The organism is Paramagnetospirillum kuznetsovii (assembly GCF_003284725.1).
GTDB lineage: Bacteria > Pseudomonadota > Alphaproteobacteria > Rhodospirillales > Magnetospirillaceae > Phaeospirillum > Phaeospirillum kuznetsovii.
The window spans coordinates 1-57,021 of the sequence record NZ_PGTO01000003.1 but is presented as its reverse complement, the minus strand read 5'-3'; the positions used below and the strand labels follow the sequence as shown (position 1 = coordinate 57,021).

Here is a 57,021-nt window from a genome sequence, read left to right as displayed (position 1 = left end):
CCGTGGACATGTTCTGTCTCCCTGGCAGCACGCACGCATTCTGTGCGGATCCCTAAATGATCATGGATTTACCGAAAAATGGCAAGCTATTCCTGCCGTGATCCGCGATCACGCCCTGCCACGTCGCCACGGGCGATGGTCAAGGCCTTGATCAAGGCATGCACCCGCATGCCGGGCTTAAGGCCAAGCTGCGCCTGGGCCAGCGCGGTGATCTGCCCCCAGAGCTGTGCGCCCCCCGCCGACAACACCACATCCACCAGGAAGGAATCCGCTGCCGTCACCGAGGTGACCACGGCGGGCAGCACATTGCGAATGCTGACGCGTTCGGGCGGGTCGATGGCGATGGCGATGTCGCGGGCATGGATGCGCACCCTGACCTGCGCCCCGACGGGCATCTCGGCCTGACTGACCACCAAGGTGCCGCCCGCGAAGGACAGGCGGGTGACGCCATAGGCGGAATCGTGACTGGCCACCGTGGCGGCGATGACGGCACCGGCTTCGTATCGTCCGGTCAGCGGTCGCAGCGCCGGGTCGGACATCAGCTGTTCCAGCGGCCCGACCGCCGCCGCCCTGCCGCCATCCATCAGGACCAGGGTGTCGGCCAGACGCAGGACTTCGTCCATGGCGTGGCTGACATACAGGATGGGAAGTTTGAATTTTTGGGCCAAGGCGGCGATGAAGGGCAGCAGCTCCGCCTTGCGGGCGCCGTCGAGCGATGCCAGCGGTTCGTCCATCAGCAAGATTTGAGGGCTGGCCAGCAAGGCGCGGCCGATGGCGACGCGCTGCTTCTCGCCGCCCGACAGCAGGGCGGGGCGGCGGTCCAGCAGATGGCCGATGCCGAGAACCTCGACGACCTGATCGAAATCGATGCGGCGGTCCTTGGGCGGCACCCGATTGCGCCCGAAGACCAGATTGCCTTCCACCGACAGATGGGGAAACAGCCGGTGCTCCTGGAAGACGTAGCCGAGACGGCGCTTCTCCGGCGGAAGGTCGATTCCGGCATCCCGATCGAACAGCACCTTGCCGTCCACCACGATCCGCCCGGAATCGGGCCGCGACAGGCCTGCCACCATATTGACCACCGAGGTCTTGCCCGAGCCGGAGCGTCCGTAAAGCGCGGTGATCCCGGAACCGGCCTCGAAGGCCACGTCCATGTGAAAGTCGCCCTGGCGGCGGCGAAGGGAGAGGCTGAGCATCTCCTATGTCCTCAGCCGGGATTGGACCCGGCGCGACAGGTATTCCGAAACCAGCAGCGCGGCGAAGGCCACCACCACCGAGATGACGCAGAGCCGCAGGGCGGGCTCGTCGCCGCCCGGCGTCTGGGTCAGGGCGTAGAGCGCGATGGGCAGGGTGCGGGTCTCGCCGGGAATATTGGAAACGAAGGTGATGGTGGCGCCGAATTCCGACAGCGAACGGGCGAAGGCCAGGATCACGCCAGTGACGATGCCGGGCATCACCAGGGGCAGGGTGACGGTGAAGAAGGTGCGCACCGGGCCGCAGCCCAGGGTGCGGGCGGCTTGCTCAAGGCCCCGGTCGACGCCTTCCAGCGACAGGCGCATGGCGCGCACCATCAAGGGGAAGGCGATCACCGCCGAGGCGATGGCGGCGCCCTTCCAGGTGAAGGCGACGGTGACGCCGAACCAGTCGTACAGCCAGCCGCCGACGATGCCGCGGCGGCCGAAAGTGACCAGCAGGGCATAGCCGACCACAACCGGCGGCAGCACCAGGGGCAGATGGATCAGCCCGTCGAGAATCGCCTTGCCTGGGAAATGCCGCCGTGCCAACAGCCAGGCGCAGCCCAGGCCGAAAGGAAGCGAGCCGACCACCGCCCAGCCCGACACCAGCAGGGACAGGCGCAGCGCCTCTATCTCAAGCGGCGTTAGCATGTTGGAAAACCCTCGCCCCTCGTGGGAGAGGGTGGTGAGGCGAAGCCGAACCGGGTGAGGGGGGCGCGCGTCGGCGCGCCACATGACTTTTTCCCGCACTGCCGCGCGGTATGCCCCCTCACCCCGCCCCTCTCCCACGGAGGGGAGAGGGAGGCTTTTATTGGCCAATGCGATATCAACAGCATGCCCCTACCGCGACAGGATGTCGCGCAGGCGGTCGGCCTGACGGGAATCGGGATTGCGCTGGAACAGGATGTCTTCCGGCGTGGGATTGCCGCCGTAATAGGCAGCGTTCCAGGCATGCCGCGGCAGGATTCCGGCGCCGTCCAGAACCGCGCCGCCATATAGGCCTACCGCCTTGGAAAAGGCATAGATATCGGCCCCGGCATTGGTGGTGGTGTTGGCCTCGGCTCCGGCGCCGATGGTGGCCACCGCCAATCCGGCGCCCGCCCCGGCCTTGAACTTGTTGTCCACCACGGCCGACAGACCGCCGTCGCTCATGATGACATAGACGCATTCGGCGTCTTGCAGGCCGATCTGCAATCCGACGCTGCCCGCCGCGATGGAATAGAAGGCGGGACCGCTCCAGCGCCCGTCCTTGCCCTTGGCCAGCAGCACGCCGGTGCCGTATTGGGCGCCCAGGATGAAGCCGCCCTTGACCAGATCGGGAACCACCATCACCGCCTTGGCGCGGGCCAGCAGATCCACCATGGTCTGGCCGAAATTGGAATCGGCGCGCAGCCGCTCCACCGTGGTCACCGCCTTGCCCACCATCATGGTCTGGTCGGTGACTTGGTCGGCGCGGGCGCTCCCCACGGACAGCAGCATCATCAGCGTCAGAACCATCAAGCCACGCATGCGCTCGTCTCCTATGGTCGTTGCCAAGCATGACGGGATTTAGACGACAATCCCGTCAACGGTCTGTAGCCGTCCTCACATACCGCTTTTCCATATCCCCCGCCAGGGCGTCGAACAGGCGGACCCCGAAGCCGGTGGTGGTCTCGGGGCACAGCGGATCGTCCTCGTCGGCGAATTCCATGCCCGCCATGTCGATATGGGCCCAGGGCAATCCCTCGGGGACGAAGCGTCCCAGGAAGCGGGCGGCATCGTCATTGTCGGGCACCTCGCCCCAGGCGCAGTTCTTGACATCGGCGATGGTGGACTTGATGTCCTCGTCGCAGCTCTCGGTAATGGGCAGCCGCCACAGCGGTTCGGCCTCGGCCTTGGAATGCTTCAGCAGCCGCTTGGCCAGGATGTCGTCATTGGCGTAAAGCCCGGCATGCTCGGCTTCCAGCAGTTCCTCGGTGGTGCCGGTCAGGGTGGCGATGTCGACCATGGCCGAGGGCTTCAGGGTCTCCGCCGCCCAGGCCAGGGCATCGGCCAGAACCAGGCGGCCTTCGGCGTCGGTGTCGATCACCTCGACCGTCAGTCCGCTAAAGGATTTCACCACGTCGCCCGGCCGTTGCGCCGTCCCGGAGACCATGTTCTCGGCCAGGGCCAGCACGCCGCAGACATGGACCGGCGCCTTGCGCCCGGCGATGGCGCGGATGGCGCCCATCACCGCCGCCGCTCCCGCCATGTCGGCTTTCATGGCGTCCATGTCCTCGTCGTCGAACTTGATGGAGATGCCGCCGGTGTCGAAGGTGATGCCCTTGCCCACCAGCACCAGCGGACGCCCCTCGGCGCCCCGCCAGCGCAGCAGCGCCAGCCGGGGCGGCCGGGCGCTGCCCTGGCCCACGGCCATGATCAGATTGAGGTGCGCCTCGGCGATGGCGGCTTCGTCCAGCACCGTGACCTCGACGCCGAGGGCTTCCAGCAGTTTGGCGCGCTGGGCGAATTCCTCCGGCCCCAGGATATTGCCCGGCTCGTCGGTCAGATCGCGGGCGAGAAAGACGCCTTGCGCCACCTGTTCGCGCGGGGCGTAGAGCGTTGCGGCGGCGGCGGGATCGGTGGTGGTGATCACCACCTCTTCGAGGACCGGCAACACGTCGTCCTCGTCGTCGGGATCAAATTTGGTGCGGTATTTCCGCATGGGCCGATAGGATTTGAGGCGAAGCCCATAGGCCAGTTCGGCCGCCTGCGCGGGGGGCAGGTCCAGCGCCAGGGTGGCGCTGACGGCGCGGCTGTCGTCCAATTCGTCGAGGATGGCCCCGCCGATGCGGCGCAGCCGGGCGGCATCCAGCTTCTTGGGCTTGCCCAGCCCCACCGCCACCACGCAGGTCAGCGGCGGCGAGGGCGCCAGGAACAGTTCCGTCTCCTCCTCCTCACCGTCGAAGCCCAGCCGCTTCAACGCCTTCTTCAAACGCCCGTCCGCATCCACGGCGGCAAAGGCCGGGGTCGGCTTGCGGCCGCGCCAAAGCCCCAGGGCGACGGCGCCCTGGAGCGTGGCGGGACGGGTGGTGAAGGCGATGCGCACCGGCTACTTCCCGGCCTTGTCCTCGTAATAATCGGCCACCAGCCGGTCGAGCAGGCGCACGCCGAAGGCGGTGGCGCCCTTTGGGGTGATGGCGGTGTCCTTTTTGCTCCAAGCCATGCCCGCGATGTCCAGATGGGCCCAATCGACATCATTGGTGAAGCGCTTCAAGAACTGGGCGGCGGTGATGGAACCGCCCTCGCGGCCGCCCACATTCTTCATGTCGGCGATGTCGGACTTGATCTGCTTGTCATAGGCTTCGCCCATGGGCAGGCGCCACAATTGCTCGCCCACCGATTTACCGGCGGCGGCGATGCGGTCGGCCAGCTTGTCGTCGGAGGCGAACAGTCCGGCGAATTCGTGCCCCAGCGAGATGATGATGGCGCCGGTCAGGGTGGCCAGATCGATCATGAATTTGGGCTTGAAGCGATCCTGGGTGTACCACAGGGCATCGGCCAGGACGAGACGGCCCTCGGCGTCGGTGTTGATGACCTCGATGGTCTGGCCCGACATGGAGGTGACCACGTCGCCGGGCCGCTGGGCGGTGCCGGACGGCATGTTCTCCACCAGTCCGACCACGCCGACCGCGTTGACCTTGGCCTTGCGTCCGGCCATGGCGGCCATGGCGCCGATCACCGCCCCGGCTCCCGCCATATCCCACTTCATGTCTTCCATGCCGCCCGACGGCTTGATGGAGATGCCGCCGGAATCGAAGGTGACGCCCTTGCCGATGAAGGCCACCGGGGCGGCGTTCTTGTCGTTTGATCCCTGCCAGCGCATGACCACCAGCTTGGATTCCCGCTCCGAGCCCTGGCCGACGCCCAACAGCGCCCCCATGCCCAGCTTGCGCATCTGCTTTTCGCCCAGTACCTCGACCTCGACGCCAAGATCCTTCAGGCCCTCGGCGATGGCGGCAAGGCTTTCCGGATGGATGATGTTGGCCGGTTCGCTGACCACGTCGCGGGTCAGGAACACGCCGGTGGCGATCTTTTCCAGTTTGGCGAAGGCGGATTTGGCATCGGCGGCCTCCGCCGTCATGACCGCCAGCTTCTTGACGGAGGGCTTGTCCTCCTTCTTCTGCTTGGTCATGTATTTGTCGAAGCGGTAGGACCGCAGCAGGGCGCCGAAGGCGGCATTGGCGGCGAACTCGCCCAGCGCCAGCGTCGAGCCGGGAATGGCGTCGATGGCCAAGGAAAGATCGGTTTCGCCGCTGGTCAGCACCTGAGCCACGGCGGTGCCGCCGAAGGCTTGGGCCGCCTGGGCATCCACATCCTTGGCCTTTCCCAGGCCGACCAGCAGAACCCGCGACACCGACAGTCCGGCGGGCGCCAGGATCATCAGGGTCTGGCCCTTCTTGCCCTCGAACCGGCTGGTCTCGACGGCGCGGGTCAGACCCGCCTTGGTCTCGTCGTCCAGGCGTTGGGCGGTGGCGCAGAGCACCTTGCCTTCGAGCACGCCGACGGCGATGGCGCCTTCAGTGGGGAGTGACGGCTTGGAAAACGCGATCTTCATGAAAATCCTCGCACGGAAGAATGGGACGAACCAATTCCTCCAATGTAGCGAACCCGGCGAGGAAGGGAAGGGGAGGCGTTAAACCTTTTCCGGCGCTTGACGAGGGTTGCCGTCGTCTTCGTCCACTCCATCCTCGGCGGCGTGCTCGATCTCCTCGATCTCGTCGCGCCCAGGATGCTCGCTGGCGACCAGCCAGAACAGGCCGCCCGGCAGTGCCGAGGCGATATTGGTGAAGGCGAACAGCAAGGACAGCACCAAGGCGGAATGGCTTTCCACCCCCACATAGCCGAAAGCCGTCACCATCACGGTCTCGCGCAGGCCGAACCCGGCAATGGTGACCGGCAAGGTCATGATCAGAATCACCGGGGGCACCAGGACGAGACAGTCAATGAGATCGATATTGAGCCCCAGTCCAACCGCCAGGGCATATGCCTCCAGCGACAGATTGGCGTGGCCGATAATGGCGACGATCAGGGTGCCGCCTGCCCATTTGGGCTGGCGGAACAACCGCCTGGTATCACCGGCCAGATGGGCGAGGCCGCGAACCAGCCGCATGTGATGTAGCGAGGCAGGCAGCCGGTCCAACTGGCTGAGGAACACGATTCCCGCAATTCCAACCACGGACAGCAACGGGAAGACCCATGAGCCGGGAATATTGGGGGCGCGGGCCAACAGCAAGGGCTGGGTCGCCGCGACCAGCAGGATCAGCCCGAGGATGGTGATAACGCGCTCCAGCATCACTGAATTGATACTGGTGGCCAAAGACAGACCGGAGCGTCGCGCCTTCCACATGCGCACGGCGTCGCCCGCCACCGGTATGATGATGGAGAAGCAGACGCCGATGTAATAGACCATCAGGGCCTGCATGGGGGTGAAAGCGGCTTTCAGCGCCCGCAGAACCAGCCACCAGCGCCCAGCGCCCAGCAAGACCTGAAGAACACCCAGTCCGAAAGCAATCGCCAGCATGACGGGGTCTAGCGTCTTTGCCTGGCTCCAGGCCGATGCGAGATCGACCTTGTTGAAGACGAACCAGATGAGTCCGACCGAGAGCAGCCCCTTGAGCACCCACGGCAACCAGCGCTTCACCATTGCTCTCGATATCCGTTCGGTTGGAAGGCGGCAAGCTTTAGCACAAATCCGTGCATTGTGAATACCGCTCAACGATGAAGCCTGACCGCTTGGCGTCTTGGCCCCCAGTTTCCCGGACGCGGCTCGAAAATTCCCGCCAGTTTGTGGCCGCAGGCGGCGCAATCACCCTCTGGCGTCAGGGTCCAGGTGGACAGTTGGTACCAGTCGCGGCCGATCAGCACGGCGCCGCAGCCGGGGCAATAGGTGCTGCCGCCCTTGGGGTCGTGGACATTGCCGGTATAGACGTGGCGCATGCCGTTGGCGCGGGCGATGTCGCGGGCGCGGGTCAGGGTGGCGGGCGGCGTGTTGTCCTTGTCGCGCATCTTCCAGTCGGGATGGAAGGCAGAGAAATGCAGCGGCACGTCGGGGCCGAGGGCTTCGGCCATCCAGCGGCTCAGTGCGTCGACCTCCTCGGCCGAGTCGTTCTCGCCGGGGATCAGCAAGGTTGTGACTTCGAACCACACCTTGGTCTCGTGCTTCAGATAGACCAGGGTGTCCTTGACCGCCTCCAGTTGGCCGCCGCAGACCGAGTGGTAGAACTCCTCGGTGAAGGCCTTGAGGTCCACATTGGCTCCGTCCATATGGGCAAAGAATTCGCGCCGCGCCTCGGGCTTGATATAGCCTGCGGTGACCGCCACCGTCCTCAGGCCTCGGGCATGGCAGGCCTTGGCCACGTCGACGGCGTATTCCAGGAAGATGACCGGGTCGTTATAGGTGAAGGCCACCGAGCGGCAGCCCAGTTGAACCGCCGCCCTGGCGATGGTGTCGGGATCGGCGGAATCATTCAGCTTGTCCCATTCGCGGGCCTTGGAGATGTCCCAGTTCTGGCAGAACTTGCAGGTCAGGTTGCAGCCCGCCGTGCCGAACGACAGGATGGGCGTGCCGGGCAGGAAGTGGTTCAGCGGCTTCTTCTCGATGGGATCGACGCAGAAGCCGGAGGATCGGCCATAGGTGGTCAGCACCATGCCGCCATCGGCGGCGGCGCGCACGAAGCACAGGCCGCGCTGGCCGTCATGCAGCTTGCATTCGCGCGGGCAGACGTCGCATTGCACCCGGCCGTCATCCAGCCGGTGCCAGTAGCGTCCGGGAAAACGCGAGCCTTCCATGGCATTGGTCATGGGAGAAGTTTACCATGGAGACGCATCATTTTGTGAGGTCACTTCCATGACCGTGATCCGTCCCACCGCCGTGGCGGGCATGTTCTATCCCGCCGATTTCGCCGAGGCCAATCGTCAGGTCTCGGCATTCTTGGCCGAAGTCCCGCCGCCGCCCGCCGAGGCGAGGCCGCCCAAGGCGCTGATCGCACCCCATGCCGGATGGGTCTATTCCGGCGCGGTGGCGGCCAGCGCCTATGCCCGACTGGCGCCGCTGAAAGGCCGCGTCACGCGGGTGGTGCTGCTGGGGCCCAGCCACCGGGTGGCGTTTCGCGGCCTCGCCTTGTCGGGGGCCGACGAATGGGCTTCGCCGCTGGGGGCCATCGGCTTGGACCGCGAGGGGGCGGAAGCGCTGAAATCCCTGCCCGGCGTCGCCGTTTTCGATCCGGCCCATGCCCAGGAGCATTCGCTGGAGGTGCATGTGCCCTTCCTGCAGGCGGTGCTGGGCGAGTTCCGCCTGCTGCCCATCGTGGTCGGCGACGCGCCCGCCGAGATGGTGGCCGCCGTGATCGAGGCCGCCTGGGGCGGGCCGGAGACGCTGATCGTGGTCTCCACCGATCTGTCGCATTTCCTCGACTATTCCGGCTGCCAAAGCCTGGACCGCCAGACCGTCACGGCCATCGAGGGGCTGGACCCGGCCGCCATTACCCGCGACGGCGCCTGCGGCCGCATCCCGGTGGGCGGATTGCTGGTGGCGGCCAGGCGGCGCGGCATGGCGATCAAGACGCTGGACGTGCGCAATTCGGGCGATACCGCCGGTCCCAAGGACCGGGTGGTGGGCTATGGGTCTTGGGCGCTTTACGAGAAGGGGGAGGGCATGGACGCCGAACGCGAGATCAGGGAGATCGGTGACCGGTTGCTGGAACTGGCCTGGGCCTCCATCCGTCACGGGCTGGAATGGGGCAAGCCCGCCGCGCCGCCCTCTGACAGGCCCGGCCGCCTGGGCCAGCCGGGCGCCGTCTTCGTCACCCTGCATGCCAAGGGCGACCTGCGCGGCTGCATCGGCTCGCCGGTGGCGTGGCGCCCATTGGCCGAGGACATCACCGACAACGCCTTCAAGGCCGCCTTCACCGATCCCCGCTTCCCGCCGCTGCGCCCGGAGGAGTTGGAGGGCGTCACGCTGTCGGTGTCGGTGCTGACGCCGCCGGTCCCCATGCGCTTCACCGACGAGGCCGATCTGCTGTCCCAACTGCGGGTGCGCACCGACGGGCTGATCATCGAGGATGGCGGCAGGCGCGCCCTGTTCCTGCCCTCGGTGTGGGAACAACTGCCCGACAAGCGCCAGTTCATCGCCCATCTCAAGGCCAAGGCGGGCATGCCCCCCAATCACTGGTCGCCGTCCTTCCGCGCCTCCACCTTCCAGGCGGTGGAGATCGGCAAGGAGTGACACATTCCGCGGATTGGGTTATGTTACATGTAACCAGTGAGGAGCCGGAGTCATGGCCGCGACAAAGGGCAGTCCAAGCAGTTCCCGCGATAAGGTGCGGGCCTACCGCCAGCGCCTGCGAGAGCAAGGGCTGCGGCCGATCCAGATTTGGGTGCCCGACACCCGCTCGGAAGCCTTCAAGGCAGAGGCAAGGCGCCAGTCGCTCGCGGTCGCTTCGTCCGCCCATGCGGCTGAGGATCAGGCGTTCATTGACGCCATCACAGATCCGGACATCTGATGCGGCGAGGAGACATCTGGACTGTTTCCGGCGGCGGCTATGCCGACAAGCCACGCCCCGCCGTCATCATCCAGGATTCGCAATTCGATGCCACCGCTTCGGTGACATTGTGTGTTTTTACCACTGACCCAAGTGAGGCACCGCTGTTTCGGCCGACAGTCGAGCCGAGTATAAGCAACGGCCTGATGACCCTTTCACGGTTGATGGTCGATAAAATATCGACCGTCCCCAAGGAGCGGCTGGGGCGACGAATAGGGCGGTTGGACGACGCGGATATCATGTCCCTCAACCGCGCCATCATGGTGTTTCTCGGCTTGGCATAGGAGCGCCATATGCGCCGCTTCGGTTTCGGACAATCGGTCAAGCGCAGTGAGGATCCCCGTTTCCTGACGGGAACCGGGTGCTACACCGACGACGTCTTCCATCCGGGCCAAGCCCATGGCTGGGTGGTGCGCAGCCTTTATCCCCATGCCGACATCACCATTGACGCCGAGGCGGCCCGATCCATGCCCGGCGTGCTGCTGGTGCTGACCGCCGGGGATCTTGCCGCCGAGGGGATCGGAGCGCTGCAATGCGGCTTCATGCCCAAGGGCCAGCCCGATCCCCTTCCCCGGCCGGTGCTGGCGGGGCCCAGGGTGCGCCATGCGGGCGAGCCGGTGGCCTTCGTGGTGGCCGAGACTGCTGGGCAGGCCCGCGACGCCGCCGAGGCGGTGATGGTGGACTATGCGCCGCTTCCGGCTTCGGGCTCCATCGCCACCGCCACCGAGACGGCGTTGGACTGGGAGATGGGCGACGCCAAGGCGGTGAAGGCCGCCTTGGCCAAGGCCCATCGGGTGGTGGAGCTTGATCTCGTCAACAACCGCCTTGCCCCCACCGCCATGGAGCCCCGCGCCTGTCTTGCCCGGCCGCTGGCGGGCGGGCGGCTGGAACTGTTGTCCGGCAGCCAGGGTGTCCACGGCATTCGTGACGGGTTGTGCGGCGTGCTGGGATTGGCCAAGTCCGCTCTCGACGTCATCACCCCCGATGTGGGCGGTGGCTTCGGCCTCAAGATCAGCCCCTTCGCCGAACAGGTCCTGGTGCTGGCGGCGGCGCGCGGGCTGGGCCGTCCGGTAAAATGGGTGGCCGATCGCACCGAAAGCTTCCTGTCCGACACCCACGGGCGCGGCCATGACAGCAAGGCCCGTCTCGCCGTGGACGCAAGCGGCCGCTTCCTTGCCCTGTCGGTGGAGACGGTGGCCGATATCGGCGCCTATGTCTCGCTCTACGGCGCCTTTGTTCCCACCCTGGCGGGGACCGGCATGCTGACCGGCGTCTATGACATTCCCGCCTTTCATGCACGGGTGCGCGGCGTCCATACCCATACCAGCCCGGTGGATGCCTATCGCGGCGCCGGGCGGCCGGAAGCCGCCTATCTGATCGAGCGATTGGTGGATGTGGCGGCCCGCGATCTGGGGCTTTCGCCGGTCGAGCTTCGGCGGCGCAATTTCATCGCCCCCGAGGCCTTCCCCTATGCCACGGCCGGTCATCACACCTATGATTCCGGCGAATTCGCCCGAGTGACCGAGGAAGCGCTAAAGCGCGCCGACTGGGCCGGTTTCGCGGCACGCCGCGCCGAGTCCAAGGTGATTGGCAGGCTGCGCGGCATCGGTTTGGCCTATTACGTGGAAGTGTGCGGCGGGACCAGTGGCGAGGACGTGGTCCTGACCATCACGCCCGAAGGCCAAGCGGACATCCTGGCGGGCACCCAATCCAACGGCCAGGGCCACGAGACCGCCTTCCCCCAGATGGTGGCGGCGGAACTCGGTCTTGATCAATCGGCCATCCGCTATTTCCAGGGCGACACCCGGCGCATCAAGGACGGCGGCGGCACCGGCGGTTCGCGCTCGCTGTCGCAGCAGGGCGGCGCGATTGCCCAGGCGGTGGACGTGCTGGTGGAACGGATGAAGCCGGTGGCGGCGGGGCTGCTTCAGGCCGAGGCGGCCGAGACCCGGTTCGCGGCGGGACGGTTCATGGCCGGGGCGCGCTCGGTGGCGTTCATGGAGGCGGTGCGGGAACACGGCGAGACGCTGTCCGCCAGCCTGCGCTTCAAGCCGCAGGCCTCCACCTTTCCCAACGGCTGCCATGTCTGCGAGGTGGAGGTGGACCCCGAGACCGGCGAGCCGCATATCCTGCGCTACACCGTCGTCGACGATGTGGGAACGGTGCTCAACCCGCTGCTGCTCAAGGGACAGATTGTCGGCGGCGTGGTCCAGGGCATCGGTCAGGCCCTGCTGGAACACGCCTTGTTCGAGCCGGACAGCGCCCAGCCGCTGACCTCCAGCTTCATCGACTACGCCATGCCCCGGGCCGAGCATATTCCCGACATCGATTTCTCCACCGTGGAGATCCCCTGCCGCACCCATCCCCTGGGCATCAAGGGGGCGGGCGAGGCGGGAACCATCGGAGCCGCTCCCGCCGTGATCAACGCCCTTTGCAATGCGCTGGATATCCGCCATATGGATATGCCCGCGACGCCGCTGGCCATCTGGACCCGGTTGCGAAAGAACGCTGAATGAGCCTGCCCGCCGATCTCGCCACGCTGCTGCCCGCCTTGGAGGATCTGGCCCGCCAGGCCGGAGCCGCCATCCTGGAAGTCTATCATTCAGATTTCGAGGTGCGCGCCAAGGGCGATGCCTCGCCGGTGACGGCAGCCGACGAACGGGCCGAGTCCATCATCCTGCCCGGTCTGGCGGCGCTGACCCCCGGCATTCCCGTGGTGGCCGAGGAAGCGGCGGCGGCGGGCCATGTCCCCGAGGTGGGAGACGGCCCGTTCTGGCTGGTGGACCCGCTGGACGGCACCAAGGAATTCGTCAAGCGCAACGGCGAGTTCACCGTCAATATCGGCCTGATCGCCAATGGCGTTCCTGCCGTCGGCGTGGTGTTGGCCCCGGCCCAGGGCATCTTGTGGTCGGGCGCGGCGGGCCGCGCCTTTCGGGTCGATGAATCCGGGCGCCGCGACATCCGCTGCCGTCCGCTGCCCGCCAAGGGTGCGGTGGTGCTGACCAGCCGCTCGCACCGCGACCCGGACAAACTGGCCGAGTGGATGAAGACCTATCCCGAGGCGACGCTGGACTTCGCGGGCTCATCGCTCAAATTCTGCCGTTTGGCGGAAGGCGTGGCCGACCTGTATCCCCGCTTCGGCCCCACCTCGGAATGGGATACGGCGGCGGCCAGCGCGGTGCTGATGGCGGCGGGGGGCGCGGTGGACGGGCCGGACGGGAAGCCGCTGGCCTATGCCAAACCGAAATTCCTCAATTCCGGCTTCTTTGCTCGCGGATCGTCATAAGCAACCAATGAGAGTTTGTTCCGGAGGGGTGTAGCCGAAGGGCGGCTGGGAATCTGCTTGATTATTTCCAGAGATTGGGCCACTATTTCCATGTGGTCGAGTCATCGGCCACCCAACAGCCGCCGTAATGCACGTACGGCGACTCGGGTCTGACCCGCAACCGTTAGGTTGTGACGGCGCTCGCGCCGCCCATCGGGGGCTTTCCCGGATCACGCGTCAAAAAGGCCGCCGGTCCCAATCCGGTGGCCTTTTCGTTTGGGAATGGAATTCCCCTTCCGACGGCCGATGAAATGACTCTTGCGGAAAGCGGCCGGGACGGCCGCGCTCCATGATGAGTGGGCCGATGGGAGCGCGGGCGTCTCGCCCGCCCCGCGGGTGATATATGACGCTCGATGGTCTAACGCCCTGGCGGCGGACCGCCTCCGGGAGGGCGGGGCGGCTCCCATTTGGCCAGACGGGCGCGGCCCTCGGGCGAAATCCGGGTGGCGGTCTCTATCAGGGTGGCCGACAAGGCGTCATCCATGGTGCTCCGGGCGGCGCGGTTGACGTCGAAGGCGGCGCGGAGTGCGTCGGGGCTGAAATCCGCAGCGCCCAGGGCGGCGCGGATCCGCCCCGCGGCCTCGCCCTGCATTTGATGACTGCGCTCGAACAGGGCGACCTGGGTGGCGAAGACGTCGAGCAGGATGGCGCCGTCGGCGGGCGGCAGTGTTTCGGCGATACGCTGGGCGATCTCGGCCGGCGGCGGCGGTCCGCCGCGATGGGGCGGCCTTGGATGCATGACGATGACGGTGGCGAGAAACACGTTCAGCGCCAGGGACAAAGGCAGGAGCCAGCGACGGGGTGCGGAGAACGTCATCAATAACCCACGGCATAGACGGAGGAATAGGACAGAATCACAGCCAAATTCGAGGTCTCGGCCTCGGTCTGCAGGCCTTGGCCCACCACCAGCCCCAAGACCAGGGCGGCGACAATGGGCATGGCATAGCGTGGCGCCGGAATCATCTCTGCCCACCAATTGGCCAGACGCGGAATCCAGTTGGGCTTCGGTGTGGCTTGGGGAGCGTCGAGCCGGGCCATGACGGCGTCCATCACCCGCTGGACGCGGTCATCGGTAATGTCCTGGGGGGCCGCGCCCTTGTGGCGGTCGGGATGATCCCAGTTCATGTCAAGTCTCCCAACGCGGTGATGCCCTGGCGCTCGAGGATGGTTCTCAGGCTCCGTCGCCCCCGCACCAGGAGCGCCTCCAACGCCGGAATCGAAAGCTCCAGCGCCTGGGCCGCCTCGGGCGCGGTCAGATCGCTGAAATAGTATAGCGCCAAGGCTTGACTCTGTCTGGGGGGCATCGCGTCCAGGGCGGCGCAAATCATCGAATCCCGCTGACGCGCCATGGCGACGTCGGCGCCGCTCATGCCCGGATCGGGGGGATCTCCCGCCTCTTCCAGGGGGGCGAAGGCAACCCGCCGTCGCCGGTCCAGGCAGGCGTTGGTCACCACCCGATAGAGCCAGGTGCCAAACGCGGCGGGGCCATCGGAATTCCATTTGGCCGCCAGGGTCCAGACCTTGAGAAAGCTGTCTTGGACGACTTCGTCGGCGTCGTCGGGATTGCCGGTGATGCGGGTGGCCAAGGCGAGCATGGGTCTGGCGTGGCGCTCCATCAGTCTGCGAAAGGCGGTCCGGTCTCCTTCGGCGATGGCGCGCAGCAATCCGTTATCGCCGAGGGCATCACCAGGGGGCGAGCCGTCGCGAAATGTGGATCGGGGCCATTCCTTGCTCGAACCGGGCATCTGAACCTTTCCACGCACCAGGTCGCGTCATCCCTGTGCCGTGACTGGGCAAATCCTGCCGCCGACCCGGCATTTTTTTCCCATCCTTCCGCCAAAAGGCGCGGCGGTGAATTGGGACTCTCCGCGTTTTCAATCCCTTGGCCGGGTGGCCCGGCCGTTGCTTGGCTATTTTCCCAACCTCCCCGAGCCATGATGGCGTCGGGGTGTTCGTGTATTAGAGAGAAAAGTATAATAATAGAGAAGAAAATAATTTAAAAAAATTGCACATGGAATGTAATAGCTGGCTCGTGTGAGCTTATATGAGGCTGCTATCGGCCTCGAGCAGCCACAGGAGGACGATTATGCTGCAGGGAATTGGGAGCAGCGGCTCCGAGAATGCATATCGCCTTAGTAAGATGATATCTTCACTCGATACGAATAATGATAAGTCCGTAAGTAAGTCAGAGTTTGTTGCCGGCAAGCCGAAGAATGTCAGCGACGACCAGGCCGGATCCCTGTTCGACGCCCTGGATTCCAGCGGAACCGGTTCCATGAACCTGACCGATCTGCTGAGCTCGTTCCAGCAGATGGCCAGCACGATGCAATCGACCTTGATCCAGGCCCAATCCGACAGCGGCAATTCCGACAGCGGCAATTCGGGCATCGGCTCCGTGGGACATCACCATGGCCCGCCCGATGCCTCGGAGATGTTCGCCAAGCTGGATGCGGATGGCGACGGCACCGTGACCCGCGATGAATTCGTGGCCGGCCGTCCCGACAATGTCAGCGAGGCCGATGCCAATTCCTTTTTCGACAAGGTTTCAGGCTCCAATGGCGACAGCCTGACTCAAACCCAGTTGGCCGAGGGCCTGAAATCCGCCGGTCCGCCCGGCGGCCCGCCCCCCGGCGTAGCGTCCTCGTCGAGCGCGTCAAGTTCATCGACCTCGTCCAGCGATGATCCCGGCGAGCTTTTGGACAAATTGTTGGCCGCCCTGCAATCCCCGGATTCACAGGCCGCCTCGACCTCTGGCGGGGGCGAGGCCCAATTGCTGCTGCAGCAATTTGTCAAGGCGGTCAGCTCCTACCAGAACACCGCCTATCAGACCCGGTTCCAGTCCGGGACCAGCGTCGCCGCCTGATAAGCCCTCTCGGGTCGGCGTCCGGCCGCCGCCCGCCCCCCCTTGGGGCGGCGGCCAACCGGGCTCCGCATGGAAAGCGGGAATGGGCCGTGTAACAGCTATTCAGGCATTCCATCGAAGCCAAGTCTCAGAAGGAGAGTCGCAATGTCCGTCAATGCCCTGGGCCAGCGCCAATCGCCGCAGGCCATGATGCTGTCCAACCTTGAAAGCAACGGCTTGTCCGCCGACAAGGCCAACGCCATCAGCAAGGAAATCGATTCGGTGGTGAAAGCCACCATGTCCTCCTCCGCGTCGGACTCGGCCAAGGCCAGCCCCAGCGACGTGCGCGCGGCCATCGAGGCCAAGCTGAAAGAGGACATCGAGTCCGGTGAAATCACCGAGGAAGATGCCACGACCATCCGCACCACCCTCGACCAGTTCGAAAGCCAGATGGCCAAGGGACACGGCGGCGGTCCGCCTCCCGGCCCGCCGCCGGGCGGCGGCGCGGATTCCCAATCCGCGTCCTCGGACTCCAAGACGGTGAAAAGCACCACCAGCACCACCACCAACGGAATCACCACCACGGTGACCACCTATAGCGATGGCTCGACCAGCAGTTCGGTCAGCTTCGATACATCGGGGCAGTCGTCCATCCAGACCCTGCAGGACTTGCTGAAGGCCCTTTCCGGTGACAACGCGGCCAATTCGTCCAATTATCTGAGCAAAATGTTGTCCTCGGGACTGGTGGATACCAGCGCCTGATGACACCCGGTCCGACTGGTCTTAATCATCCGTGGCGAAGCGCTCGGTCGATAGGGCTAGCGGCTGCACCGGATCGCCGGGTGCTGGCGACAGCGAAATCTCGGCGATGCTGGTCATGGACCGGGCGCTGCCGGGGGCCACGTATTTGAAGGTCAGGGTGACCGGCAGGACCATGGCCTGCATCTCGTCGAGAAAGACGCCGCAGCCTCTGGAATACTTGGCGCCGGTGGCGAATTCGATGCGGTAGGTGCCCTCGGGGATACCGCCGACGCCGATGTGATAGGTGGCGGGCACGTAGAAGCTCGCCACCGTATGCCCGGTCAGGGTCTTCAGCTTGACCACGCCGTCGCGGCGGCCTTCGTTATGAACCAACAGGCGATGGTCGCCGCTGACCCTGCGGCTCAACACTTCGCCGGTACCCGGCGGGCCGCCGCGATTCTCGGCGCACCATTGGCTCTTGAAGCGCGCCCCCGAACCGGCATAGAGCGAGCGGGTCTCCACATAACCGTCGACGCCGGACGGCGTGCGGATGCGGACCCATTCCGGGGTATCGGTATCGCCGGTCACTTCCACGGTGGTGAAGCGGTCCAGCAAGGTCAGGACCGGAGCCCCGGCGATAGGGGCCATGCGAATCTTCAATCCCTCGATGGCCACATGGCGGATCTCGCCCACATTGACCGGGCGCATGGCGATATTGCCCGAGGTGGAAACCGGCTGATCCCAGGGCTTGGTGGCGATCAGGGCAAAGACGGCGGCGGTCAGAGGCAAGGCCAGCAGCGGCAGGACTTGGGCGAGGAAAACGCCGCCTCCCAGGCTCCAGCGGCCTTTCAGGCGGCGAGTGTCGGTGACCGAGCGGGTGGCGTGCATCAAGTCCTCGACCCTGGCGCGGTCATCGGGCTGACGGGCGAAGCGGGCGGCCTGAAGGGCCAGGGACCGGGCGATCTCCATCTCGCCACGGGCCAGGAAGGCGCGGCCTTGGCGGATCAGGATGCGGCCATTCTCGCGCTTGGGCTTGGAGCCGCCGAACAGATTGCGCAACAGGGCCAGAGGCGCCAGCAACAATCCCGGCAGCGACCACCAGCCCCACAACCAGGTGATGATGGAGGCTCGGACCGCCGTTCGGTCGGCGCAAGCCCGGCAAAAAATTCCCTCCAGCCGTCCGGTCTTCGCCCAGACCAGGAAGGAGCGGACGGTATGATAGACCACGTAACGGGGCTGGGCGGTCAGGCTGCCGCAGCACGAGCACGAGATGGGAATGGAGCCGGGCTCGGCCAATTCCTCGTCATCGTCCATGCATTCCTGGCCGGTCGTATCGTATTCAGCGCGCCGAACCACGTCGCGAAGGACGGCATAGGCGTCCATAAGTCTTTGAAATTCCTCACGCGCACGGGACGAGGCATTGCGGTCGGGATGGACCGTCTTCACCCGGCTGCGATAGGCGGACTTAATGGCGGACAGGTCGGCACCCGGCCTAAGGCCGAGGGTCGCGTAATAGCCTTTGGGGTCGCGCGTCAGTGTGGTCATGGGAGGCTTCGCATCAGGATCCTGTGGATTGTTCTGCAAGGTCCATGCCGCTTTTCAAAAGATTCAGCCTATCGTCGGCCGCCGACTATACCATGATCCGGGTGCCTTGGGCGTCGCAGGGCGGCAGTTCCACGAAGGCGCGGCCGGACTGGAAGCCGACGGCGCCCTTGATCCCGGTCAGCTGGGCGCATTCGGCGAAGATGCCCGAGATATCGCGGCAGATCTCCGGCCCCAGGGGGTGGGCGCTGCGGATGATCAGGTCGAATCGCTTGGTGTCCTTCTGGACCAGGCCGTCGAACTGGAGACGGCCCAGGCGGCTCATCTCCACCTCGAGGATGAAGCGTTGCTCCTGGCCCTTGGCGCCGCCCTTGGTCTTGTCCTCGCCCGAGACGCGCTGGACGTAAAGCCGGACAGGATCCACCTGGGCGCCATGGGCGAAGGGCAGGGTGATGGCCCGCCATTCGCCGTCGCCTCGCGGTCTCTCGGCCTCCTCGGTCAGCGCCAGGAAATCCTTTTTGAGACGCTCGGCCAGATCGCGCCGTCCGGCTCGATCAAGGCCACGGGTAACGCCGTCGCTGGCCAATAGCTTGAAATCGCCCGAGCGCACCGCGCCCGCGAAGATGGACATGGCGGCGGCCAGCCGGACATTGGCTTGCGGAATCATTCTGACCAGTTGGTCGGCGGTTTGACGGTCCAATTGGGCCAGACTATCCACCGCGCTGGACAGGGTCGGCCAGCCGCCCGGACCAAGCCCCTGACCTTCCGAGGCGGCCGCCGAAGTGGAGGGCGGCGGCGGTACGGGCGGCGCGACCACATCCAACTGAAGGGTGCTGCCCACCGCGATATTGGGACCGCTGGGCAGCGAGACCAGTCCGGCCTGGGTCTGCACCATGGCGGTGCCTCCCGGCGAATGGGACACGACGGGGCCGCTCAACTGCACCGGCTGGGTCGGGCTGGCCGTGGCCGCGGTGGCGCCGGGCGGCACGCTTTGCTGCGGCACCGTCGCGGTCGGCGTCGCGGGCTGGCCGCCTCCGGGGGTAGGGGCCAGGGGGGAGTTGGGGAAAGCCGGGGCCGCGCCGCTCGGCCCGGCGGATTGCGGTCCGGTCGGCGGCGACGGGGGAGTCTGCGATTGCGGTTGCTGCTGCTGAGAACCGGTTTGGGATTGCGGTTGGCCCTGCTGCCCCTGGCCAGGCAATGGCGGTACCGGTGCTCCGGCACCCGGCGGCACGATTCCAGCGATTCGAACGGTCATCTGGGTTCCCGGCGCCAAGTCGGCGAAGCCCGGCGGCGGTGTTGCCGCTTGGGCGCCTTGCATGGTGGCGAGGGGGCTTCCGGGCGGCGGCATCACCGATCCGGCGGGGGCGGGGCGGATGACGGTGGCGGTTAGCCCCAGCGGAGGCTGCGGCTGCCCGGCTCCCGCCGCCAGGGCATTGGTCGGAGGGACGCCGAAAGCGGCGGCGCTGCCTTGGCCCGCTCCCAGCGCCGCGCCCGCCTTGCCGCCGATGCCGGGGCCCTGGAGATCGGGCAGCAAAAGGCCGCCCGCGCCGGGCAGGCCACCGCCCAATTGCGGGCCGAAGGGGAAGGGACGGCCATTGACCGCCAATAGCTTAAGGGCCAGCCCACCACCTTGCGAGACGGTCTGAAGGCTGAGCTCGGCGTTTTCCGGAAGCGCAAGATTGGGCGGCAGGCGGAGCTCCAATGTCTCGCCGCTGGCGGTCTTGATCTGGATCAGGGTCTTGGATTCCACCGCCGCCAGGGTCGCTGCCACCAGCGATCCGGCCGGCAGCTTGGCCAGCGCCTCGGCCCCGGACGAGACCACCACCGTCAGCACCGCGCTGCCGGTCGCCGTGGTCTGGACGGGCGTGGGCGGCGGGGCCGGGGGGATGGCGGAGGAGGACATGATTACGCCAACGCGAGGATGCGGGCGGGACGCCCGCGCTCCAGGGCGGCGCCCGGCGACTGAGGCCCTCCCATCATCTTGGCCGGATCAGGCGTTCGACGATGGCTTCCACATCGGCGGCGGCTTCGGCATTGGGCGAGCGCGTCATGATCGGGGTCTGGTTGCGGATGGCTTCGCGCACCTTGAGGTCGCGGCGGATGACGCCTGCCAGCGGCGGCGAAATCTTCAGGAAGCCCTCGCAGGCCTTCAGCAGGGTGTTGTAGATGCGCTCGCCCTCGCGGGTGGAATTGGCCATGTTCACCACGATGCGCATATCGGTGCCCGGCCGCTCCATATGGGTGACCTTGATGAAGGCATAGGCGTCGGTCAGCGAGGTCGGCTCGTCGGTGGTCACCACCATGATGGTGCCCGCCTGCTGCGAGAAGTTGCGGGTGGTCTTCTCGACGCCCGCGCCCAGATCCACCACCACCCGGTCGTAATTGCCCGCCAGCAGCACCAGATCCTCGCCCAGCATCTGGAGACGCGACAGCGGAATATTGGCCAGGGTGCCCGATCCGGACCGCCCGGCGATGATGTCGAAGCCGCCTTCGGGGAACTGGGTCAGCGCCTGATTGAGGGTCAGGCGACCGGCCACCACGCTGCCCAGATCGCTCTTGGGCATCAATCCCAGTTGGATGTCCACATTGGCGAGGCCGAGATCGCCGTCGAACAGCAGGACGCGCTGCCCGGCGCGGGCCAGGGTATGGGCCAGGGTGATGGAGAACCATGTCTTGCCGACACCGCCCTTGCCCGAGGCGACGGCGACGACATTGCGGCCCCTGGCCCTGACGGGCGGGCGTGGCGCGAGCGTGGGTGCTTCCGTCGTGGTCATGATGGCGATGCCTCGGTCCAGAATGTTTGGTCATGGGGGGCGGGTATGGGGGCCTGCGGCATGATCAGCCGGGCCAGGGAAATGGAGGAAATGGGCGAGATGCCCGAAGCCACATGGGGGCTAGCCGACACGTCGCAGAACGCCAGTTGACCCGACTCGGCGCAGGCCAGCACGCCGCCCAGCCGCCGGGTGGTGTCCAGGCGCGACGCGAACAGGCGGGTGGCGCCGACCTCACCGAAGGCTTGGCCGATTTCGGCGGCTTCCGTCGCGTCGCCGCCAGCGGCCATGACCAGCACGGGCTCCACGTTGGCGGCTTCGATCAGCGCTTGCAGATAGTCCATGTCGCTTTGCTTGAAGGGATTGAGGCCGGGCGAATCGATCAGCACCAGATCGAACAGGCCATTGGTGCTCTCCACCACGCGGGCCAGGGATTCCGGCCCTCGGGCGCGCACCAGGTCCAGTTCCAGGATATTGGTGAAAGCGGCCAACTGTTCCACCGCTCCGGCGCGGATATTGTCGCAGGTGATGACGCCCACCTGGCGCTGCTTGAGCACCGAGCGGGCGGCCAGCTTGGCCACGGCGATGCTCTTGCCTGATCCGTTGGGCCCAACCAGCATGAAGGGGCGCGGCGCCGAGTGCTCGGGCAGATGGGCGAAGGTGAAACCGGCTTCCAGGGCGGCGGCGCAAGCCAGCGTCGGATCGCTCAGTTCGGCGGTGCGTGCCGCGTTGACCAACTTGTCGGCCAGACGTTGCGGCACGCCATGATCGGCGAAAGCCTTGCGCACGTCGTCGGCGGCCGAGGAATCCGAAACGTCTTCCAGCATTTCGGCGATGGCCAGATCGGCGTCGGCGGGCTCCAGGGCGGCGGTGATGCGCACGCCCTTTTGTCCCGCCGCCCGCTGGGTCGAGACGATGATGGCGTCGTCGCCCAATTCCTGGCGGACCAGCTCCATGGCTTCGGCCATGGTCGGCGCGGTGAAGGATTTCAGGCGCATGGGCTAGCCCTGTTCATTGCGCCAGGATGCGGCCGGGACGGCCGCGCTCCGATGGGGGGCGGTTCTGGGAGCGCGGGCATCCTGCCCGCATGAGTCCACGGTCTGGTCATATCTGCCCCAATGTCTTGATGCGGGCCTTGGGGTGGATTTCCGACTGGCTCATGACCACCGTCATGGGGCGGAAACGTTCGATGATGGAGCGCACATAGGGACGCACCACCGGGGAGGTGAGCAGGATCGGAGTTTCGCCCTGCATGGCGAAGCGCTCGAAGGTCTGGCGCACCCGGTTGATGAAGTCCTGCAACTGCGACGGCGCCATGGAAATCTGCTTTTCCTCGCCGCTGCCCACCAGGGATTCGGCGAAGGCCTGTTCCCATTCCGGCGACAGGGTGATCAGCGGAATGAAGCCCTGGCTGCCCGCATTGTTGTCGGAAATCTGGCGGGCGAGGCGGGCGCGCACATGCTCGGTGATCATGGTGACGTTGCGGGTATGGCCGCAGGCCTCGGCGATGCCTTCCAAGATGGTGGGCAGGTCGCGGATGGAGATGCGTTCGCCCAGCAGGTTCTGCAGCACGCGCTGCAGGCCGCCGATGGTCATCTGGCTGGGGATCAGCTCGGTGACCAGCTTCTGGTGCTCCTTGTCCAACTCGTCCAGCAGCTTTTGCGTCTCGGCATGGCTGAGCAGTTCGGACATGTTGTCCTTGATCACCTCGGTCAGATGGGTGGTGATCACGGTGGACGGGTCTACCACCGTATAGCCGCGGAACAGGGCTTCCTCGCGCACCGAGGATTCGATCCACAAGGCGGGCAGGCCGAAGGTGGGTTCGCGGGTCTTCTCGCCCGGCAGGGTGATTTCCTCGCCGCGCGGGTCCATGATCAGCAGCATGTTGGGGCGCAGATCGCCGCGTCCGGCCTCCACGTCCTTGACGAAGACCACATAGGTATTGGCCGGTAGCTGCATGTTGTCCTGGATGCGCACCGACGGCATGACGAAGCCCATCTCGCCCGCGACGGCGCGGCGCAAGCTCTTGATCTGGTCGGTCAGGCGCTGACCCTTGGGGTTGTTGATCAGTTGCAGCAGGCCGTAGCCCAGCTCCAGGCGCACATGGTCGATGCGCAGCGCCGTGGCGATGGGCTCTTCCGCCACCGGCGCCTGCTGCATGGCCTGCGAGGCCTCGGCCGCCGCCGCCTTCTCCGTCTTGACCCGCTGGCTTTGGTCGAGGAAATACGCCGCGACCCCCATGCTGATGCCCAACAGGGCGAAGGGCACGAAGGGCATGTTGGGGACCAGCGCCATGAAGCTCATCAGCGCTCCGGCCATGCCGACGGCGCGGGGATAGCCCGCCAACTGGTCGAACAGGGCCTTGTCCACCGCGTCGGGGACGCCCGCCTTGGTGACCAGCATACCGGCCGACACCGAGACGATCAGGGCGGGAACCTGGGTGACGAGGCCTTCACCCACGGTCAGCTTGGTATAGACGTCGGCGGCCTGGCTGAAGGTCAGGCCGTTCTGCGCCATGCCGATGATCATGCCGCCGATGATGTTGATGGAGGTGATCAGCAGACCGGCGACGGCGTCGCCGCGCACGAATTTGGACGCGCCGTCCATGGCGCCGAAGAAGGCGGATTCCTGTTCCAGTTCGGAGCGACGCTTGCGCGCCGTGGGCTCGTCGCACAGACCGGCCGACAGATCGGCGTCGATGGCCATCTGCTTGCCCGGCATGGCGTCCAAATTGAAGCGGGCCGCCACTTCGGCGATACGGCCGGAACCCTTGGTGATGACCACGAAATTGACGATCACCAGGATGGCGAAGACGATAATGCCGATGACGAAATTGCCGCTCATGATGAAGCTGGCGAAGGCGGCGATAACCCGGCCCGCACCCTCGACGCCTTCATGGCCGTGGGCCAGGATCAGGCGGGTCGATGCCAGATTGAGCGACAGCCGGATCAGGGTGGTGATCAGCAAGACGGTGGGGTACGAGCTGAACTGCAACGGCTTCTCGATGAAGATCGAGACCATCAGGATCAGCACCGCCATGGTCAGCGACAGGGCGAGACCCACATCCAGCGCCCAAGGCGGCAGCGGCAGGATCAGCACCATCAGGATCAGGATGACGCCCAGCGCCAGGCCGACGTCGCCGCGCTGGACCGCTGAATTCAGGCGATCGAGAAATGCCCGCGCGGTGTCCGCGCCGCCGCCAGCCTGACCCTCAGCCATGATACCCGCCCTGCTGTTGAATCATTGCTAGACGCTCATCCGTTCCGGCTCGCCGCCCGCGGGTGGCACGTCGATGCCCTCGTCGCCGTATTGCTTGAGCTTGTTGCGCAGCGTGCGGATGGAAATCCCCAGAATGGTTGCGGCATGGGTGCGGTTGCCCAGGCAATGGGTCAGGGTGTCCAGGATCAGATCGCGTTCGACCTCGGCCACCGTCTTGCCCACCATGTTGGTCTTGGCGCCGCCCATGACGCTGGCGGCGGCATTGGCGGCCTGGGCCACCATCGGGTCGGGGTTGGTGCCCACATGGCCGCCGGACAGGATGATGGCTTCCGGCGTGATCTCGGAGCCCGAGGCCAGCAGGACGGCGCGGTGCATGCAGTTTTCCAACTCGCGGACATTGCCGCGCCACACATGCCGGGTCAGCATCTGGCGGGTCTCGGCCGACAGCGGGCGGCTCGGCAGGCCGTTGCTTTCCGAATAGCGCTTGGCGAAGTGGTCGGCGAGGATGGAGATGTCCAGCGGGCGTTCGCGCAACGCCGGGAGCGCCAGGGTCACCACGTTCAGGCGATAATACAGATCCTCGCGGAAGGTACCCTTGGTGATCTCGTCTTCCATGGTGCGGTTGGAGGTGGCGAGAATGCGCACATCGACCTTGACCGGCTGATTGCCGCCGACCCGGTCGATTTCCTTTTCCTGCAGCACGCGCAGCAGCTTCGACTGCAGCCGCACGTCCATTTCCGAGATTTCGTCCAGCAGCAAGGTGCCGCCATTGGCTTCCTCGAACTTGCCGATGCGACGCGCCACCGCGCCGGTAAAGGCGCCCTTCTCATGGCCGAACAGCTCGGATTCCAGCAGGTTTTCCGGGATGGCGGCGCAATTGACGGCGACGAAGCGCTTGTCCGAGCGGCGGCTTTTGTTGTGGATGAAGCGGGCGATCAGCTCCTTGCCGGTGCCGGATTCGCCGGTGATCATGATGGAGGCGTCGGAATTGGCCACCTGTTCGGCCAGTTTCAGGGTCTGCGCCATGCGCGGATCCTTGAAGACGATATTATGGCTTTCCTGGACCACGGCGGCGATGATGGCCGCGATCAGTTCGGCGTCGGGCGGCAGCGGGATGTATTCCTTGGCGCCCGCCTTGATGGCGCGCACGGCGGCGGAGGCGTCCGAGGCGATGCCGCAGGCCACCACCGGCACTACGATGCGTTCGGCTTCCAGCGAATCGATCAGCCCCTTGATGTCGCGCTTGACGTCGATCATCACCAGATCGGCGCCTTGGGTGCGCAGCACCTCCAGTCCGGCGGTCACGTCCTCGGCTTGGCGTACCTTGGCGCCCCTGGCCATGGCGATCTGGCTGGCGGCCCCGATCTGTCCGTCGAGCGTGCCGATGATCAGAAGTCGCATGTCGTCCGTCTCCCGTCCGTCGCGATCGCGCTCAAGCGCGTTCGGTCTTGATGATTTCCGTCATGGTCACGCCCAGGCGATCCTCGACCACCACCACCTCGCCACGCGCCACCAGGCGGTTGTTGACGTAGATGTCGATGGCCTCGCCCACCTTGCGGTCCAGCTCCACCACGGCGCCGCGTCCCAGCTTCAGCAGTTGGTTGACCTGCATGGTGGCCTTGCCGAGCACCGCCGAGACCTGGACAGGAATGTCGTAGACCGCCTCGAGGTCACGGGCCGACCTGGGGACGTCGGGAATATCGCCGCGCTGTTCCTCGCCTTCGGCCTTGAAGTCGCTCAGCTCGAAATCTGCCATGTCATCCTCCACATCCGGCATTCAGCCGGAAATAAATCCCTCAACCCTCGGCCCGTCGTTCAGGCGGAGCCAGGGAGCGTTCCACCGCCGCCTCGATATCGGCGATCAGGCGGGCCTGGTCGCGTTCGGCGCCGCCGTCCGCCCATTCCACCCGGCAATCGCCGCGTTCCAGGCGAGGGTCGGCCTGGACCACCACGCGGCCTTCGAAACCGTGCATGACCGCCACCGTTTCCAGCCGTTCACGCACCGGATCCACCAGTTCGGCATCGGTGCGCACGATGATGCGCGGCTCGTCGAGCACCTGGCCGAAGCATTCCTGCACGGTGCGGACCACCTCTTCAAAGGCGTGTTCCTCGCAGGCGGCGGGCAGCACCTTTTTCAGAACGGCCATGGCGACGCGGGCGGCGACACGCTGGGCCTCGTCGGCGGAATGTTCCTGGGCGTCGCGCAGCCCTTCCACCGCCCCGGTCAATCGGGTCATGGCTTCGGCCAGTTGCGCCTCGGCGCTGGCGGTGGCTTCGGCGATACCCGCGCCATGGCCTTCCTCATAGGCGGCCTCGCGCACCACCTGGAGGTCTTCCTCGGTGAAGGTGGGCGGCGGCGGCGCTTCCGGCTCGGCCTCGTCGTCCTGTTCGGGCATGGCCGTTTCGGCCGCCTTCGCTCTTGTCGAGGGCGGGCCGAAATCCAGGTCGAACATGTACTTCTTGTAGGCCATAAGAGTCCTAAATCATTCGCTTCAATCGCCCGCGGGGACTCGTTCCCCTTGGCCTTTGCCCCGCGCGAGTGACGCGGCTTAGTACACCAGTTCGTCTTCCTCGCGGCCTTCGGAGATGACCAACTGGCCGGAGGCCGCCAGTTCCTTGGCCATGACCACGATGGCGGCCTGGGCCTGATCCACGTCGCGCAGGCGCACCGGTCCGAGGGCTTCCATGTCCTCGCGCAGCATCTTGCCCGCGCGTTCGGACATATTCTTGAAGAACAGTTCCTTGACCGCGTCCGCGCCGCCCTTGAGGGCGATGGCCAGCTTGTCCTTTTCCACCGAGCGCAGCAGCACCTGGACACCGGCCGCATCCAGACGGATGAGGTCGTCGAAGGTGAACATGAGGGCCTTGATCTTTTCCGAGCTTTCCCGGTTGCGCTCTTCCAGGGCCGACATGAAGCGGTTCTCGGTATTGCGGTCCAGGTTGTTGAAGATGTCGGCCATGAGTTCGTGGGAGTCGCGGCGCTGGGTGCGGGCCAGATTGGTCATGAACTCGCTCCTCAGGGTCTTTTCGATGCCGTCCAGCACTTCCTTCTGCACCACTTCCATGCGCAGCATGCGCATAATGACTTCCATGGCGAAGTTTTCCGGCAGCACCGCCAGCACGCGGGCGGCGTGGTCCGGCTTGATCTTGGACAGCACCACCGCGACGGTCTGCGGGTATTCGTTCTTCAGGTAGTTGGCCAGCACCTGCTCGGAGACGTTGCCCAGCTTGTCCCACATGGTACGGCCGGCGGGGCCGCGGATTTCTTCCATGATGGCGGCGACGCGGTCCTTGGGGATGGACTTCATCAGCAGCCGTTCGGTGGTGTCGAAGGTACCCGTCAGCGAGCCGGTGGACGACAGGGCGTCGGCGAATTCCACGAAGACCCGTTCCACCAGATTGGAGGACACCGTGCCCAAGGACGCCATGATCTGGGACAGTTCCTTGATCTCATCGTCGCCCAGCATGCCGAACAGCTTGGCCGAGTGTTCCTCGTTGAGCGACAGCATGAACATGGCGGCCTTCTGGGGGCCGGTGAGGCTGCGATAGTCTTCTTTGACGCGACCCATGGCGGTTTCCTATCAAGCTTCCTGGTAGAGCCAGTTGCGGATGATGGACAGGGCTTCTTCCGGGTGCTTCTCGACGATTTCGCCGATCTTGCGGATAGAGGAAGCCTTGACGCGGCCTTCCACCTTGTCGATGTCGATCAATTCGTCGGCGATGACTTCTTCCTCGCCCCCTAAGCCCGGCGCGGCCATGGCCACGGCGCCGGGGCCGGTCAGTTGCGGCATGGAGCCGCCCTCGGCGGTCAGCAGGCGACGGCCGTCGGGGCCGACCTGGCCCTGCATGGACTCGATGGCGCGGCTGATAAGCGGGCGCAGCACCAACAGCAGGAACAGGATGGCGACCACGGACAGGCCCAGGTTGGACGCCACCTTCTCGACGAATTCGCGGCGCATGCCGAAGATGAAGTCGCCCGGTTCCTCGGCCTGCAACAATTCCTCGCCCTTGTAGAAGGGCATGGAGGCGACCTTGACCTGATCGTCGCGATCCTTGGTGAAGCCGATGGCCGACTTCACCAGCGCCTCGATCTGGGCCAGTTCCTCGGGCGTCCGGTCGCGGTAGGCGGTCTGCTTGCCATCGGCCGATTGATCGCGGACACCGTCGACGATGACGGCGGCGGAAACCTTGCGGATCTCGCCCATCTCGCGGACGGTGTTCTTGGTCTTCCTGGAAATCTCGTAATTGACGGTTTCCTGGTTCTTGTTGGCCTTGGTCGAGGTGCGGATATTGCCCGAGGCGGAGGCATTGGGATCGGGCAGGTTCTGCTGCACCGTCACCGGCGTCGGTTCGGCGTCCTGGCTCTGCTCGCCCTCGTTGATGGTGACCTGCGAGCGGATGACCTTGGTCTCGGGGTCGAAGGTCTCCTCGGTGGTCACGGCGCTGCTCATATCCATGTCCACCGTGACCTCGGCCCGCACGCGGCCCGGCCCCAGCGAACGTTCCAGCAGATCCTCGATGGTCTTGACCAGCCGCGCCTCGGTGTTGAGGCGCATTTCCTCGGCGGATTGGGCCTGATACTCCTTGGAGTTCTCGAAGCCCTTGGCCAGCAGGGTGCCCTTGTCGTCGATGATGGAGATGCGCGACGGCTTCATCTTGGGCACGGCGGCGGCGATCAGGTGCTGGATGGCGCTGGTCTGGCCCTTGTCCAGTCGGCCGTTGCCCTGCATCTTCAGGATCACCGAGGCCGAAGGCTCCTGCGTGTCGCGCGAAAAGGCCTCGCGCTTGGGCAGCACCAGATGGACGCGGGCCGCCTTGACCTTGTCGATGGAGCGGATGGTCTTGGCCAGTTCGCCTTCCAGGGCGCGGACCATGGTGATGTTCTGCTGGAAGCTGGTGGCGCCCAGCGCGTCCTGCTTGTCGAACAGCTCGTAACCCGCCATGCGGCCGCCCGAGGGCAGCGCCTGTTCGGCCATGCGAACGCGCAGGTCCAGCTTGCGGTCCTTGGGCACCCAGACCTCGGTGCCGTCCTTGCGCAGCTCGTAAGGAATCTTATCGGTGGTCAGCTTCTCGATGATCTGCTTGGAATCGGCCAGATCGAGATCGCCGTACAGCAGTTCCATCTGAGGCGCCGCGACGCGGCTCATCAGGTAGATGAAGAAGCCCAGGATGCTGACACCGACGCCAGCAATGGCGGCCAGGCGCATGGGGCCAAGGCCGCGCAGCATCTGCAGTAATGCGTTCACGTCGTCTCCATCACCACCGGCGGGCGGGCGCGCATGCGCCGTTCAGCATCGCATCAGACCGCCAGCCTAAGGCCGCTTCACTGAACAGATGGTTAACAACCCGGCAATTTTTGCCGGGTGTTGGTTCGCGGTGCTTTAACGCGTCATGCCCGCGAATGCGGGAATCCATGCGAGCCGATGACCTGCCGTGGAACTTTCATCCAGCCATGGGTAGAGTCCCGACTAAAGTTACGCCGTCTGGCGCGGGTTGAGCAATGGGGCCGGGCTCGGAGCCCCGGAGGGGCTTCGATTTCGGGCCAATTTCGTCGAGTTTGGTGACGCTCTGTGCGCCACCGGCATAGGTATGGGTCAGTGTGTTTTCTTCGAGGTCGTACTGCGTTGTGCCAGGAAGAAAGTCTTTGAACTTGTCAGGATTCCCCGTCGCCAGCATCTTCAGATGTTTCAACTCAGCATAAATTGCGTCGTCCAGTACCACGTAGGCGCTGCGGTTTTTGATATTGGGGAATTTTTGGTACGGTCCCATGCATGCCAGCAATATTCTGGAGATGGCTGGATACCAGCCTTCCATATTTTCATGCAGCTTATTGAGGAGCTTGAGCGCAACCCGCTGCTGAAGCGGGTCCATACCTACTGGCTCGTCAGGGTCGAAGGGGAATAGGTGCATAAACACCCCGATGGCATGCGACCAAAATGGGTCGTTAATCCCGTCAAATGAGTTCGAGATAGATTCCAGGGTTTTATAGATCAGCCCCGCAATGGCCTCGATGACATTGTTGCCATCATAAGGATCCGAACCTTTCTTATAGAGTTGAAGGAGCCGATTTGATGGAAGTTCCGCAAGGTGGGCACGTGTAATATCGATTAGGCTGTGGACGCCTGAACTTGCCTCAACCAGAAGGGCAACTTCGAGATTATCGCCCCGCTTCATTCTATCGAGCTCGCGAAAGACATGTTCGTAGATGTCTTCAAGGTGATGGATATTCGGTCCAGGCCAATAGCTCTTTTCGTGAAATGAGGCTTTCACGCTTAATTCTGCCGCAGCGCTCAGCCGCGCCATCATTCCCGTTGTTGGCGTCCCCAGATTGCCGAAGCGAAGGCCTACAAACGGATCATAGGTCCGTGAAATAAAATGATTGCCGAAGAGGCTTTCCGACAGCACGGGGGCCACGCTGAAGCCACCATACCCGACCTCGCGTGACATCATGCTCTGGTCAAGCAAAATGGTCTGGCGCGCCAGTTCCTGCACGAACCGTTCTGCAAATTGGGAGCTAAGCTGTTCGCGGGTTATGCTGTTCATGATGTCCGCCGCCTGCCATGGGCAGGATGTGACGAGCGATGCACAAAACTTTGGGTCGGATGCAATGCCGAGAAACGATGCTGCGAAACGGCCATCCGTGATTTGTTTCCGGTAGCGGAACGCCTCGAATGCACTGAAGGCGGGACGATGCTCAATGAAGGCTGCACGCTTAATGAGATCGGGCAGGTTCCGGGCGAAGTCGGTGGCAAAATCAACAAAGTCACGTTCGTTGGCCTCTGCCAGTAACTCGGCACTCGCCCGGACAAAACGATCTACTGATCCCGCCCGGAGCCTGATCGGCTTTAAAGACCCAAATGCCAATAGGGCGTAAGCAACGACGAAAAGCAAAGCCCCGAGTGACTCCCAGAAAAGTGGATAGCCGACGACTGGCGTGCGGGATGCTGGGAACTGAGGGAGGAGTGCCGCCACGGCAATTGGCAAAACCCCTGCAAAAACAAGCCTGTAAATTGAGGCCATAGATATGCGGCGAATTTTCAATCGAAGCAGATAAATAGGCTTAAGAAACTGCGGAAGAATTAGGGTTACGCCGAGAGCTGCCACGACGTCACCAAGTGTGAAATAGACGCTGACAGGGGCTGCGGGATCGTTGCCGCAGCCATCCAGCGCCAAGCCTAGGCAGTTATACATAACTACAATGCCTCAGAGTGCCGAGGTCATTATGCGCGTTCTTCTTTTGGTGGCAAGGGCGTTGTGGTGCTCTCGTTTCATAGATTCCCGCTTTCGCGGGAATGACGATAACACTATATCACCGTCCCCGCCGTCGCGGCGGCCGGAACGGGGCCGACCCGCGCTTCGGCGGCGTGGGGCCACGTTCCGCCATGCCGTCCAGGTTGAACACCATGGAGCCGGTCAGCGTGTTGGCTTCGCGCAGCACCACGTCCAGGCGCTGGCCCAGTTGGAAGGTCTTGCGGGTGCGCTTGCCCACCAGGCAGTGATGGGTCTCGTCGTGGACGTAGAAATCCTCGGGCAGCGACGAGATGGGGACCAGACCGTCGGCGCCGGTTCCCTCCAGATTGACGAACAGGCCGAAGCGGGTGACGCCCGAGACCTTGGCCTTGAAGCTGGCGCCCACCCGGTCGGCCAGGAAGGCGGTGACGTAGCGGTCGACGGCTTCGCGTTCCGCGGTGGCGGCGCGTCGTTCCGTCATCGAAATGTGTTGCCCCCAATCGTCGAACTGCGCAACCGCATCCGCAGGCAGCCCGCCGTCGCCCAGCTTCAATCCGGTGACCAGGGCGCGGTGGACCAGCAGGTCGGCATAGCGGCGGATGGGCGAGGTGAAGTGGGCGTATTTGGCCAGTCCCAGGCCAAAATGGCCGATATTCTCCGGCTGATAGACCGCCTGGGCCTGGGAGCGCAGGATCACCTCGTTGACCAGATGGGCGTTGGGGGTGTCGGCCACCGCTTCCAGGATGCGGTTGAAATGCTCGGGCCGCAGCACCTGACCCTTGGCCAGCTTCAGCTCCATGCTGCCGAGGAATTCCCGCAACCCGTCCAGCTTCTCGGCGCTGGGCAGGTCGTGGACGCGGTACATGCAGGGCTGGCGGATCTGTTCCAGGGTCTCGGCGGCGCAGACATTGGCGGCGATCATGAAGTCCTCGATCAGCTTGTGGCTGTCGAAGCGTTCGCGCTCCTCGATCTTGGCGATCTTGCCGGACTCGTCGAGAACGACCTTGCGCTCGGGCAGGTCCAGTTCCAGCACGCCGCGTTCCTTGCGGGCCAGGAACAAAGCATTCCAGGCGCCATACAGCGGCTCGATCACCGGTTTCAGCAGGGCGGCGGTCTGTTCGTCCGGCGTGCCGTCCTTGGCGGCCTGGACGCGGGCATAGGTCAGCCGCGCCACCGAGCGCATCATTCCGCGCACAAAACGATGCCGCAATTTGTTGCCCAGCTTGTCCAGCCAGAAATGCACCGCCATGCAGGGGCGGTCCTCGTCGGGCTTCAGCGAGCACCAGCCGTTGGACAGTTCCTCGGGCAGCATGGGGACGACACGGTCGGGGAAATAGACGGAATTACCGCGCTTGAACCCCTCGCGGTCCAGGGCATCGTCGGGCCGCACATACCAGGACACGTCGGCGATGGCGACGAGGCAGTGCCAGCCGCCCGCGTTGCTGGGGTCGGGATCGGGCTCGGCGAAGACGGCGTCGTCGAAGTCCCGCGCATCCTCGCCGTCGATGGTGACCAGGGGAATGCTCCGCAGATCGGTGCGGTTCCCCATGGGGGCGGCGCCTTCGGCGGCGGCCTGTTTCAGGGCGGCGTCGGGGAATTCGAACGGGATGTCGTTGGTGTGGATGGCCACAAGGCTGACCGAGCGCGGCGCCCCCATCAGCCCCAGGCGCTCCTTGATACTGGCCTGGCGCAGACCGTAGAGGCGGCCGGGCATGATGTCGGCCAGCACCAATTCCCCGGCGACCGCGCCATTGGCCTCGCCCTTGGGGACCAGATATTCGGACTTTTCCTTGCGCGAGGTGGGGCGCAAGCGGCCGGAGCCGTCGGGATTGGGTTCGAACACGCCCAGCACGCGGGCGCGGGCCTCGCCGATCACCCGGATGGCGCGGGCCTCGTAGGTGTCGTCGCGCAGACGGCGCAGCTTGCACAGGGCGCGGTCGCCGATCCCAAGGGCGGCGTCGCCCTGGCGGAACGGCGCCATGAAGATGCGCGGCGGGCGTCCGTCATGCTCCCAGGCCAGCGGGCGGCCCAGCAATTCGCCGTCGGAATCGGTGCCGATGATCTCGACCACGCCGGTATCGGGCAGGGCGCCGGGACGCGAGAACCGCTTCTGGTGGCCGCGCTCCACCGAGCCGTCCTTCTCCAACTCCTTCAAGATGGCCTTGAGGTCGATCTTGTCGGAGCCGCGCAGATTGAAGGCGCGGGCCAACTCGCGCTTGCCCACCCGTCCCGGCTGGGCCTTGATGAAATCGAGGATTTCCTGCTTGGAGGGAATCGGGACGTGCTTGGGCGCTTTGTGCGGGGGCTTGTTCATGGCGGCAGCCTAGACGGTGACGGCGGCCGGGGCAAGGAATGGCCGCTTGATGGCCGTCAAGTGGCGCGTGCCAATCTCATGCTCTGATCCTGCTTTGCCCAGGAGACGCATTTGGCCAAGCCGGAGGAATTTCGCTGCGCCCTAAACGATCCGCTGGCCGAAGCGGTGTTCCGCCGTTTCGCCCGGACCATCTGCGGTGAAGCAGGGCATGGCCGTCATGCCATACTGGTCCAGAGCACCGAGGGGCCGCGCTGTCTGTTGCAGAATTCCGGCCGCTGCATCGAGGCCGATACGCCCTGGCGCATGACCCGCGAGGTGCTGGAACCGGTCTTCCGCTTCGACGAGGCGGTGCAATGGGTCGCCCTGATTCCCGTGGATGATTGGCAGATGCGGTTGGATGCCGCGCTTCAGGCCTCGTTCACCGATCCCCGCCCATGGTCCAAGACCCTGGCCGAGGACATGCTGGCGGAATTGCCCGGCGTCACGCGGCTGGTGGTTTCCCGGTAGCACCCGCCCTTGACCTGGACGGGCCTTGCGTCTACTGAGTTCCCCAATTGCCCAACGCCCGCCCGGAGTACGCCCGATGGCCAGCTATCAATACGTCTATGTCATGAAGAATCTCACCAAGGCCTATCCGGGTGGGAAGGAGATCATGAAGGGGCTGACCCTCAGCTTCCTGCCGGGCGCCAAGATCGGCGTGCTGGGCGTCAACGGCACCGGCAAGTCCACGCTCTTGAAGATCATGGCGGGCATCGACAAGGAATACGGCGGCGAGGCCTGGGCGGCCGAGGGCGTCAAGATCGGCTATCTCCCCCAGGAGCCCCATCTGAATCCGGCCAAGGATGTGATGGGCAATGTCATGGAGGCGGTGGCCGAGACCAAGGCGCTGCTGGACCGCTTCGAGGAGGTCTCGGCCAAGTTCGCCGAGGAAATGTCCGACGACGAGATGAATGCCACCATCGCCGAACAGGGCGAGTTGCAGGAAAAGATCGACCATCTCAACGCCTGGGATCTGACGCGGACCATCGAGATCGCCATGGACGCCTTGCGCTGTCCGCCCGGCGACGCCGATGTCAGCACCTTGTCGGGCGGCGAGAAGCGCCGCGTCGCGCTGTGCCGCCTGCTGCTGGAACATCCCGACATGCTGCTGCTGGACGAGCCCACCAACCACCTTGACGCCGAATCGGTGGCTTGGCTGGAGCGGTTCTTGGAGGATTATTCGGGCACCGTGGTGATGGTCACCCATGATCGCTACTTCCTGGACAATGTCACCGGCTGGATCTTGGAACTGGAACGCGGCCACGGCATCCCCTACGAGGGCAACTACACCTCGTGGCTGGAGCAGAAGGGCAAGCGCCTGGAACAGGAAGAGCGGGAAGAGACCGCCCGCATGCGCGCCATCCGCGACGAGTTGGAATGGGTGCGCTCCTCGCCGAAGGCCCGCCAGACCAAGAGCAAGGCCCGCATCAGCGCCTTCGAGGATCTGGTCAACAAGTCCCAGGAAAAGGCCACCGGCCCCGCCGTCATCAGCGTTCCGCCCGGCCCGCGTCTGGGCGGCAAGGTCATCGAGGCCACGGATGTCTCCAAGGCCTTCGGCGACAACCTGCTCTACGAGAACCTGAATTTCCGCCTTCCCCCCGGCGGCATCGTCGGTATCATCGGCCCCAATGGCGCCGGTAAGACCACCTTGTTCCGCATGATCACCGGCGCCGAGAAGCCCGATACCGGCACCTTCACCGTGGGCGAGACGGTGGTGCTGGGCTATGTGGACCAAAGCCGCGACTCCCTTGATCCCGATAAGACGGTGTTCCAGGAGATTTCCGACGGGCAGGAGGAAATCGACCTGGGACGGCGCAAGATCAATTCCCGCGCCTATGCCGGTCTGTTCAACTTCAAGGGCGCCGACCAGCAAAAGAAAGTGGGCATCCTGTCGGGCGGCGAACGCAACCGGGTGCATCTGGCCAAGATGCTGAGCCGTCCCGCCAACGTCATCCTGCTGGACGAACCCACCAACGATCTGGACGTGGAAACCCTGTCGGCCCTGGAAGACGCCCTGGCGGAATTCCCCGGCTGCGCCGTGGTCATCAGCCACGATCGCTTCTTCCTCGACCGTATCGCCACCCATATCCTCGCCTTCGAGGGCGATTCGCAGGTGGTCTATTTCGAGGGCAACTACCAGGATTACGAGGCCGACCGTCACCGCCGCCTGGGCACCGACGCCGACCAGCCGCACCGCATCAAGTACAAGCCGCTGAAGCGTTAGGCGGAAGCGGAAGCGGGCGTCAGGTCCGCTTCGCGCGTGCTCAATCCACCACCGCGTCCAGCAGCATGGTCTTGAACAGGGCCAGGAAGTGCTGGTCCAGGTGGTGGGCCATCTGGTCGGTCATGATCTTCAGGGCGTCTTCCGCCGGCATGGGCGGCTTGTAGACCCGGCGGTCGGTCAGCGCGCTGAACACATCGACGATGGAGGCCATGCGGGCCAGATCGTTGAGCTGGCCACCCTTGAGCCCGAACGGATAGCCGGTTCCGTCCAGCTTCTCGTGATGCTGGGCGCCGATGATGATGACCGGCTTGGGGATATCGTTGGCGAGGTCCAGGAACTTGATGGTCTCGGTGACGTGGGACTTCATCACCACGAACTCTTCCTCGGTCAGCCGTCCGGCCTTGTTCAGGACTTCGTGGGGGATGGAGATCTTGCCTGCGTCGTGCAGCAGCCCGCCACTGGCCAGCACCAGCTGGTCCGCCTTGGGCAGGCCCAGCGTATGGCCGAACAGCGACAACAGGGTCGCCACCCGCATGCTGTGGGCATAGGAGTAGTTGTCGTGTTCGCGCACGCCGCTCAGGATGCCCTTGAAGTCATTGTTGGCAACGGCGTCGATCAGGGGGGCGCAGGCGTCCTTGACCGAGTCGAACGGCACCGGCTCGCCCGCGGCGATGAAGTCCGAGATGTTGTTGAAGACCTCCACCGAGCCCTTCAATGCGGCCTTGGCACGTTCGGGAAGGTGCTCCCAGTCGGCTTCCACCTGCTTGTTGACCAGCGTGGTGACGACCTTGATCAGCGAACTGCGGCGAAACGGCTTGGTCAGACTTCCGTCGGCGCCGCATTGGCGCAGGGCCTCCGCCAGAACCGACGCTTCATGCTTGGCCGTAAGGATGGTCGGAACTTGCGCCAATGCCGGATCGCGCTTCAATTGGGCGATGAATTCGCATCCCCCCCTGGGGGCGGTCTGCTCGTCGACCAAGATGACCGACGGCGGCGCCGCCTTCAGCCCGTGCAGGGCGCGTTCGGCGTCGGGATACTCGTTGACGCGATAAAGCGACATCAGCGCCTGCGAAACCTGGGCGCGGAAGGAAGCGTTCGCGTCCACGACGGCGATGAGGGCAACTTGTCCTGATGGTGGCGCCATGGGCCGCTATTTTCTGAAATATGCGGGTTCGGTCCCGGTGGCCTCGCCGATGTGGCTGATGATATAGCGCAACAAGGGCATGGTCGGTTTGAATTCGCCGCGGGTGATGGTCTCCTGGGAGGATACTACCGTGATCTTGGCTTCGATGCAGTTACTAATGTCCGCCAATTGCGCCAATTTCAAACTGACGATGCTTCCCTTCGGGCTGCCGCAGGTTTGAAACGCGATTCCTGCGGTCGAGATGTCGATAACGGTATGGGCACGGCCATCGATCAGGACAATCAGCCCCTGTCCGACCTTGCGGGGCAGTTTGCGTCGATCCATGGACTGTCTTCCCTTATATTTTCGGGGATTTGAAAGCGATGTTGTATCGGGAAACAGTGAACGAAATTCAGTGCCCATTTAAATGTCGAATGAATGCGTCTTTCATGGCGTGATCTGGTCGAGGACAGATCCCCCAATGATTGCTATCATGGCAGAGCGCAACCGCTGGGCCAGGGCCGCCATGGCGGCGAGAGGGGGCGACGATGACCGAAAAGCCGCTGCGTGTGTTGTTGGTCGAAGATTCGCCCGACGATGCCGAGCTGGTGGAAATCGAACTTTTGAAGGGTGGCTTCGCGCCGATGATTCATCGGGTGGAGACGGCCGAGCAGATGGTGGCCGCGCTGGCGGCGGATGACTGGGACGTGGTTCTCAGCGACTTCAATCTTCCGGCCTTCAGCGCTGGCGGCGCGCTCGACGCCCTGCAAGCCAGCGGCAAGGATTTGCCGTTCTTGATTCTTTCGGGGCTGGTTCGGGTTGAAGACGCCATCGCGCTGATGAAGCGAGGCGCCCATGACTTCCTCGACAAGGCCGCCTTGGCCCGGCTGGTGCCCGCCATTGAGCGCGAAATCCGGGATGCGTCGGAACGTGCCCAACGGCGACAGGCCGTCGAATACCTCACCAGGGCCAATACCGAATTGGAGCGCTTCGCCTATGTGGCCTCGCACGATCTCCAAGAGCCTCTGCGCACCTTGACCTCATTCACCCAATTGCTGGAACGCCGAGGCGGTGAGCGGATGGATGCCGATTGCCGGGAATACATGTCCTTCATCATCGGCGCGGCCAAGCGCATGCACGAGTTGATCAATGATCTGCTTACCTATACGCGGGTGTCGTCGCGACAGCACACGACCTCCATCGTGCCGCTGGCCGAGGCCTGCAAGGCGGCGTTGAGCAATCTGAAGAGCACCATCGACGAGGCGGGCGCCATGATTACCGTCGGCGAATTGCCGAAGATCGTCGGCGATCCGGTCCAGATGATGCAGCTGTTTCAGAATTTGATCGGCAATGCCGTCAAGTTCCGCCGACCGGACGTCACGCCGACGATATCGATTTCGTCAGAGCGGGTGGAGGGCGATTGGGTCGTCGCGGTTCGCGACAACGGCATCGGCATCGCCCCGTCCACCCATGATATTTTTGAGATTTTCCGCCGTCTGCACAATCAGTCGGAATACGCGGGAACCGGAGTCGGCCTCGCCATTTGCAAGTGCATTCTTCAAAGCCACCATGGCCGGATTTGGGTCGAATCCATGCCAGGCGAGGGCAGCGCCTTCTTCTTCGCCATCCCCGCCTTGGCTTAAGCCATATTCCACGGCGTGTCGGCAATTATCCCTGTCGACCATGGTTCTACCAAAATCAGAAGCCTTGACCCATAATCGATTTACAAATTTGATCTAAGGTTGAGCCGCCGGGGGAAGCCGGTCCTTATGGGCAAGGGGATTTACATGCGCGTCGAGGAAATTCTCGCCAAGAAGGGCGACAATGTTCACACCATCAGCCCCAGTGGCTCGGTGCATGAAGCCGCCGTCCTTTTGCAGGACAAGGGCATCGGCGCCGTGGTCTGCACCGATCCCACCGGCGGTGTCGTCGGCATCTTTTCCGAACGCGACATCGCCCGCGCCGTGGCGCGGCACGGTTGGGACTCCATCGATATGTCGGTGGCCGAAACCATGACGCGCGACGTCATTACCTGCCGGTTGGACGATGACTTGGAATATCTTTTGACCGTGATGACGGAAACCCGCTGCCGCCATATTCCGGTGGTGCGCGACGGCATCGTGATCGGTCTGGTGTCCATCGGCGATCTGGTCAAGGCCAAGCAGGAATAGCCTGGAGCCGGATGGTTTGAGGTCGAATCGTGAAGCGATTCGACCGAGAAGCTGAATCCGCCTCTATTCTCTAGTCCAGGGCTTTCGCCTCGGCCTCGGTTTCGTCGTGGGATCGGGTGTCGCCTGCTCGGGCGAACAGTTTGGCGGCGCCATGCATGGACTTGCGGGCCGCCGCCTTGTCGCCTTCGTCGGCCAGGATATAGGCCATGGCCCTGGTCGCCTTGGCCTCGCCCAGCAGATCGCCCACCTCGCGGAACAGGGTGACGGCCTTGTCGCAATCGGCCATGGCGCGATCCAATTGCCCCAGGCCACGGGCGATGATGGCCAGCGAGCGCAGGGTGTGCGCCTCGCCCAGCGTGTCGCCGTTCCGTCGGAAATAGGTCAGCGCTTGGCGATAAAGGTCCAACGCCTTGTCCTGGCGTCCGGCGTCGCGGGCCAGATGGCCGAGACGTCGTGACACATGGCCGCTTCCCGAGTGGTCGGAGGCGCTGTCGTAAAGCTCCAGCGCCGACAGATAGCTGGCCTCTGCCTCGGCCGTATTGCCGTCACGGTGTGACAGGCGGGCCAACCGGACCAGAACGGCGGCTTGGTCGCGTTGGTCGCCGGCCTGGGCGAAAATGGCGCGGGCCTCGACAAAGGATTCCCGCGCACAGTTCGGATGGCCGGTTTCGGCTTCGAGGTCGCCGATGCGCAACAGGGCTTCGGCCTCCCCCACCTGGTCTTCCGTCTCGTGGTACCGCAGTCGGGCGCGACGAAAGGCCTCGCGGGCCTGTTGCTTTTCTCCGGCCAGCCAGAGCTTTTCGCCGTCGTCGAGAATGGTGTCGGCCTCGGTTCTGGTCATGGTCTCCATCCCGCGTCGCTACAGATCCATGATCAGCCTAGCACGCCGAGCAGCAAGAACGCAGCTTTCCGCACGTTCCTCATAGCACGAAATAGTTCTTTAACGGGGACGCGAGCGGGATTAAACCTACCCTATGAGGTTAATCCTTATCGCTCTTCTGGGTCTTGGTGGCGCTGCCGACGCGCTTGCCGCCGACTGCACCGCTCCGGCCTCGCCACAGGTCGATTGGCAACGCTGTTACATGGATGGCCGCGACTTTGCCGGGCACGATCTTTCGGGGTCGCGGCTGCGCGAAACCAGTTTTCAGCGCTCGGACCTGTCAGGGGCCGATCTTGGCCGGGTCGACGGCTACCGCGCCCGCTTCATCAGTGCCGCCGTAAAGGGCGCGAAGCTGGACGACGGCCAGTTCAGTGAGGCAGACTTTACCAAGGCGGATCTGACCGGTGCGTCCATGATCCGAACCGATCTTCGCCGCGCTCGCTTTTTTCACGCCTCGCTTCGCGGCGTCGATCTGACCGGTGCCAAGACGTTGGGGGCGGAATTGTTGGGCGCCGACCTGTCGGGCGCGAAATGGATTGATGGAAGACGCATTTGCGCCGAAGGCTCGCTGGGGCAGTGCAATTAGGGTTGTGGTGACGTGAGTTTGGGATTTGCCAGAAATGAAGACCTCTGATCCGATCGACGTCGCCTCCCATTGCGCCCGTGCCGCCCTCGGCATGATGGAGCGCCACAAGGTGCCGCCGACTCCGGAGAACTTCGCCATCTGGTACGCCTTCGTCGCCGGGCGCAACCCGGTGCTGAGCGACGCCATCAATCTCATTCTATCGGGCGGCGGCAAGTTCACCCAGAAAGTGAACGAGGAACTCTACGAACGCTTCGCCGTGTTCGGCCAGGACAAGGCCGAATTGCGCGAAGTCGGTCTTCGTGTCGAGGAAGCGGTTGGAAAGGTGCTCGAATACCTGTCCAATGCCAGTTCTGGAACCACCAATTACGGCGCCGCCCTGGAACATTTCAGTGGCCGCCTCAGCGGCGCCCCCGCCCCGGACTATCTCACCGACGCGGTCGGCGCCATCATGGCCGAAACCAAGACCATGGTGGAAATCAACCGGCAGCTTGAAGGCAATCTGGAATCGTCGAGCACCGAGATCGTGCGGCTGCGCAATGAATTGGACGACCTGAAGCGGGAAGCCGCCACGGACGCGCTGACCCAGCTTTCAAATCGCAAGATGTTCGATCATGCGTTGGTCATGGCCATCCATAATGCCGACGAAACCCGCTCGCCGCTATGTCTGCTGATGATCGACATCGACCATTTCAAGCAGTTCAACGACACCTATGGCCATCCGCTGGGCGATCAGATCCTGAAGCTGGTGGGCCGTTCGCTGACCGATATCGTCAAGGTCAAGGACACCGCCGCCCGCTATGGCGGCGAGGAATTCGCCGTCATTTTGCCGGAAACCGACTTGGAGGCTGCTCTGCAAGTGGCGGAAACCATCCGCGGGCAAGTGGCGGCCAAGCGGGTGACCAACCGGCGCACCGGACAGGTGTTGGGACAAGTGACGCTGTCGGCCGGGGCGGCGCGCTACGTTCCCGGCGAAGACCCGGAATCGCTGGTCAGCCGGGCCGACCAGACCCTCTACCTCGCCAAGAAGGACGGCCGCAACCGGGTCAAGAGCGAAGTGGATCTGGCCGTTGCCGCCAAGACGTCCGAAGGCCAGTAGGCCTCAATGCGCCTCGCCCCAGTTATCCGCCGCGCCGGCTTCCACCAGCAGGGGCACCGATAGGCTGGCGGCGGCTTCCATGATGCGTTTGACCACGGCGATGGTGGGTTCCACCGCCGCCTCGGGGGCTTCCAGCACCAGTTCGTCATGGACCTGCAGCAGCATCCGGGCGGCCAGCCCGGCCTCCTTCAGGGCGGCGGGCAGGCGGACCATGGCGCGCTTGATGATGTCGGCGGCGCCGCCCTGGATGGGGCCGTTGATGGCGGCGCGTTCGGCAAAGGCGCGCATGGCGCCGTTCTTGTCCTTGATGCCCGGCGTATAGACCTTGCGGCCGAACAGGGTGGTGACGAAGCCGTTTTCCCGCGCTTCTTCCTTGGTGCGTTCCATATAGTCGCGGATTTCGGGATAGCGCTGGAAATAGGCGGCGATATAGGCCTTGGCCTCGCCCTGGGGAATGCCGAGCTGGGCGGCCAGTCCGAACGGGCTGATGCCGTAGATGATGCCGAAATTGATGGCCTTGGCGCGGCGGCGTAGCGACGAGTCGATGCCTTCGACCGGCACGCCGAACACCTGGGAGGCGGTGATGGCGTGGATGTCGGCGCCCGAGGCGAAGGCGGTGCGCAATCCTTCGATCCCCGCCACATGGGCGACCAGGCGAAGCTCGATCTGGGAATAATCGGCCGAGATCAGCTTGCAGCCCGCATCGGCGACGAAGGCGTGGCGGATCTTGCGGCCTTCCTCGGTGCGGATGGGGATGTTCTGCAGATTGGGGTCCGATGACGACAGTCGCCCGGTGGTGGTGGTCGCCAGGGAATAGCTGGTATGGACGCGCCCGGTGGCCGGGTTGATCTGGCTGACCAGGGCGTCGGTATAGGTGCTTTTCAGCTTGGAGATCTGGCGCCAGTCCAGCAGGCGGGCGGGCAGGGGGTGCAGATGGGCCAGCTCTTCCAGCACGTCGGCGCCGGTGGCCCATTGGCCGGTCTTGGTCTTCTTGCCGCCCGGCAGGCCCAAGGTCTCGAACAGCACCTTGCCCAATTGCTGCGGCGAACCCAGGTTGAAGACCTCGCCGTTGTTCAGCGCGATGACCTCGTTTTCCAATTCGCCCAGGCGGCGGCCGAAATCCTCGGACAGGGCGATCAGGGCCGCTCGGTCGACCTTGATGCCCGCGCGCTCCATTTCCACGATCACCGGCACCAGCGGCCGTTCCAGCGTCTCGTAGACGGTGACCATGCGCTCGGCCAGCAGGCGCGGCTTCAACAGCCGGTGCAGCCGTAGCGTCATGTCGGCGTCCTCGGCGGCATAGGCCAGGGCCTTGTCCAGCGGCACGCGATCGAAGGTCACCTGCGCCTTGCCGGTGCCGCAGACCTCGGAGAAGGCGATGTTGGCGTGGCCGAAATGCAGCTGGCACAGCTCGTCCAGCCCATGGCCATGGGCGCCGCCGTCCAGCACATAGGACAGCAGCATGGTGTCGTCCAGGCTGGTCAGCACCAGACCCAGTCCGGCCAGGATCTGCATGTCGTATTTGATGTTGTGGCCGATCTTGAGCACCGCCGGATCGGCCAGCAGCGGCTTCAGCCTGTCCAGGGTGGTCTTGGCGGGAAGGATTTTCGGCGTGTCGGCGGCGGGACCGCCGCCACCTAGATCCAGGCTGCCCTGCGCCTGGGGGGGGCTGTGCAGGATCGGGATATAGCAGGCGCGGCCGGGCTCGACGGACAGCGAAACTCCGACCAACTGGGCGCGCAGGGGATCGAGGCCGGTGGTCTCGGTATCGAAGGCGACGGTGCCCGCCCGGGTCGCCTCGGCGATCCAGCGGTCCAGCGCGTCCTCGCTCACCACCAGTTCGTAACGGGTCTCCACCTTGGGCGCGACGGGCAAGGCGGCCGGAGTTGCCGCCGCCATGGTCGCGACGGGCGGCGCCTTGACGTTGAGGCGGTTCATCAGCGAGCGGAAACCCTGGGCGGCGCAGAAGGCGGCCAGGGTCTCGGGGTTGACCGGCTTGACCGCCAACTGGTCCATGGCGACGGGCAACGGCACGTCGTCGCGCAGCAGCACCAGCCGACGGGAGATACGGGCGAGTTCGGCATGTTCCAATAGGGATTCGCGGCGCTTGGGCTGCTTGATCTCGCTGGCGCGGGCCAGCAGGGTGTCGAGATCGCCGTATTCGCCGATCAATTGGGCGGCGGTCTTTATGCCGATGCCGGGCACGCCGGGAACATTGTCGGATGCGTCGCCGCACAGGGCCTGGACATCGACCACCCGGTCGGGGCCGACGCCGAACTTCTCGCGCACCTCGGGCTCGCCGATGACGCGGTTCTTCATGGGATCGAACATTTGGACCCGCTCGCCCACCAACTGCATCAGATCCTTATCGGACGAGACGATGGTGACCTTGGCGCCCTGCGCGACGGCGGCGCGGGCATAGGTGGCGATCAGGTCGTCGGCCTCGAAGCCCTCCATCTCGATGCAGCAGACATCGAAGGCCCGGGTCGCATCGCGCACCAGCGGGAACTGGGGCACCAGTTCCTCGGGCGCCGGTGGGCGGTGGGCTTTGTAGTCCGGGTAAAAGTCGCTGCGGAAGGTCTTGCGCGACGTGTCGAAAACCACCGCCACATGGTCGGCATCGGACTCCGACAAAAGCTTCATCAGCATGGTGGTGAAGCCGTAGACGGCGTTCACCGGGGTGCCATCCGGCCGGGTCATGGGCGGCAGACCGTGGAAGGCCCGGAAGATGAAGCCCGAGCCATCGATCAGAGTGACGTGGCGGGGAGAGGTCATCTCACGCCGCCGGTCGTCGAAAGAGCTCGCGGAGCGAAGCGACTAGCCCGTTGAGGGCGCGCCGCTCGTGCGGCGAAAGCCAAGGGCGCGGACGCGCCCGCCCGGCGACTGAGGGGCATCATGATCAGTGATGGCCGATCTTGGCGCCTTCGGCCAGCTTGTAGGTGCGCGAGCAATAGGGGCAGACGATCTCGCCATGGGCGGTCAGGTCGAGATAGACGCGGGGATGGCCCAGGCCTTCGGCGGCATTGCCGTCGCAGGCGACCTTGGCGTCGGAGACGGTGATGGTTTCGAAAGCGGACGAAGACGCGGCTTGGGCTGACATGACTGGTGTTGCTCCGTTGACCGATGTGTTGGGCGGATGATACCCATTGGCGGCCATGGTTCAATCACTCTCTCGTTTGGACGAGTCACTATCGTGTCTCGTTCCTGTCCCTCAAGCGCCGGGCGCTCGCCTCCGCTCGCTTGGCTTTCGCGCCCTGCACGCGAAAGCGTGCAATCAAATGATTGCCAGCAAAGCTGGCAGGCGCGGCGGGCGTTGCCCTTGCCTCGGAGTGGGCGAATGAATTCACCCACTCCTCGGTCTCCCGCGCAGATGCCCGATCATGCCGTCGAGACCGAGGGCCTGGTCAAGGTCTATCGCGGCTCGCGCGGTGAAAAGCGGGCGCTGGACGGCGTCTCGCTGGCGGTGCCGCGCGGCTCCTTCTTTGGCCTGCTGGGGCCCAATGGGGCGGGAAAAAGCACCTTCATCAACATCCTGGCCGGTCTGGTGGTCAAGACATCGGGCACCGCCAAGGTGTGGGGCCGCGATTTGGACATGGACCAGCGCGGCGCCAAGGCGGCCATCGGGGTGGTGCCGCAGGAACTGAACCTGGACCCGTTCTTCACCCCGCTGGAACTGCTGGATGTGCAGGCGGGCATGTATGGCGTGCCCAAGTCGGAACGTCGCACCATGGAAATCCTGGAAGCGGTCGGACTGGCCGACAAGGCGGGCGCCTATGCGCGGACCCTGTCGGGCGGCATGCGCCGCCGCCTGCTGGTGGCCAAGGCCATGGTCCATTCGCCGCCGGTCCTGGTGCTGGACGAGCCCACCGCCGGGGTGGACATCGAGCTTCGCCAGCAATTGTGGGCCTATGTGCGCGAACTGAACGCGCGCGGCACCACCATCTTGCTGACCACCCACTACCTGGAAGAGGCGGAACAGCTCTGCGACCGCATCGCCATCATCAATCACGGCAAGCTGGTGGCCTGCGACACCACTCCCAATCTGCTGAAGCGCATCGACGGCAAGGCCTTGACCATCACCGTCGACCGCGATGTGACGGAGGTTCCGGCGCCGCTGGTTCCATTCGCGCCGGAGTTGAAGGACGGTCGCCGCGTGGTGGTGCGCTATCGCCCATCGGCGGTGCCCATCGGCCACATCCTGGCGGCTTTCGGCGAGTCCGGCCTTGCCATCATGGATCTGTCCACCGAGGAAACCGACCTGGAAGACATCTTCCTCCAGTTGACCTCGTCCAAGACCTAGAGCCGGATGCTTTGAGGTCGAATCGCAAAGCGATTCAACCTCAAAGCTGAATCCGCCTCTTATCAATAAGTTAGAGGGCGATTCAGACACCAAGTTGGCGCAGTCTTGCGCAAACTTGGTGTCATCGCGCTCTAGCCATAGAGGGACGCTCGCGGTAATCTGACCGTCTTGTGTCAACGGCGAGGTGGAATTCCGTCATGGCAACCGGCTGGTACGGCGCGATGAAGATCGGAATCGACATTGTCGATGACGACCACAAGCAGCTGTTCGCCCTGGTCGGGGAATTCAACGCTGCCGCCGACGCTCAGGGCGGCGCCGTCAGTTCCGCCCAGATGGCGGATATCTTGACCCGGTTGCAGAATTACGTGGGCGACCATTTCCAGCGGGAAGAGCAATTGCAGCTGGAAGCCAAGTATGACGGCTACGAAGAAAACAAGCGCCAGCATGACGAGCTGACGCGCACGCTGTCCGCCTTCATCGCCAAGCATAAGAACGACAGCGCCGTCGAGGCCAAGACAGCCACCCGCGAAATGCGCGATTTTCTCAGCGTCTGGCTCAGCCAGCATATCCTGAAGACCGATCTGAAGATGCGGGGGCGGATCCTGCCGTGGGCGGGCTGAGGTTTGTTTCCCTCGCCCTGGCACTGGTGCTCGCCGGCTGTGTCGAGCGTCTTCATCCCCAAGGGCCCGACGTGACCGCTGCCGCCCTGACCGATGGGCGGTTGCAGGCCTCCGACGGCGTCACCTTGCCCCTGCGATCCTGGTTGCCCATCGGGTCGCCCAAGGCGGTGGTCGTCGCCCTGCACGGCATGAATGATTATTCCAACGCCTTCGACGCACCCGGCAAGGCCCTGGCCGCCAAGGGTATCGCCACTTACGCCTATGACCAGCGCGGCTTTGGAGTCGGGCCGCATCCCGGCTATTGGTCCAGCACCAAAGCCATGGCGGACGACCTCAATGCCTGCGCCACGCTGCTCCACCAACGCCATCCCGGTATCCCCCTTTATGTGCTGGGCGAAAGCATGGGCGGCGCGGTGGTCATCATCGCCGCCCAGGCGCCGTCGGCGGCCATATCGGGCCTGATCCTCGCCGCTCCGGCGGTATGGGGGCGTTCCACCATGGGATGGCTGCAACAAGGAGCCTTGTGGCTGACCAATGCCATCGCGCCCGGCTGGACGCTGACCGGACGCGGGCTGGGCATCCAGGCTTCCGATAATATCGAAATGCTGCGCGCCCTGTCGCGGGATCCGCTGGTGATCAAGGAAACCCGCGTCGATGCCATCCACGGTCTGGTGGATCTGATGGACGCGGCGCAGATGGGGATGGCGGCGGTTCAATTGCCGGTTCTGGTTCTATACGGCGAAAAGGATGAGGTCATTCCGCCCAAGCCGACTTGGGCGGCGATCCGGCGCCTGCCGCGCCTGGGCGAGGCCCGGCGCGTCGCGCTTTACGAAAATGGCTGGCACATGCTGTTGCGCGACCTCCAAGCCCAGGTGGTGGTGGACGACATTGTCGCCTGGATGGCCGATGCATCGGCGCCCTTGCCATCGCGGGCGGATATGAAGGCGCAAGGCAAGCTTGAACAATGACGAGACGACCACGACATGTCATACTCTTCGCAAGTGCAATATGGGGTGGTTGTTCCATGCGTCTGGTGAGCGGGGCTCTGATCGTGGCCATAGCGGCATTGGCCCCGGACGCCAAGGCGGAGTCGCGTGCCGTCGCCGTCCTGGGCGCCAATCTGCCGCAGCCGGGCATGAGCTTCGATGATGCCAGGGCCATCAGGCTGCCCAACGGCCAGAAGCTGGTCTGCGATTCCGATAGCGACAAGCCCAAGCTGGATCAGCCCAAATACATGGACCCGCCGTCCAATCGCGGTCCGGTGCGCATTCGCCGCTGCGCCGTCTTCGCCCCCGGTGACGGCGATGTCTGGCATCTCGGGCAAGTTCCCAGCTTGGCGGGGCCTGCCCGGTTGTGGCTTGTCTTCGTGGAACAGGGAATCGGCGGGCGTTTCCGCTTGGCCCAGTTCAGCCTGTGGGCCAAGCAGGATGGCTGGGACAAGGCGGCGCAGGCCTTGATCGCCGCCCAGGGACCAAGCACCGCAGGCACCGACCGCTTCCTGTCCTGGCAGGATGACCAGTACGACACCACCATGTTCATCGACGAAAAATATCCCGACGAATTCGCCGTGGCGGTAGGAGACGTGCGCCTGCGCCGACTGATGAAATCTCCCGGTTCCCTCCTTCGACCCGAGTAAGACGCCATGCGATCCATTCTCATCCTGGCCGCCGTGCTGACGGCATTGGCCTCATTGCCCGCCCTCGCCCAATCCAACCGGCCGCTGGAAATCGCCCAGGCCCAGATCGGCATGCGGCTCAACCAACTGCGCTTCGCCCCGCTTCCGGCCAATGCCAAGCTGATCTGCGGCAAGGATCCCGACAAGCCCATGGGGGCGGAACACCTGCATCTGGCGGTGCCCGGCGCCATGGCGGGGGCGGGCGTCGACCGTTGCGCCATTTATCTCGACGACGGCAAGGGCGGGTTGACCATCCGCCCCACCATGCTGGCCGGGGTTCCCACCGAATTCTGGTTCATGGCTATCGAGGACGAGGGCGGCAGCCAGCGCATCTTCCAGATCGTCGCCCGTCAGCCCAAGGAAAACTTCGACAAGACCGCCGCCTTCCTGATGGAGCGCTGGGGCAATCCCTTGCTGAAAGCGCCCTATTTCGTCCGTTGGCTCAACGGCACCAGCGAGGGGCAAATGAAGGCCGACGACGAGGGCGTCATGATCTTCCTGTTCGACACCAAGCTGTTCGAACTGATGGAATCCCGCATGCCCAAGGGCAAGCCGAAGAAATAGCGGCCCAGCGGGCAGGATGCCCGCGCTCCTATTCATGTCGCGGGCAGGATGCCCGCGCTCCCATTCATGTCGCGGGCAGAATGCCCGCGCCTCCCATGGAGGTCATGGCGGAGCGCGGCCGTCCCGGCCGCTCTTATCGCAACAAAACCCTCCCCGCCGAAGCGGGGAGGGTTTTGGGGGTCGTAAAACGGAAAAACGGATCAGGCGCTGAGCGCCGCCCGCTGGGGCTCGGCGGCGAAGGGCGCGGCGGCCGAACCGGGCGCGACGGTGGTCAGCGTCCAGGCGGTCTGGTCGGCGAACAGGGCGCGCAGCAACTGGTTGTTCAGGGCATGGCCGCAACGGATGCCGTGGAAATGGCCGATCAGCGGCGCGCCGGCCAGATAGAGATCACCCACCGCGTCCAGCACCTTGTGACGGACGAATTCGTCGGTGTAGCGCAGGCCTTCGTCGTTGAGCACGCGGGTGCCGGTGGAGTCGATGACCACGGCGTTGTCCAGCGAACCGCCACGGGCCAGGCCGTTGGCACGCAGGAAGGCGACCTCCTGCTCGAAGCCGAAGGTGCGGGCCCGCGAAATCTCGGACTTGAAGGTGCCGCGCGACAGATTGACGAAGAACTCCTGGCGCGAAATGGCCGAGGCGCCGAAGTCGATCTCGAAGCGGATGGAAAAGCCCGAGGACGGGGTCAGCGAGGCGACGCGGTCGCCGTCCTTCACGCTCACGCGCTTCAATACCTTGATGGCCTGACGGGGAGCGGACTGCTCGACCACGCCTGCGCATTCGATCAGGAACAGGAAGGGAGCGGCGGACCCGTCCATCACCGGCACTTCCGGGCCGTTGATGTCGATCAGGCAGTTGTCGATCTGCATGCCGGCCAGGGCGGACATCAGATGCTCCACCGTGCCGACCACGATTCCGTCGTCGTTCTTCAGGCAGGAATTCATGCGGGTGTCGTGCACCGCCGACCAGATGGCCGGAACGATGGCGCCGCCGCCGTTGATGTCGACGCGGCGGAAGCGGATGCCGGTGCCGGGCTCGGCCGGATGCAGCACCATGGTGACCTTGGCGCCGGAATGCAGGCCGACGCCGGTGCAGCCGATGCTGGTCTTCAAGGTCCGGCTGCGGACGGCGGAGGCTTCACTGGCGAGGGACGGCGCGTTCGATCCGGGCAGCAGGCTGGCTACGATCTGGTTCACGCCGAATATCCTTATCCTCTTGTCCGCGTCTTGCCCTGGGGGCGCCGCGAACCTCGTTTTTCACGCTGTTAGGTCTACCAGTCGGGAGTCCAGCGCTCAAATCAATCATTATTGCCAAATGTTACAGTGCAGCATGGCGCCTGAAACATTCCTTGGGTGGATTAGGCATCAAGTCGACTTGATTGGATTGTTGCATCCAGCCCCGTTCACGGGGGGATTAACCTGCGGCCTCTGCCGCCAGGAAAGCGAGAGGGCGCGGATCAACGGCGGAATCTCTGATCCAACGCTTATACTGCATGTCCTCATTGAGAATGTGGTGAGTGAGCCATTTGATGACGAGGTCGGGGAGGTCGTTCGCCGCTGACTTGGTCCCACTTTGATAGGTTTCGGAAATCGCCCTCACCCTGGCTTGAAACTTGCGGTGTTTATGGTGATGTTCCGCGAACTGAGTGAAGCCGACCGCCTTCAGCGCCTTTTCCTCGCGAAGGAAATGCCCATCCACATACTCTTCCAGGATCAAGAGCGTGCTGGCGATGATCAATCCCTGTTCCTGCCCATCGACGAGTGAATCGTAAAGCAGCCGAGCAATCTCGAAAAATGCCTTATGATCGGAGTCCAGCGTTTCATTGCCCACGGACATATCAGCGGTCCACTCAAGGATTGGACCTCGAGCGTCATCGTTACCTTCCATATTCCCCTCCCCAAAGTGGCATTTGGTCACGAGTCGTTCTGGTGCCGCTGATCGGGCAGATCGTGCCAAGCCATTCGCAGGCGGTATGACCAATGCAATAAGGGATTGTATGCAGTGGCCTGTCAAGTGAGGTTATCGTCGGCAAGACGGCCCCTCGGGGGAAGGTCACTATTGTCCGGTCATGTTTTTTCGCCAATGAGGATAAAGTCAAGATGTGGGCCATTCCGACATACCTTTTGGCCGCTTTTGCGGAGATCGGCGGCTGTTTCGCGTTCTGGGCCTGGCTCAGACTGGGAAAAACGCCCTTCTGGCTGGCTCCTGGAATGGCCAGCCTGGCGCTGTTCGCCTGGGCCTTGACCCGGGTCGATGCCGATTTCGCCGGTCGCGCCTATGCGGCCTACGGCGGCATCTACATTCTGTCCTCGCTGGTGTGGATGTGGGCGGTGGAAGACAGCCCGCCGGACCGGTGGGACGTTTTGGGCGCCGCCTTCTGCATGGTGGGTGCCCTGGTCATCATTTTCGCCCCGCGCGGCGACTGATACCAAGGCTCGATGAGCGAGACTCATCGGGCCTTGGTCGACCGCAAGGCGGTCGCGCCGCTCGTGCGGCGAAAGCCAAGGGATTCGGAGAATCCCGCCCGGCGCTTGAGGCGCCCTTTGATCGGTTCCGATCAAAGGGCCTTGGTATGACTCGAAAGCGTTCCGCCCGCCGAATGAGGGGGGATCGGTTCCGATCACCGGGATACGGGATGAGGGCGTTTCGTCAGGCGATGCCGGTGGCTACTACCGAAACCCGCATCTTGCCGACCAGCGCGTCGTCGAAGGTGGATCCGAAAATGATATTGGCCTCGGCGGCCACCTCCTCGCGGATGCGGTTGGCGGCCATGTCCACCTCGAACAGGGTCATGTCCTGGCCGCCGGTGATGTTGATGAGGACGCCCTTGGCGCCCTTTATGGATGTGTCGCCCAGCAACGGGTTGGAGATGGCGGCCTCGGCGGCGTCGATGGCGCGTTTCTCGCCCGCCGCCTCGCCGGTTCCCATGATGGCCTTGCCCATCTCGCTCATGACGATGCGGATATCGGCGAAATCCAGGTTGATCAGGCCGGGCATCACCACCAGATCGGTGACGCTGCGCACGCCGGAATTGAGCACATTGTCGGCCATCTTGAAAGCGTCGGCGAAGGTGGTGCGCTCGGTCGCGACACGGAACAGGTTCTGATTGGGGATGATGATCAGGGTATCGAGTTCTTCTTGCAGGGCTTCGATGCCGAGATCGGCGGTACGCATGCGGTGCTTGCCTTCGAAGTCGAACGGCTTGGTCACCACGCCGATGGTGAGAATCCCCTGCTCGCGGGCTGTCCTGGCGATGACCGGAGCCGCGCCCGAACCGGTGCCACCGCCCATGCCGGCGGTGATGAAGACCATGTGGGCGTCGCCGATCAGATCCTGGATATCTTCAAGACTTTCTTCCGCGGCGGCGCGGCCCAGATCCGGGCGCGAACCAGCGCCCAGGCCTTGGGTCACCCTGCCGCCGAGTTGGATGCGCCGTTCGGTCAGGCTCAGCCCCAGCGCCTGGGCGTCCGTATTGGCGACGATGAATTCCACGCCCTCGATCTTGGACTGGATCATGTTGTTGACAGCGTTGCCACCGGCTCCGCCGACGCCAATCACCACTATCCTGGGCCGGACTATCGTCATTGTGCCATCACCGCCGAAAAGACATGCGCCGCGTGTCCGTTTCCATCAGCCGATCCGCAGGGCGCGCAGTACGTTCCCGCCCCGCCACTGGTGAAAGCGATACCATAGCAAAACGATGACGGCTGCCGCATAGACATAGGGTTCGCCGTTTTCGTGATTGGCGGCAAGGATGAAATGGAGCGCCACCAGGGCATTGATCACGTAGGTGGCGCTGTGCAGCTTCTTCCAGCGCTTGCCGCCGATCCGCTTGATCTGGCTGTTGGCCGAGGTGAAGGCCAGCGGGATCAGCAGCGCGAATGCCGCCAGGCCGAGTAAGATGAAAGGCCGCTTGTAGATGTCGCCCATCATGTCGCCCAGATTGAGCGCCCATTCCAATGTGACATAGGCCAAGACATGCATGACCGCGTAGAAGAAGGCGAACAGTCCGATCATGCGCCGGTATTTGGCCAGGGTCTTGATGCCGGTGATCTCCTGGACCGGGCGCATGGCCAAGGAAATGATCAAGAAGGTGAAGGCCCAATCGCCGAGATAGCGGTTGACGAAGCCGACGGGGGCCTCGCCCAGGGAACCGTTGGAGATATAGCCTTCGATGACGCTACGTCCCAGCAGCCAGACGAAGGGCAGCGCGGCGGTCAGGAAGACCAGCGGCTTCCAATCCACCTTGCGGGCCGATTTCAGGTGGTGGTCGCAGGTCTCGTCGATGCCGTTGGCGAGCAGCCAGGCGGCGTACAGGGTAACCAACATCTTGCCCGTTCCCATCAAGATGAACGGGGCGCGGGGGCCGAGCGCGTCGAAATAATAGCCGCCGCTTTGGACCAGCATGACGGTCCCGAGGCCGCCGACCAGATAGCCGGCTCCCACCATGGCCCCCAGGATCGGCTTGGGCGAGACATCCACCGTCAGAACCTGAAGAGTGACGAAACATCCCGCATGGCCGATTCCCACCATCAGCAGCGGCAGCGCCACCAGCCAGTTGAAGGGGTTGGCGAACATGCCCAGCCAGATATAGCCCAGCGCCGCCAGGGACAGGCTGGCGCCGATGGCGGAAATGCGGCTGTGCCGTTCGATGAAGCTTCGCCACAAGGGCACCGCCGCCAGAACCGCCAGTCCCAGCAGGCCGATCATCACGGCGGCATGGGCGGTGGCGAAGGTGCGGGTCACCCCTACCAGATCGGAAACGGAAATGCACCACAGCGAGAAGAACAGGCTGAGGATGATCACGTCGGCACGGGTGTAGAAGGTGGCGGCGAAGGCCAACTGCATGCGCGGATCGCTGGTGATCACCGTCCAGACTTGCCGGAGGGGATGTTCGTCGTCTTCCGAAGTCGGCTGGGGCGGGGCCACGTCCCGCAGATTGCGCCGCGTCAGCTGGAAACCGGCGATGCCGACCAGCAGCGGCAGGCACATGATGAGAAAGACACCGCCTGGGTAATCGGCCATCTGCATGACGATGGCCGCCAGCATGGTGCCGCCGAACACCATCATGAAGACCAGATTCCCCATGAGCCGCGGCCGGTTGGCGCGCGACGACACATCGCCCACCAGGGTGGACAGTTGCAGTTGGACGGCATCGGCGCCCACGGTCAGCAGCACGCGGGTCAGATAGAACAGCACCAAGCCGGCGGCGCCGAAGGCCAGGCCCACCTGAAGGCTGAGCAGCGATACCGCCGCACCGACCACGGCGATCAGGAAGCCCAGGGCGATGATCCGCACCCGCCCGATACGATCGGACAGCAAGCCGAACCAGCCCACGCAGACGATGGAGACGATTTCGGCCACCACCTGGATATCGGCGTTGACGGCGCCTTCCTTTTCGAAGGCGATGCCGAAGATCTTGTCCAGCAGCAGGGGCTGGATGGAAATGGACAACGCTGCCACCAGGGCGCCCACGGTCATCAGCAGATAGATGATGTTCCATTGGGTGGGGGCGAAATCGGTGACCGCCGTCCCTTTGGCCGGAGCCTCAGCGTTCCTCGGCATCCATGCCTCCCGCATTCGACCACAGGCCGTTGAGATGATTGTCGCGCAAGGCGCAGATTTCGCCGTTGGCCATGACGCTCATGGCGTAATCCAGTCCGGCGCTGGCCTGGGTCGGGTCGCGGAAGGCGGTGCCCTTGACGAACATGCCGGGGCGGACCACGCAGCCCTCGGCCTGCAGGTACCAGCGCGGGGCCAGGTCGATCCAGATGGGCGGATTGATGCCGTCGTTGACTTGGATATAGATGTCGCCCCAGACCGAGCGGGCTCCGGCTCCGGCGATGCTCATGACCTTGCCCTGATAGCGGAAGGGCACCATCCGCTCGTGGGCTTCGTTGCCCAGGGGGACGGCGGCGGGGGCCGGAGCCACCGCCAGGGCCACGCTAACGGCCTCGGGCAGGGGCATGCCCGGCGCGATCGCCGCCGGAAGAGGCGCCGCCTTGGCGCCCTTGGCGACGCTGCCTTTCTTCACGATGGTGTGGCAACTGGCGCAGGGCATTTTTTCGCGGCCGTCCACGTGAGGCGCCGGGGTGCCCTGGACGATGGGCAGGGTTCCCGATCCCGGTCCGGTGCCCGTGGCGCGGGGCGTGACGATATGGCAGCTGGAGCAGACCATTTTCTCGCGGCCGTCGCGATGAGGGGCGGGCATTCCGGCCACGATGGGCGGAGCCAGATCGTAGGTGTGATCTTCCCAGGGATTGGCGTTGAACACGGCGGTTAGAACCAGGGCCATGCTGAAGGCGATGCCCAGCGCCATGATCCAAACCGCGATGTCAAGATGTGCAACGGCCTTAGTGCTCACGGGAACTCGATCGATGGCAAGGTGTTGAACCGGCTCGTGTCTTGGTGTCGGGAATGCCATTCATAAGAACGGCTCCAAAACTGTCGCGGCGGGAGTTTCTCATATCCCACTTCCGAATGGAATGACCATAGCCCATCAATCCGTGCCGGAATCAGGCGCGGCTTCCGTCCAGACGGGGCTTCCGTCGATCAGGAAGTGTTCGGTCAGGGCTTTTTCCAAGGCCCACAGCTCGCCGTCCTCGAAGACGATGCGGACGAGGTCGTTGGGGTCGCAGGCGGCCACCAGCGAGCGGATCTCGCGGGCTTCGCGCAAGATCTTGGAAATCTGCTGGCGGATATTATCGGTGTCTTCGGCGCAGCGGCGAAGCTGTTCCGGCCGGTTGACGGCTTCTTGGGCCAGACTGCGGAAAAAGACGTTCTTGTCGCCGGCGAAATAGGCGGTGGTCAGGGTCGAAATGAATTTCCGCGTTCCGTCCCGGTCGCCATGCGCGGCATTCAGATGTTGGGTCAGCACCTGGGTGGCGGTCATGGACAGGTCGTTAAGGGCCAGCCCCAGGACTTCGGCCAAGGCCCGCATGCGGTCGATGCGCTGCGACGGATCGAGGCCGGGGGCGGGGGGCACCGGCGCGACGTTGCGGCTTTGGGCGATTTGGGACAGTTCCTGGGTGATCTCTTGCGACAGCACCCGCTGGGACCGCAATTCGTCGACGATGCCGTCGCGGCTGTCGCGGGTCACCTGGACCAGTTGGGCGGTGGCGGAGGCCTGGGCCTCCAACTGGGCGGCCACCGCCTCGCGATGCTCGCGGAATAGCTGGGCCAGCAAGGTCATGGCGTCGTCGGTGCCGGATGTTTGCGCGGGTGCGGCAAGGGCGCGGCCGTCCTGGTTCAGCCGGACCAAGTCGGCGGTCGCTTCCGCCTGGGCGGCGATAGCGGTGCGATGCTCGCGCAACAGGTCGGCCAGCAAGGCCACCGAGCCTTCCGACGGCACATCGTTCCGGGAGAGGTTGGTCACCTCGGATTTCAAGGTGTCCACGCTTTTCACGATCCGCGAGAGCATGAGAATCAAGACGGTCAGCCCGATCGGCAGGGCGATGGACAGCAGCACGATGAAGAATTCATGGGGAAGCATGGTGAAGAGGTTTTTCCAACCATTGAAAATGGTCAGATAGACGATGGAGAGGGCAGTCCAAATGATCGCGCCGATCAGAGCCGTGCGAGAGGCGGGATTCAACTTGTCGAAGGCTGCCTTGTTAAACCCCATCAACATATGGACATCTCCCAGGATGGCTGCAATTGCCCATCCCAATGCGTTGGCCCGCGGGCGTTCCCCTTACAGTAACAGCAAGGCGAACGGCGGGATACCTTCGAAACAACGCATTGATATGAGGTGAGCGCAAATACGTCAATAACTGAAATTGCGTATGATTATCACCGCCCTATGCTTCGCCAGCACGCCGCTGCATTGTTCAACATGGCTGTGTACATGGCGGCGGCATTATGCTATCGCCCGAAATCAGGGCTAATACCAAGGCTCGATGAGATTGCCTCATCGAGCCTTGGTTAGGCCCAAAGGGCCGCGCCGCTCGTGCGGCGGAAGCCAAGG

Annotated in this window: 53 protein-coding genes (1 of these 53 only partly in view); 19 read left to right on the top strand and 34 right to left on the bottom strand. The window is 64.4% G+C overall.

The window, feature by feature from the left end:
• The 8 genes from CU669_RS05205 to amrS all read right to left on the bottom strand — a co-directional run.
• Positions 1–10, bottom strand: partial view of a hypothetical protein gene (locus CU669_RS05205; RefSeq protein WP_112142771.1) — the start only. The gene continues 188 nt to the left of window position 1, outside the view; the window shows 10 of its 198 coding nt (coding positions 1–10); the start codon lies at positions 8–10; the stop codon falls past the left edge of the window.
• Between the two features lie 76 nt (positions 11–86).
• Positions 87–1,196, bottom strand: coding sequence for a molybdenum ABC transporter ATP-binding protein (gene modC, locus CU669_RS05200; protein WP_112142770.1), 1,110 nt, complete (start codon positions 1,194–1,196; stop codon positions 87–89).
• A 3-nt stretch (positions 1,197–1,199) separates the two neighbouring features.
• Positions 1,200–1,886 carry a molybdate ABC transporter permease subunit gene (modB, locus tag CU669_RS05195; protein WP_112142769.1) on the bottom strand — a complete coding sequence of 229 codons (687 nt, stop codon included), beginning with the start codon at positions 1,884–1,886 and terminating at the stop codon, positions 1,200–1,202.
• Between the two features lie 189 nt (positions 1,887–2,075).
• Positions 2,076–2,744: a lipid-binding SYLF domain-containing protein gene (locus CU669_RS05190; protein WP_112142768.1), complete on the bottom strand. Its 669-nt coding sequence runs from the start codon at positions 2,742–2,744 to the stop codon at positions 2,076–2,078.
• A 55-nt stretch (positions 2,745–2,799) separates the two neighbouring features.
• Positions 2,800–4,302, bottom strand: coding sequence for a leucyl aminopeptidase (locus CU669_RS05185; RefSeq protein ID WP_112142767.1), 1,503 nt, complete (start codon positions 4,300–4,302; stop codon positions 2,800–2,802).
• Between the two features lie 3 nt (positions 4,303–4,305).
• Positions 4,306–5,811, bottom strand: a complete 1,506-nt coding sequence (locus CU669_RS05180; RefSeq protein WP_112142766.1) for a leucyl aminopeptidase — start codon at positions 5,809–5,811, stop codon at positions 4,306–4,308.
• 78 nt (positions 5,812–5,889) lie between these two features.
• The gene (locus CU669_RS05175; RefSeq protein ID WP_112142765.1) at positions 5,890–6,900 is read right to left on the bottom strand and encodes a lysylphosphatidylglycerol synthase transmembrane domain-containing protein; all 1,011 of its coding nucleotides are present in this window, start codon (positions 6,898–6,900) and stop codon (positions 5,890–5,892) included.
• Between the two features lie 68 nt (positions 6,901–6,968).
• Positions 6,969–8,057, bottom strand: coding sequence for an AmmeMemoRadiSam system radical SAM enzyme (gene amrS / locus CU669_RS05170; protein WP_112142764.1), 1,089 nt, complete (start codon positions 8,055–8,057; stop codon positions 6,969–6,971).
• Positions 8,058–8,103: 46 nt separating this feature from the next.
• Between amrS and amrB the strand changes: the two genes are divergently transcribed.
• From amrB to cysQ, 5 genes are read left to right on the top strand one after another with little or no spacing between them, the layout of a single operon-like run.
• Positions 8,104–9,480, top strand: coding sequence for an AmmeMemoRadiSam system protein B (amrB, locus tag CU669_RS05165; protein WP_112142763.1), 1,377 nt, complete (start codon positions 8,104–8,106; stop codon positions 9,478–9,480).
• A gap of 52 nt (positions 9,481–9,532) precedes the next feature.
• Positions 9,533–9,757 (top strand): antitoxin MazE family protein, encoded by a 225-nt coding sequence (locus tag CU669_RS05160; RefSeq protein ID WP_112142762.1) that lies wholly within the window; start codon positions 9,533–9,535, stop codon positions 9,755–9,757.
• Positions 9,757–10,080 (top strand): type II toxin-antitoxin system PemK/MazF family toxin, encoded by a 324-nt coding sequence (locus CU669_RS05155; RefSeq protein WP_112142761.1) that lies wholly within the window; start codon positions 9,757–9,759, stop codon positions 10,078–10,080. Before CU669_RS05160 ends, CU669_RS05155 begins: the two co-directional genes overlap by 1 nt.
• 9 nt (positions 10,081–10,089) lie before the next feature.
• Positions 10,090–12,312, top strand: a complete 2,223-nt coding sequence (locus CU669_RS05150; RefSeq protein ID WP_112142760.1) for a xanthine dehydrogenase family protein molybdopterin-binding subunit — start codon at positions 10,090–10,092, stop codon at positions 12,310–12,312.
• Complete coding sequence (cysQ, locus tag CU669_RS05145) at positions 12,309–13,082, top strand: 3'(2'),5'-bisphosphate nucleotidase CysQ (protein ID WP_112142759.1); 774 nt, start codon at positions 12,309–12,311, stop codon at positions 13,080–13,082. Before CU669_RS05150 ends, cysQ begins: the two co-directional genes overlap by 4 nt.
• Positions 13,083–13,479: 397 nt before the next feature.
• On the opposite strand, the gene CU669_RS05140 is transcribed toward cysQ, so the two are convergent.
• Genes CU669_RS05140 through CU669_RS05130 form a run of 3 tightly spaced genes read right to left on the bottom strand, consistent with a single transcriptional unit; the run spans position 13,480 to position 14,866 of the window.
• Positions 13,480–13,938 carry a periplasmic heavy metal sensor gene (locus CU669_RS05140; protein ID WP_112142758.1) on the bottom strand — a complete coding sequence of 153 codons (459 nt, stop codon included), beginning with the start codon at positions 13,936–13,938 and terminating at the stop codon, positions 13,480–13,482.
• Entirely contained in the window at positions 13,938–14,246 is a 309-nt protein-coding gene (locus tag CU669_RS05135; RefSeq protein WP_112142757.1) for a hypothetical protein, read from the bottom strand. Before CU669_RS05135 ends, CU669_RS05140 begins: the two co-directional genes overlap by 1 nt.
• The gene (locus CU669_RS05130) at positions 14,243–14,866 is read right to left on the bottom strand and encodes an RNA polymerase sigma factor (protein ID WP_112142756.1); all 624 of its coding nucleotides are present in this window, start codon (positions 14,864–14,866) and stop codon (positions 14,243–14,245) included. Before CU669_RS05130 ends, CU669_RS05135 begins: the two co-directional genes overlap by 4 nt.
• Before the next feature lie 299 nt (positions 14,867–15,165).
• Here CU669_RS05130 and CU669_RS05125 point away from each other — a divergent pair, with 299 nt between their 5' ends.
• Together CU669_RS05125 and CU669_RS05120 are read left to right on the top strand one after the other, a co-directional pair.
• Positions 15,166–15,984, top strand: coding sequence for an EF-hand domain-containing protein (locus CU669_RS05125; protein WP_112142755.1), 819 nt, complete (start codon positions 15,166–15,168; stop codon positions 15,982–15,984).
• Positions 15,985–16,128: 144 nt separating this feature from the next.
• On the top strand, positions 16,129–16,725 hold the full coding sequence (locus tag CU669_RS05120) for a hypothetical protein (protein ID WP_112142754.1): 597 nt from the start codon (positions 16,129–16,131) through the stop codon (positions 16,723–16,725).
• Positions 16,726–16,746: 21 nt separating this feature from the next.
• Here the strand turns inward: CU669_RS05120 and CU669_RS05115 are convergent, their stop codons facing one another.
• The 12 genes from CU669_RS05115 to rnr all read right to left on the bottom strand — a co-directional run bounded on the left by CU669_RS05115 (position 16,747) and on the right by rnr (position 33,780).
• Positions 16,747–18,249 carry a DnaJ domain-containing protein gene (locus CU669_RS05115; protein ID WP_112142753.1) on the bottom strand — a complete coding sequence of 501 codons (1,503 nt, stop codon included), beginning with the start codon at positions 18,247–18,249 and terminating at the stop codon, positions 16,747–16,749.
• Between the two features lie 85 nt (positions 18,250–18,334).
• Positions 18,335–20,149 carry a DNA polymerase III gene (locus CU669_RS05110; protein ID WP_112142752.1) on the bottom strand — a complete coding sequence of 605 codons (1,815 nt, stop codon included), beginning with the start codon at positions 20,147–20,149 and terminating at the stop codon, positions 18,335–18,337.
• A gap of 73 nt (positions 20,150–20,222) precedes the next feature.
• Entirely contained in the window at positions 20,223–21,020 is a 798-nt protein-coding gene (locus tag CU669_RS05105) for a MinD/ParA family protein (RefSeq protein WP_112142751.1), read from the bottom strand.
• Entirely contained in the window at positions 21,017–22,015 is a 999-nt protein-coding gene (locus CU669_RS05100; protein WP_112142750.1) for a flagellar biosynthesis protein FlhF, read from the bottom strand. Before CU669_RS05100 ends, CU669_RS05105 begins: the two co-directional genes overlap by 4 nt.
• 106 nt (positions 22,016–22,121) lie before the next feature.
• A complete protein-coding gene (flhA, locus tag CU669_RS05095) occupies positions 22,122–24,236 on the bottom strand; it encodes a flagellar biosynthesis protein FlhA (RefSeq protein ID WP_112142749.1) in 2,115 nt (704 codons plus the stop codon).
• A gap of 27 nt (positions 24,237–24,263) precedes the next feature.
• Positions 24,264–25,637, bottom strand: coding sequence for a sigma-54-dependent transcriptional regulator FlbD (flbD, locus tag CU669_RS05090; protein WP_112142748.1), 1,374 nt, complete (start codon positions 25,635–25,637; stop codon positions 24,264–24,266).
• 31 nt (positions 25,638–25,668) lie between these two features.
• Positions 25,669–25,992 (bottom strand): flagellar motor switch protein FliN, encoded by a 324-nt coding sequence (gene fliN, locus CU669_RS05085; protein WP_239988555.1) that lies wholly within the window; start codon positions 25,990–25,992, stop codon positions 25,669–25,671.
• A gap of 40 nt (positions 25,993–26,032) precedes the next feature.
• The gene (locus tag CU669_RS05080; protein WP_112142746.1) at positions 26,033–26,707 is read right to left on the bottom strand and encodes a FliH/SctL family protein; all 675 of its coding nucleotides are present in this window, start codon (positions 26,705–26,707) and stop codon (positions 26,033–26,035) included.
• A gap of 78 nt (positions 26,708–26,785) precedes the next feature.
• Entirely contained in the window at positions 26,786–27,805 is a 1,020-nt protein-coding gene (gene fliG / locus CU669_RS05075) for a flagellar motor switch protein FliG (RefSeq protein WP_112142745.1), read from the bottom strand.
• 12 nt (positions 27,806–27,817) lie between these two features.
• Positions 27,818–29,482, bottom strand: coding sequence for a flagellar basal-body MS-ring/collar protein FliF (gene fliF / locus CU669_RS05070; protein ID WP_192884581.1), 1,665 nt, complete (start codon positions 29,480–29,482; stop codon positions 27,818–27,820).
• A gap of 196 nt (positions 29,483–29,678) precedes the next feature.
• Positions 29,679–31,409 carry a hypothetical protein gene (locus CU669_RS05065; protein WP_146747672.1) on the bottom strand — a complete coding sequence of 577 codons (1,731 nt, stop codon included), beginning with the start codon at positions 31,407–31,409 and terminating at the stop codon, positions 29,679–29,681.
• Between the two features lie 136 nt (positions 31,410–31,545).
• Positions 31,546–33,780: a ribonuclease R gene (rnr, locus tag CU669_RS05060; protein ID WP_112142742.1), complete on the bottom strand. Its 2,235-nt coding sequence runs from the start codon at positions 33,778–33,780 to the stop codon at positions 31,546–31,548.
• Between the two features lie 111 nt (positions 33,781–33,891).
• Between rnr and CU669_RS05055 the strand changes: the two genes are divergently transcribed.
• Together CU669_RS05055 and ettA are read left to right on the top strand one after the other, a co-directional pair.
• On the top strand, positions 33,892–34,287 hold the full coding sequence (locus tag CU669_RS05055; RefSeq protein WP_112142741.1) for a hypothetical protein: 396 nt from the start codon (positions 33,892–33,894) through the stop codon (positions 34,285–34,287).
• A gap of 76 nt (positions 34,288–34,363) precedes the next feature.
• Entirely contained in the window at positions 34,364–36,043 is a 1,680-nt protein-coding gene (gene ettA / locus CU669_RS05050; RefSeq protein WP_112142740.1) for an energy-dependent translational throttle protein EttA, read from the top strand.
• Positions 36,044–36,083: 40 nt separating this feature from the next.
• Here the strand turns inward: ettA and CU669_RS05045 are convergent, their stop codons facing one another.
• Positions 36,084–37,187: a response regulator gene (locus CU669_RS05045; protein ID WP_112142739.1), complete on the bottom strand. Its 1,104-nt coding sequence runs from the start codon at positions 37,185–37,187 to the stop codon at positions 36,084–36,086.
• Positions 37,188–37,193: 6 nt separating this feature from the next.
• The gene (locus tag CU669_RS05040) at positions 37,194–37,589 is read right to left on the bottom strand and encodes a PilZ domain-containing protein (RefSeq protein WP_239988553.1); all 396 of its coding nucleotides are present in this window, start codon (positions 37,587–37,589) and stop codon (positions 37,194–37,196) included.
• A 125-nt stretch (positions 37,590–37,714) separates the two neighbouring features.
• On the opposite strand from CU669_RS05040, the gene CU669_RS05035 reads away from it, so the two are divergent.
• Both CU669_RS05035 and CU669_RS05030 read left to right on the top strand, forming a co-directional pair.
• The gene (locus tag CU669_RS05035; protein ID WP_112142737.1) at positions 37,715–38,809 is read left to right on the top strand and encodes a sensor histidine kinase; all 1,095 of its coding nucleotides are present in this window, start codon (positions 37,715–37,717) and stop codon (positions 38,807–38,809) included.
• A 126-nt stretch (positions 38,810–38,935) separates the two neighbouring features.
• On the top strand, positions 38,936–39,337 hold the full coding sequence (locus CU669_RS05030; protein WP_239988552.1) for a CBS domain-containing protein: 402 nt from the start codon (positions 38,936–38,938) through the stop codon (positions 39,335–39,337).
• A gap of 70 nt (positions 39,338–39,407) precedes the next feature.
• On the opposite strand, the gene CU669_RS05025 is transcribed toward CU669_RS05030, so the two are convergent.
• A complete protein-coding gene (locus CU669_RS05025; protein WP_112143030.1) occupies positions 39,408–40,178 on the bottom strand; it encodes a tetratricopeptide repeat protein in 771 nt (256 codons plus the stop codon).
• Between the two features lie 133 nt (positions 40,179–40,311).
• Between CU669_RS05025 and CU669_RS05020 the strand changes: the two genes are divergently transcribed.
• Positions 40,312–40,803, top strand: coding sequence for a pentapeptide repeat-containing protein (locus tag CU669_RS05020; RefSeq protein WP_112142736.1), 492 nt, complete (start codon positions 40,312–40,314; stop codon positions 40,801–40,803).
• Between the two features lie 34 nt (positions 40,804–40,837).
• The gene (locus tag CU669_RS05015; protein ID WP_112142735.1) at positions 40,838–41,899 is read left to right on the top strand and encodes a GGDEF domain-containing protein; all 1,062 of its coding nucleotides are present in this window, start codon (positions 40,838–40,840) and stop codon (positions 41,897–41,899) included.
• A gap of 3 nt (positions 41,900–41,902) precedes the next feature.
• Here the strand turns inward: CU669_RS05015 and polA are convergent, their stop codons facing one another.
• Together polA and CU669_RS05005 are read right to left on the bottom strand one after the other, a co-directional pair.
• The gene (gene polA / locus CU669_RS05010) at positions 41,903–44,674 is read right to left on the bottom strand and encodes a DNA polymerase I (protein WP_112142734.1); all 2,772 of its coding nucleotides are present in this window, start codon (positions 44,672–44,674) and stop codon (positions 41,903–41,905) included.
• Positions 44,675–44,798: 124 nt separating this feature from the next.
• Positions 44,799–44,999: a zinc-finger domain-containing protein gene (locus CU669_RS05005; protein WP_239988551.1), complete on the bottom strand. Its 201-nt coding sequence runs from the start codon at positions 44,997–44,999 to the stop codon at positions 44,799–44,801.
• Positions 45,000–45,236: 237 nt separating this feature from the next.
• Between CU669_RS05005 and CU669_RS05000 the strand changes: the two genes are divergently transcribed.
• From CU669_RS05000 to CU669_RS04980, 5 genes are all read left to right on the top strand, one after another.
• On the top strand, positions 45,237–46,199 hold the full coding sequence (locus CU669_RS05000) for an ABC transporter ATP-binding protein (RefSeq protein WP_112142732.1): 963 nt from the start codon (positions 45,237–45,239) through the stop codon (positions 46,197–46,199).
• A 197-nt stretch (positions 46,200–46,396) separates the two neighbouring features.
• The gene (locus tag CU669_RS04995) at positions 46,397–46,819 is read left to right on the top strand and encodes a bacteriohemerythrin (protein WP_239988550.1); all 423 of its coding nucleotides are present in this window, start codon (positions 46,397–46,399) and stop codon (positions 46,817–46,819) included.
• Between the two features lie 71 nt (positions 46,820–46,890).
• The gene (locus tag CU669_RS04990) at positions 46,891–47,787 is read left to right on the top strand and encodes an alpha/beta hydrolase (protein WP_239988549.1); all 897 of its coding nucleotides are present in this window, start codon (positions 46,891–46,893) and stop codon (positions 47,785–47,787) included.
• Between the two features lie 56 nt (positions 47,788–47,843).
• On the top strand, positions 47,844–48,455 hold the full coding sequence (locus tag CU669_RS04985; protein ID WP_239988548.1) for a hypothetical protein: 612 nt from the start codon (positions 47,844–47,846) through the stop codon (positions 48,453–48,455).
• A gap of 6 nt (positions 48,456–48,461) precedes the next feature.
• Positions 48,462–49,058, top strand: coding sequence for a hypothetical protein (locus CU669_RS04980; RefSeq protein ID WP_112142729.1), 597 nt, complete (start codon positions 48,462–48,464; stop codon positions 49,056–49,058).
• Between the two features lie 200 nt (positions 49,059–49,258).
• On the opposite strand, the gene lpxC is transcribed toward CU669_RS04980, so the two are convergent.
• The gene (gene lpxC, locus CU669_RS04975; protein ID WP_239988580.1) at positions 49,259–50,242 is read right to left on the bottom strand and encodes a UDP-3-O-acyl-N-acetylglucosamine deacetylase; all 984 of its coding nucleotides are present in this window, start codon (positions 50,240–50,242) and stop codon (positions 49,259–49,261) included.
• 226 nt (positions 50,243–50,468) lie between these two features.
• Entirely contained in the window at positions 50,469–50,942 is a 474-nt protein-coding gene (locus CU669_RS04970) for a bacteriohemerythrin (protein WP_112142728.1), read from the bottom strand.
• A gap of 212 nt (positions 50,943–51,154) precedes the next feature.
• On the opposite strand from CU669_RS04970, the gene CU669_RS04965 reads away from it, so the two are divergent.
• Positions 51,155–51,481 carry a YnfA family protein gene (locus CU669_RS04965; protein ID WP_112142727.1) on the top strand — a complete coding sequence of 109 codons (327 nt, stop codon included), beginning with the start codon at positions 51,155–51,157 and terminating at the stop codon, positions 51,479–51,481.
• Between the two features lie 223 nt (positions 51,482–51,704).
• On the opposite strand, the gene ftsZ is transcribed toward CU669_RS04965, so the two are convergent.
• The 4 genes from ftsZ to mamY all read right to left on the bottom strand — a co-directional run bounded on the left by ftsZ (position 51,705) and on the right by mamY (position 56,685).
• Complete coding sequence (gene ftsZ / locus CU669_RS04960) at positions 51,705–52,640, bottom strand: cell division protein FtsZ (protein ID WP_112142726.1); 936 nt, start codon at positions 52,638–52,640, stop codon at positions 51,705–51,707.
• A gap of 45 nt (positions 52,641–52,685) precedes the next feature.
• Positions 52,686–54,620 carry a magnetosome biogenesis transporter MamZ gene (mamZ, locus tag CU669_RS04955; RefSeq protein WP_112142725.1) on the bottom strand — a complete coding sequence of 645 codons (1,935 nt, stop codon included), beginning with the start codon at positions 54,618–54,620 and terminating at the stop codon, positions 52,686–52,688.
• Positions 54,604–55,419 (bottom strand): magnetosome protein MamX, encoded by an 816-nt coding sequence (mamX, locus tag CU669_RS04950; protein WP_239988547.1) that lies wholly within the window; start codon positions 55,417–55,419, stop codon positions 54,604–54,606. Before mamX ends, mamZ begins: the two co-directional genes overlap by 17 nt.
• A 135-nt stretch (positions 55,420–55,554) precedes the next feature.
• The gene (gene mamY / locus CU669_RS04945; protein WP_112142723.1) at positions 55,555–56,685 is read right to left on the bottom strand and encodes a liposome tubulation protein MamY; all 1,131 of its coding nucleotides are present in this window, start codon (positions 56,683–56,685) and stop codon (positions 55,555–55,557) included.
• Between the last annotated feature and the right edge of the window lie 336 nt (positions 56,686–57,021).

Coding starts and splice junctions, on each gene's coding strand:
- modC (WP_112142770.1), bottom strand. CDS start 1,196: ATGCTCAGCCTCTCCCTTCGCCGCCGCCAGGGCGACTTTCACATGGAC.
- modB (WP_112142769.1), bottom strand. CDS start 1,886: ATGCTAACGCCGCTTGAGATAGAGGCGCTGCGCCTGTCCCTGCTGGTG.
- CU669_RS05190 (WP_112142768.1), bottom strand. CDS start 2,744: ATGCGTGGCTTGATGGTTCTGACGCTGATGATGCTGCTGTCCGTGGGG.
- CU669_RS05180 (WP_112142766.1), bottom strand. CDS start 5,811: ATGAAGATCGCGTTTTCCAAGCCGTCACTCCCCACTGAAGGCGCCATC.
- CU669_RS05175 (WP_112142765.1), bottom strand. CDS start 6,900: ATGGTGAAGCGCTGGTTGCCGTGGGTGCTCAAGGGGCTGCTCTCGGTC.
- amrS (WP_112142764.1), bottom strand. CDS start 8,057: ATGACCAATGCCATGGAAGGCTCGCGTTTTCCCGGACGCTACTGGCAC.
- amrB (WP_112142763.1), top strand. CDS start 8,104: ATGACCGTGATCCGTCCCACCGCCGTGGCGGGCATGTTCTATCCCGCC.
- CU669_RS05160 (WP_112142762.1), top strand. CDS start 9,533: ATGGCCGCGACAAAGGGCAGTCCAAGCAGTTCCCGCGATAAGGTGCGG.
- CU669_RS05155 (WP_112142761.1), top strand. CDS start 9,757: ATGCGGCGAGGAGACATCTGGACTGTTTCCGGCGGCGGCTATGCCGAC.
- CU669_RS05150 (WP_112142760.1), top strand. CDS start 10,090: ATGCGCCGCTTCGGTTTCGGACAATCGGTCAAGCGCAGTGAGGATCCC.
- cysQ (WP_112142759.1), top strand. CDS start 12,309: ATGAGCCTGCCCGCCGATCTCGCCACGCTGCTGCCCGCCTTGGAGGAT.
- CU669_RS05140 (WP_112142758.1), bottom strand. CDS start 13,938: ATGACGTTCTCCGCACCCCGTCGCTGGCTCCTGCCTTTGTCCCTGGCG.
- CU669_RS05135 (WP_112142757.1), bottom strand. CDS start 14,246: ATGAACTGGGATCATCCCGACCGCCACAAGGGCGCGGCCCCCCAGGAC.
- CU669_RS05130 (WP_112142756.1), bottom strand. CDS start 14,866: ATGCCCGGTTCGAGCAAGGAATGGCCCCGATCCACATTTCGCGACGGC.
- CU669_RS05125 (WP_112142755.1), top strand. CDS start 15,166: ATGAGGCTGCTATCGGCCTCGAGCAGCCACAGGAGGACGATTATGCTG.
- CU669_RS05120 (WP_112142754.1), top strand. CDS start 16,129: ATGTCCGTCAATGCCCTGGGCCAGCGCCAATCGCCGCAGGCCATGATG.
- CU669_RS05115 (WP_112142753.1), bottom strand. CDS start 18,249: ATGACCACACTGACGCGCGACCCCAAAGGCTATTACGCGACCCTCGGC.
- CU669_RS05110 (WP_112142752.1), bottom strand. CDS start 20,149: ATGTCCTCCTCCGCCATCCCCCCGGCCCCGCCGCCCACGCCCGTCCAG.
- CU669_RS05105 (WP_112142751.1), bottom strand. CDS start 21,020: ATGACCACGACGGAAGCACCCACGCTCGCGCCACGCCCGCCCGTCAGG.
- CU669_RS05100 (WP_112142750.1), bottom strand. CDS start 22,015: ATGCGCCTGAAATCCTTCACCGCGCCGACCATGGCCGAAGCCATGGAG.
- flhA (WP_112142749.1), bottom strand. CDS start 24,236: ATGGCTGAGGGTCAGGCTGGCGGCGGCGCGGACACCGCGCGGGCATTT.
- flbD (WP_112142748.1), bottom strand. CDS start 25,637: ATGCGACTTCTGATCATCGGCACGCTCGACGGACAGATCGGGGCCGCC.
- fliN (WP_239988555.1), bottom strand. CDS start 25,992: ATGGCAGATTTCGAGCTGAGCGACTTCAAGGCCGAAGGCGAGGAACAG.
- CU669_RS05080 (WP_112142746.1), bottom strand. CDS start 26,707: ATGGCCTACAAGAAGTACATGTTCGACCTGGATTTCGGCCCGCCCTCG.
- fliG (WP_112142745.1), bottom strand. CDS start 27,805: ATGGGTCGCGTCAAAGAAGACTATCGCAGCCTCACCGGCCCCCAGAAG.
- rnr (WP_112142742.1), bottom strand. CDS start 33,780: ATGAACAAGCCCCCGCACAAAGCGCCCAAGCACGTCCCGATTCCCTCC.
- ettA (WP_112142740.1), top strand. CDS start 34,364: ATGGCCAGCTATCAATACGTCTATGTCATGAAGAATCTCACCAAGGCC.
- CU669_RS05045 (WP_112142739.1), bottom strand. CDS start 37,187: ATGGCGCCACCATCAGGACAAGTTGCCCTCATCGCCGTCGTGGACGCG.
- CU669_RS05040 (WP_239988553.1), bottom strand. CDS start 37,589: ATGGGCACTGAATTTCGTTCACTGTTTCCCGATACAACATCGCTTTCA.
- CU669_RS05035 (WP_112142737.1), top strand. CDS start 37,715: ATGACCGAAAAGCCGCTGCGTGTGTTGTTGGTCGAAGATTCGCCCGAC.
- CU669_RS05030 (WP_239988552.1), top strand. CDS start 38,936: ATGGGCAAGGGGATTTACATGCGCGTCGAGGAAATTCTCGCCAAGAAG.
- CU669_RS05025 (WP_112143030.1), bottom strand. CDS start 40,178: ATGACCAGAACCGAGGCCGACACCATTCTCGACGACGGCGAAAAGCTC.
- CU669_RS05020 (WP_112142736.1), top strand. CDS start 40,312: ATGAGGTTAATCCTTATCGCTCTTCTGGGTCTTGGTGGCGCTGCCGAC.
- CU669_RS05015 (WP_112142735.1), top strand. CDS start 40,838: ATGAAGACCTCTGATCCGATCGACGTCGCCTCCCATTGCGCCCGTGCC.
- polA (WP_112142734.1), bottom strand. CDS start 44,674: ATGACCTCTCCCCGCCACGTCACTCTGATCGATGGCTCGGGCTTCATC.
- CU669_RS05005 (WP_239988551.1), bottom strand. CDS start 44,999: ATGTCAGCCCAAGCCGCGTCTTCGTCCGCTTTCGAAACCATCACCGTC.
- CU669_RS05000 (WP_112142732.1), top strand. CDS start 45,237: ATGAATTCACCCACTCCTCGGTCTCCCGCGCAGATGCCCGATCATGCC.
- CU669_RS04995 (WP_239988550.1), top strand. CDS start 46,397: ATGGCAACCGGCTGGTACGGCGCGATGAAGATCGGAATCGACATTGTC.
- CU669_RS04985 (WP_239988548.1), top strand. CDS start 47,844: ATGCGTCTGGTGAGCGGGGCTCTGATCGTGGCCATAGCGGCATTGGCC.
- CU669_RS04980 (WP_112142729.1), top strand. CDS start 48,462: ATGCGATCCATTCTCATCCTGGCCGCCGTGCTGACGGCATTGGCCTCA.
- CU669_RS04970 (WP_112142728.1), bottom strand. CDS start 50,942: ATGGAAGGTAACGATGACGCTCGAGGTCCAATCCTTGAGTGGACCGCT.
- CU669_RS04965 (WP_112142727.1), top strand. CDS start 51,155: ATGTGGGCCATTCCGACATACCTTTTGGCCGCTTTTGCGGAGATCGGC.
- ftsZ (WP_112142726.1), bottom strand. CDS start 52,640: ATGACGATAGTCCGGCCCAGGATAGTGGTGATTGGCGTCGGCGGAGCC.
- mamZ (WP_112142725.1), bottom strand. CDS start 54,620: ATGCCGAGGAACGCTGAGGCTCCGGCCAAAGGGACGGCGGTCACCGAT.
- mamY (WP_112142723.1), bottom strand. CDS start 56,685: ATGTTGATGGGGTTTAACAAGGCAGCCTTCGACAAGTTGAATCCCGCC.